This window comes from Hydrogenophaga sp. (assembly GCF_022844385.1).
GTDB lineage: Bacteria > Pseudomonadota > Gammaproteobacteria > Burkholderiales > Burkholderiaceae_C > Hydrogenophaga.
Map to the genome: position 1 here is coordinate 1 of NZ_JALHLX010000021.1, position 41,268 is coordinate 41,268.

39 protein-coding genes, 1 tRNA gene and 1 riboswitch are annotated in these 41,268 nt (G+C 64.7%); of the genes, 24 read left to right on the top strand and 16 right to left on the bottom strand.

What is annotated here, in order from left to right; translation table 11 throughout:
• The 4 genes from Q0C59_RS06420 to ribD form a co-directional block, all read right to left on the bottom strand.
• Positions 1-249 (bottom strand): 6,7-dimethyl-8-ribityllumazine synthase (locus Q0C59_RS06420; protein WP_291213272.1); only part of this gene is annotated, 249 nt, incomplete at its 3' end.
• A 36-nt stretch (positions 250-285) separates the two neighbouring features.
• On the bottom strand, positions 286-1,416 hold the full coding sequence (gene ribBA, locus Q0C59_RS06425) for a bifunctional 3,4-dihydroxy-2-butanone-4-phosphate synthase/GTP cyclohydrolase II (RefSeq protein WP_291213275.1): 1,131 nt from the start codon (positions 1,414-1,416) through the stop codon (positions 286-288).
• Entirely contained in the window at positions 1,413-2,057 is a 645-nt protein-coding gene (locus tag Q0C59_RS06430) for a riboflavin synthase (protein ID WP_291213278.1), read from the bottom strand. The genes ribBA and Q0C59_RS06430 overlap by 4 nt, the downstream gene beginning before the upstream one ends.
• 77 nt (positions 2,058-2,134) lie before the next feature.
• Positions 2,135-3,262 (bottom strand): bifunctional diaminohydroxyphosphoribosylaminopyrimidine deaminase/5-amino-6-(5-phosphoribosylamino)uracil reductase RibD, encoded by a 1,128-nt coding sequence (gene ribD / locus Q0C59_RS06435; protein WP_291213281.1) that lies wholly within the window; start codon positions 3,260-3,262, stop codon positions 2,135-2,137.
• A 255-nt stretch (positions 3,263-3,517) separates the two neighbouring features.
• Between ribD and Q0C59_RS06440 the strand changes: the two genes are divergently transcribed.
• The 8 genes from Q0C59_RS06440 to Q0C59_RS06475 all read left to right on the top strand — a co-directional run bounded on the left by Q0C59_RS06440 (position 3,518) and on the right by Q0C59_RS06475 (position 11,050).
• Positions 3,518-3,973 (top strand): GspH/FimT family pseudopilin, encoded by a 456-nt coding sequence (locus Q0C59_RS06440; protein WP_291213284.1) that lies wholly within the window; start codon positions 3,518-3,520, stop codon positions 3,971-3,973.
• Between the two features lie 37 nt (positions 3,974-4,010).
• Complete coding sequence (pilV, locus tag Q0C59_RS06445; protein WP_291213287.1) at positions 4,011-4,532, top strand: type IV pilus modification protein PilV; 522 nt, start codon at positions 4,011-4,013, stop codon at positions 4,530-4,532.
• A 17-nt stretch (positions 4,533-4,549) separates the two neighbouring features.
• The gene (locus tag Q0C59_RS06450) at positions 4,550-5,362 is read left to right on the top strand and encodes a PilW family protein (protein ID WP_291213355.1); all 813 of its coding nucleotides are present in this window, start codon (positions 4,550-4,552) and stop codon (positions 5,360-5,362) included.
• A 6-nt stretch (positions 5,363-5,368) separates the two neighbouring features.
• Positions 5,369-5,851: a PilX N-terminal domain-containing pilus assembly protein gene (locus Q0C59_RS06455; RefSeq protein WP_291213290.1), complete on the top strand. Its 483-nt coding sequence runs from the start codon at positions 5,369-5,371 to the stop codon at positions 5,849-5,851.
• 56 nt (positions 5,852-5,907) lie between these two features.
• Complete coding sequence (locus tag Q0C59_RS06460; protein WP_291213293.1) at positions 5,908-9,546, top strand: pilus assembly protein; 3,639 nt, start codon at positions 5,908-5,910, stop codon at positions 9,544-9,546.
• A 24-nt stretch (positions 9,547-9,570) separates the two neighbouring features.
• The gene (locus tag Q0C59_RS06465; protein ID WP_291213296.1) at positions 9,571-9,888 is read left to right on the top strand and encodes a hypothetical protein; all 318 of its coding nucleotides are present in this window, start codon (positions 9,571-9,573) and stop codon (positions 9,886-9,888) included.
• A 35-nt stretch (positions 9,889-9,923) separates the two neighbouring features.
• A complete protein-coding gene (locus Q0C59_RS06470; RefSeq protein ID WP_407066548.1) occupies positions 9,924-10,307 on the top strand; it encodes a type IV pilin protein in 384 nt (127 codons plus the stop codon).
• A 134-nt stretch (positions 10,308-10,441) separates the two neighbouring features.
• On the top strand, positions 10,442-11,050 hold the full coding sequence (locus tag Q0C59_RS06475; protein ID WP_291213299.1) for a GspH/FimT family pseudopilin: 609 nt from the start codon (positions 10,442-10,444) through the stop codon (positions 11,048-11,050).
• Here the strand turns inward: Q0C59_RS06475 and nrdR are convergent.
• From nrdR to Q0C59_RS06490, 3 genes are all read right to left on the bottom strand, one after another.
• Positions 11,019-11,468: a transcriptional regulator NrdR gene (gene nrdR / locus Q0C59_RS06480; protein WP_291213302.1), complete on the bottom strand. Its 450-nt coding sequence runs from the start codon at positions 11,466-11,468 to the stop codon at positions 11,019-11,021. The genes Q0C59_RS06475 and nrdR overlap by 32 nt on opposite strands.
• 23 nt (positions 11,469-11,491) lie before the next feature.
• Positions 11,492-12,736, bottom strand: coding sequence for a serine hydroxymethyltransferase (glyA, locus tag Q0C59_RS06485; RefSeq protein WP_291213305.1), 1,245 nt, complete (start codon positions 12,734-12,736; stop codon positions 11,492-11,494).
• Between the two features lie 36 nt (positions 12,737-12,772).
• Positions 12,773-12,953, bottom strand: a riboswitch (ZMP/ZTP riboswitch).
• Positions 12,954-13,030: 77 nt separating this feature from the next.
• A complete protein-coding gene (locus Q0C59_RS06490) occupies positions 13,031-13,921 on the bottom strand; it encodes a lytic transglycosylase domain-containing protein (RefSeq protein ID WP_291213308.1) in 891 nt (296 codons plus the stop codon).
• 710 nt (positions 13,922-14,631) lie between these two features.
• Between Q0C59_RS06490 and Q0C59_RS06495 the strand changes: the two genes are divergently transcribed.
• From Q0C59_RS06495 to Q0C59_RS06510, 4 genes are all read left to right on the top strand, one after another.
• Positions 14,632-15,756, top strand: coding sequence for a DUF748 domain-containing protein (locus Q0C59_RS06495; protein ID WP_291213310.1), 1,125 nt, complete (start codon positions 14,632-14,634; stop codon positions 15,754-15,756).
• Positions 15,757-15,811: 55 nt separating this feature from the next.
• Positions 15,812-17,515, top strand: coding sequence for a DUF748 domain-containing protein (locus Q0C59_RS06500; protein ID WP_291213313.1), 1,704 nt, complete (start codon positions 15,812-15,814; stop codon positions 17,513-17,515).
• The gene (locus Q0C59_RS06505) at positions 17,476-17,748 is read left to right on the top strand and encodes a hypothetical protein (protein WP_291213316.1); all 273 of its coding nucleotides are present in this window, start codon (positions 17,476-17,478) and stop codon (positions 17,746-17,748) included. The genes Q0C59_RS06500 and Q0C59_RS06505 overlap by 40 nt, the downstream gene beginning before the upstream one ends.
• A 121-nt stretch (positions 17,749-17,869) precedes the next feature.
• Positions 17,870-20,635, top strand: a complete 2,766-nt coding sequence (locus Q0C59_RS06510) for a DUF349 domain-containing protein (RefSeq protein WP_291213317.1) — start codon at positions 17,870-17,872, stop codon at positions 20,633-20,635.
• 51 nt (positions 20,636-20,686) lie between these two features.
• Here Q0C59_RS06510 and Q0C59_RS06515 read toward each other — a convergent pair whose 3' ends face one another.
• The 6 genes from Q0C59_RS06515 to Q0C59_RS06540 all read right to left on the bottom strand — a co-directional run bounded on the left by Q0C59_RS06515 (position 20,687) and on the right by Q0C59_RS06540 (position 26,054).
• The gene (locus Q0C59_RS06515; protein ID WP_291213319.1) at positions 20,687-21,544 is read right to left on the bottom strand and encodes a zinc-dependent peptidase; all 858 of its coding nucleotides are present in this window, start codon (positions 21,542-21,544) and stop codon (positions 20,687-20,689) included.
• Positions 21,541-22,356, bottom strand: coding sequence for a UDP-2,3-diacylglucosamine diphosphatase (locus tag Q0C59_RS06520; RefSeq protein ID WP_291213322.1), 816 nt, complete (start codon positions 22,354-22,356; stop codon positions 21,541-21,543). The genes Q0C59_RS06515 and Q0C59_RS06520 overlap by 4 nt, the downstream gene beginning before the upstream one ends.
• Positions 22,357-22,391: 35 nt before the next feature.
• A complete protein-coding gene (locus tag Q0C59_RS06525; protein WP_159606944.1) occupies positions 22,392-22,898 on the bottom strand; it encodes a peptidylprolyl isomerase in 507 nt (168 codons plus the stop codon).
• Between the two features lie 2 nt (positions 22,899-22,900).
• Positions 22,901-23,596, bottom strand: a complete 696-nt coding sequence (locus Q0C59_RS06530; protein ID WP_291213327.1) for a peptidylprolyl isomerase — start codon at positions 23,594-23,596, stop codon at positions 22,901-22,903.
• Positions 23,593-24,996, bottom strand: a complete 1,404-nt coding sequence (locus Q0C59_RS06535; protein WP_291213329.1) for a L,D-transpeptidase — start codon at positions 24,994-24,996, stop codon at positions 23,593-23,595. The genes Q0C59_RS06530 and Q0C59_RS06535 overlap by 4 nt, the downstream gene beginning before the upstream one ends.
• 71 nt (positions 24,997-25,067) lie before the next feature.
• Complete coding sequence (locus Q0C59_RS06540) at positions 25,068-26,054, bottom strand: tetratricopeptide repeat protein (protein WP_291213331.1); 987 nt, start codon at positions 26,052-26,054, stop codon at positions 25,068-25,070.
• A 346-nt stretch (positions 26,055-26,400) separates the two neighbouring features.
• On the opposite strand from Q0C59_RS06540, the gene cysS reads away from it, so the two are divergent.
• From cysS to Q0C59_RS06575, 7 genes are all read left to right on the top strand, one after another.
• Positions 26,401-27,789, top strand: coding sequence for a cysteine--tRNA ligase (gene cysS / locus Q0C59_RS06545; protein ID WP_291213333.1), 1,389 nt, complete (start codon positions 26,401-26,403; stop codon positions 27,787-27,789).
• The gene (locus Q0C59_RS06550) at positions 27,789-28,439 is read left to right on the top strand and encodes a DNA-3-methyladenine glycosylase (RefSeq protein WP_291213335.1); all 651 of its coding nucleotides are present in this window, start codon (positions 27,789-27,791) and stop codon (positions 28,437-28,439) included. Before cysS ends, Q0C59_RS06550 begins: the two co-directional genes overlap by 1 nt.
• Positions 28,440-28,546: 107 nt before the next feature.
• The gene (locus tag Q0C59_RS06555) at positions 28,547-29,548 is read left to right on the top strand and encodes an acetyl-CoA carboxylase carboxyltransferase subunit alpha (protein ID WP_291213337.1); all 1,002 of its coding nucleotides are present in this window, start codon (positions 28,547-28,549) and stop codon (positions 29,546-29,548) included.
• A gap of 1 nt (position 29,549) precedes the next feature.
• Positions 29,550-30,524 carry a tRNA lysidine(34) synthetase TilS gene (gene tilS, locus Q0C59_RS06560; protein WP_322314636.1) on the top strand — a complete coding sequence of 325 codons (975 nt, stop codon included), beginning with the start codon at positions 29,550-29,552 and terminating at the stop codon, positions 30,522-30,524.
• Positions 30,525-30,580: 56 nt separating this feature from the next.
• Entirely contained in the window at positions 30,581-31,861 is a 1,281-nt protein-coding gene (locus Q0C59_RS06565; RefSeq protein ID WP_291213339.1) for an aspartate kinase, read from the top strand.
• A 55-nt stretch (positions 31,862-31,916) separates the two neighbouring features.
• A tRNA-Ser gene (locus tag Q0C59_RS06570) sits at positions 31,917-32,009 on the top strand.
• Positions 32,010-32,108: 99 nt separating this feature from the next.
• A complete protein-coding gene (locus Q0C59_RS06575; RefSeq protein WP_291213341.1) occupies positions 32,109-33,023 on the top strand; it encodes a DMT family transporter in 915 nt (304 codons plus the stop codon).
• On the opposite strand, the gene Q0C59_RS06580 is transcribed toward Q0C59_RS06575, so the two are convergent.
• Genes Q0C59_RS06580 through Q0C59_RS06590 form a run of 3 tightly spaced genes read right to left on the bottom strand, consistent with a single transcriptional unit; the run spans position 33,020 to position 35,633 of the window.
• Positions 33,020-33,475 (bottom strand): RNA-binding S4 domain-containing protein, encoded by a 456-nt coding sequence (locus tag Q0C59_RS06580; RefSeq protein WP_291213343.1) that lies wholly within the window; start codon positions 33,473-33,475, stop codon positions 33,020-33,022. The two genes, Q0C59_RS06575 and Q0C59_RS06580, sit on opposite strands and share 4 nt — an antisense overlap.
• Positions 33,472-34,935, bottom strand: a complete 1,464-nt coding sequence (locus Q0C59_RS06585; protein ID WP_291213345.1) for a sensor histidine kinase — start codon at positions 34,933-34,935, stop codon at positions 33,472-33,474. Before Q0C59_RS06585 ends, Q0C59_RS06580 begins: the two co-directional genes overlap by 4 nt.
• A gap of 11 nt (positions 34,936-34,946) precedes the next feature.
• On the bottom strand, positions 34,947-35,633 hold the full coding sequence (locus Q0C59_RS06590) for a response regulator transcription factor (RefSeq protein WP_291213347.1): 687 nt from the start codon (positions 35,631-35,633) through the stop codon (positions 34,947-34,949).
• A 200-nt stretch (positions 35,634-35,833) separates the two neighbouring features.
• Between Q0C59_RS06590 and Q0C59_RS06595 the strand changes: the two genes are divergently transcribed.
• The 5 genes from Q0C59_RS06595 to Q0C59_RS06615 all read left to right on the top strand — a co-directional run.
• On the top strand, positions 35,834-36,820 hold the full coding sequence (locus Q0C59_RS06595; protein WP_291213361.1) for a porin: 987 nt from the start codon (positions 35,834-35,836) through the stop codon (positions 36,818-36,820).
• Between the two features lie 106 nt (positions 36,821-36,926).
• Positions 36,927-37,886: a tripartite tricarboxylate transporter substrate binding protein gene (locus Q0C59_RS06600; protein ID WP_291213349.1), complete on the top strand. Its 960-nt coding sequence runs from the start codon at positions 36,927-36,929 to the stop codon at positions 37,884-37,886.
• A 10-nt stretch (positions 37,887-37,896) separates the two neighbouring features.
• On the top strand, positions 37,897-38,427 hold the full coding sequence (locus tag Q0C59_RS06605) for a tripartite tricarboxylate transporter TctB family protein (protein WP_291213351.1): 531 nt from the start codon (positions 37,897-37,899) through the stop codon (positions 38,425-38,427).
• Between the two features lie 22 nt (positions 38,428-38,449).
• A complete protein-coding gene (locus Q0C59_RS06610) occupies positions 38,450-39,940 on the top strand; it encodes a tripartite tricarboxylate transporter permease (RefSeq protein ID WP_291213363.1) in 1,491 nt (496 codons plus the stop codon).
• A gap of 339 nt (positions 39,941-40,279) precedes the next feature.
• Positions 40,280-41,268, top strand: a 989-nt coding sequence (locus Q0C59_RS06615) for a sigma-54-dependent Fis family transcriptional regulator (RefSeq protein WP_291213353.1), incomplete at its 3' end; no start/stop codon positions are given.

Below are 41,268 nucleotides of genomic sequence, written 5' to 3' on the forward strand. Positions count from 1 at the left end.
ACCCAGGGCGATGAGTGCGTCGAAGTCGTCGCGTTCGGCCATGGCTTGCAGGGCCACCGGAACTTCGAGTGCGCCAGGCACCTTGACGTGGGCGATGTTTTTCTCTTGCACACCGAGTGCCAGCAGCTCTGCCAGGCAGGCGGCATACAGCGAGTCGGTGATGGGTTCGTTGAAGCGGGCCTGAACGATCCCGATGCTGAGTTTCTTGCCGTCGAGCAAGTCAGCCGTGCCTTTGTCTGCGCCGAACATGTGCGGCTCCGTTTCTTCTTGAGGGGGTGAGTGGGTTCAGCCGTTGCGGCTGAGGTACCCGGTGATTTCCAGGCCGTAGCCGGTCATGCTGGGCATGCGGCGCGGGTTGCCCATGAGGCGCATCTTCTGCACGCCGCATTCGCGCAGGATCTGCGCGCCCACGCCGTAGGTGCGCAGGTCCATGCGGCCGCGTTCGGGCGCCTGGGCCGAGCGGGCCGTGCCTTCAAACTGCGCCAGAAGCTGGCCAGCGGTCTCGCCGCAGTTGAGCAGCACAGCGACACCGGCGCCGGCTTCGCTGATGTGGCGTAGGCTGGCTTCGAGGCTCCAGGAATGCATGGAGCGGCCGACTTCCAGCGCGTCCAGCACGGACAGCGGCTCGTGCACACGCACGTCCACGGATTGATCGGGGCTCCACTGGCCCTTGACCAGCGCCAGATGCAGTGCGCCACTGGGTTCGTCGCGGAAGGCGGTGGCGTTGAATTCGCCAAAGGCGGTGTTCAAAGGGCGCGTGCCGAGTTTGTGGACCAGGCTTTCGGTACGGCTGCGGTGCTCGATCAGGTCGGCGATGGTGCCGATTTTCAGACCGTGTTCGGCGGCGAACACCTGCAGGTCGGGCAGGCGGGCCATGGTGCCGTCGTCCTTCATGATTTCGCAGATCACGGCGCTGGGGCTGCAGCCGGCCATGGCGGCGAGATCACAACCGGCTTCGGTGTGGCCGGCACGCATGAGCACACCACCCTCAACCGCCTGCAGCGGGAAGATGTGGCCGGGTTGCACCAAGTCGGTGGCCACGGCGTTGGGCGCCACCGCCACCTGCACCGTGCGCGCGCGGTCGGCGGCTGAAATGCCGGTGGTCACGCCCTCTGCGGCTTCGATGGAGATGGTGAAAGCCGTGCCCATCTTGGTGCCGTTGCGCGGCACCATGGGAGGCAGTTGCAGGCGTTCGCAGCGCTCTTTGGTCAGCGTGAGGCAGATCAGGCCCCGGCCGAAGCGGGCCATGAAGTTGATGGCCTCTGGCGTTACGTGATCGGCGGCGAGCACCAGATCACCTTCATTTTCGCGGTCTTCTTCGTCCACCAGGATCACCATGCGACCGGCGCGCATGTCGGCCACGATGTCATCCACAGGGGAAATGGCCACCGGGGCCAGGGTTTCAGGCGCGTTCATGCGGATTCCTTGAGATTGATGTGGCCAGCGTTGAGCATGCGCTCGACGTAGCGCGCCACGGTGTCGATTTCCAGGTTGACCGGGCTTTCGCCGGTCAACTGGCCCAACGCAGTGTTCTGCACCGTGTGGGGAATGAGGTTGATGCTGAATTCGCAGCCATCGGCGCTGTCCTGGACCGAGTTCACGGTCAGGCTGACGCCGTTGATGGTGATGGACCCCTTGTAGGCGAGGTACTTGCCCAGCTCGGGCGGCGCGACCACGCGCAACTCCCAGCTTTCGCCGACCTGAGCGAAGTGGGTGACGCGCCCGACGCCGTCCACATGCCCGGAGACGATGTGTCCGCCCAGCCGGTCGTGCGCGCGCAGGGCTTTCTCCAAATTGATACGGTAGCCGGTCTGCGCCAACCCTGTGGTGCGGGCCAGCGATTCGGCGGAAATGTCGATGGTGAAGCGTTGCTGGGGCAGATCCAGCGAGGTCACGGTCATGCAGGCGCCGTTGAGCGCAATGCTGTCGCCCAAGCCGACGTCGTCAAGATACCCGGGGGGTGCCTCGATCGTGAGTCGCTTGCCATGGTCCAAAGAGCTGCCCAGGTCGTGGAGGGCGGCGATGCGCCCCACGCCGGTGATGATGCCGGTAAACATGCGGCTATTTTCGCAGGGTTTGAGTGGGCTCCGGGTTTCGCCTGTGCAACGACCCGGTGGATGGTCGCTGGTTTCGGTCAGGCATGCAGAAACGTGTCGCGCTCCACCCCGCGGGCTAGGATGCGCAGGTCGCCCCCTACCCGGTCGATGGACTGGAAGCGCAGCGCCAGACCGTCCTGTAGCCGCTCGATCGGCCCGAAGCTGGACAGACCGGCGCCCTGGCCCAGCCATCTGGGCGCGAGATAGACGAGAAACTCGTCCACCAAACCCTCGCGGAGAAACGATCCGTTGAGCTTGTGACCGGCTTCCAGGTGCAGCTCATTGACCTCGCGACGCGCCAGGTCGTGCAGCAATGCGGCCAGATGCACCTTTTGATGGGCGCCGGGCGCATGCACCAGCGTCGCCCCCAGCGCTTGCAGAGCAGCCTGCCGGTTGGGGTCCGTTTGAGCGTGGTAGATCAGGATCTGGCGCGGCTGGCCGTTGGCGGTGGGCTGGAACAGGCGCGCATCCGGTGGAGTCTGCAGCCGGCTGTCCACCAGCACCAGGTGCGGTTGGCGCGGGGTGTCGACCAAGCGCACGTCCAGCATGGGGTTGTCTTCCAGCACCGTGCCGATGCCGGTGAGCACCGCACAGGCCCGGGCGCGCCACGCATGACCATCGGCCCGCGCGGCTTCGCCAGTGATCCACTGGCTTACCCCGTTGTCAAGTGCGCTCGTGCCGTCCAGCGACGAAGCCACCTTCATGCGCACCCAGGGCGTGCCGCGGATCATGCGGCTGAAGAATCCGATGTTGAGTTCGCGCGAGGCCCGGGCGGCCTCGCTGTCGGGTGGCAGCAGTTCCACCTCGATGCCCGCCGCGCGCAAGCGTTCGATGCCCCGCCCGGCCACCAGGGGGTTGGGATCAAGGGTAGCGACCACCACCTTGCCCACCCGCGCCTGGATCAGTGCATCGCAGCACGGCGGCGTGCGCCCATGGTGGGAGCAGGGCTCGAGGGTGACGTGCACGGTGGACCCGGTCACATCTGTACCCGCAGCCTGGGCGGCTCGCAATGCCATGATTTCGGCGTGGGGGCCTCCGACTTGTTGTGTACGCCCCTCGAATACGAAGCCTTCAAGGGTGGTGATGCGGCAAGCGACGCGAGGATTGGGTTCAGACACTCCGGTGGAATTGGAGGCAATTCCGACCAAGGCAACTAGGGTGGCCATGGTTTCTGAGTTCGGGCAGTTGCGTGGGTTCATTGTTCAACCTCGGGAGAGGATCGGACCATGGGCGTCTGTGTCAAGCCATGGCCTGACGCAGCGGTCGGATGGCTCGAAAACACACAAAACCGTCCGTCTGAGTCAACAGGCCATCGGTCACATATGGAAACAGAATCCCTCGCTCCACCGATAGCATAAGTGAGCATGACCGTAAACCTAATCTATCGGTGGTGAGAAAAGAGTAGTTAATTTTTGTTAAAAATGAACAAGCAACTGGGTTTCACCCTCATTGAACTTCTCATCGTCACGACGGTGCTCGCCGTGCTGTTGGGGGTCGGGGTGCCCAGTTTCCGCGACACCATACAGTCCAACAGGATAGCCACTGTTTCGAACGATCTCATCGGGGCACTGCAGTTTGCGCGCAGCGAGTCGATCCGGCGCGGCGAGGACGTGACGTTTTGCTCAACCAATGATCAGGCCACATGCTCGGGCGCCTGGACCAATGGCTGGGTGGTCAGGAACGCCGCAGGGCCCCTCCGGGTGTGGCCTTCCACTCGGGAGGGCGTGGCCATTGCGGTCGGCGGAGCTGCAGTCTTCAATTCGCTGGGCGGCGCAGCAGCTGCGCGCTGTTTTCAGGTAGATCTGGGAACCTATCAACGAAGCGTGACGGTTGGGGCCGGCGGGCGAGTGGGTAGCGCGGTTGCGGCCTGTCCTTGAAGAATACTTGCTGGGAAGTACCACTGTGAAGAGATCCATGCAACCCAACACCCTGTCCCGCCGACAGTCCGGGGTCAGCCTGATCGAGATATTGGTGTCCGTGCTACTCCTCACGTTCGGCATCGTGGGGCTGGCGGGTTTGCAGTTCAGCGGCACCAAGTTCAACCACAGTGCCTATCTCCGTTCCCAAGGCACCAGTCTGGCTTACGACGTAGCCGACCGGATGCGGGCGAACCTTTCCGGCGCGTATCTGACCGATTTCGCCGACACATTTGTTGTGGCAAATGGGCCTGCCTGTGGTGAGGTGCTGGGGGCCGCTACGGCTGTTCGTGATGTCAATCAATGGAAAAGTTGTCTCGAGGCCGTTCTGCCCGTGGGCAGAGGGCGGGTGTCTCGGCTGGCCGGCAGTGCCAACTACGTGGACCAGTGCGGCGTCACCCACACAGGAACGGGTGGTCGGGACCTGTTTGTGATCGAGGTAACTTGGAGCAACGTCCGTCTGCAAGACGAAAACAACGCGGAATGCGTGGTTGTGCGAACGGAAGTGAGCCCACTATGACAAACACTGGTGCATTAATGAATTCAAGGGTTTGCCAGAAGGGTCTGTCCTTGGTCGAGCTGATGATCAGCCTTGCCCTGGGCCTGCTCATCGTGCTGGCTGTGACCTATGTGTTTGCGGGCAGCCGGACCAATTATCGGCACCAGGAAGCCTTTTCCGCAGTGCAGGAGTCGGGCAGGATCGCGTTGGAGGTGCTCACGCGGGATGTGCGCATGGCTGGCTATCCAGGGTGTGGAAATCTGACATTCCTTCAACACCTCTCCCCAATATTTTCGAACGACGTGGCGATTGCCGGTACCGCCAATGCGGTTGCTACCTTTCCCGATGCCATCACGGTCACGCGCGGCAGTTCGAATCTCACATCCGTGGTCAGCATGCCTTCGATCAGTCAGGTTCAACTCGTCGGCGTTGGTGCGCTCGGCACTGTTGCAGTGGGAGACCAGTTGTTGGTCACGGACTGTGCGTACACCGAGGTGTTTCAGGTCGCTGGCGTGGCGGGCAACACGCTGACCTCGCTTGCGCCTTTGAGCCGTCAATACGGCGCCGGCTCGCTCGTGATGCGCTTGGAAACGGTGGCCTACACGGTCGTGGGCAACGAGTTGCGACGCAACGGTCAGGCGATCGCGGCGGGAGTCACCAATATGAAGATCTTCTACGGTGTGGACACCGATGCAGACCGTTCAGCCAATAACTATCTGACAGATCCGGGGGCATTGGTGCCAGTGGGCTGGCCCAGCGTTGTGTCGGTCAGGGTGAACCTCACAGTGACCGAGAGGGACGTCACCATGCCGTTTGCCACCACGATCGCCCTGCGCAACCGCGCACCTTGAAGTCTCATGAACAGCGAGTCATCCATGGCAAGAGTCAATCATCCCATCCATTCCAGGCAGCAGCAGGGTGCGGCGCTGGTTGTGGGACTCATCATCCTTGTCGTGTTGACGCTGATAGGCGTCCAGGCCATGCGAACCAATATCGTGCAGGAGCGCATGGCGGGCAACATGCGCGAGCGCAACATCGCCTTTCAGGCGGCCGAGGCAGCCCTTCGTGTGGGCGAAGCAACGGGCCCCTTTGCAACGAACAACGTGGCACTGGCCGATCCTCAAAACTGGGATGGTTCTGGCAGCAACGGCAATATCGCGAACTTTGACGCGGATGTGGCAGCCGCACCCGTCTACCAAGTGGGTCCACCACAGTACGTGCGCGTGGGACTGACCTTGCCGCCGGAGTTTCGCTATATCTATCCCGTGACGGCACGCGGAGTGGGTGGCCAGCCGACCAGTGTGGTGCTGGTGCAGTCCGCGTTTGAGCCGAGCAATTGATCAGTAACTTCTGGTCTGCCCGATACCGGGACTTGACCAGCAACAGGAGAGGCGTCGTGCACAAAACAAGATTCGTCAACGACCAAAGGAAGACTTTTGTCGCCTTGCTGTTCTCGGCGCTGACGCTGTCAGGTGCAGGTATGGCGACAGCGCAGGTGAACATCGCCAGGACTCCGTTGTTCCTGACTTCCACGGCGGATCCGAACGTGATGTTCATTCTGGATGACTCGGGATCCATGCACTGGGAGGTGACGCCGGACGACTACGTGCTGCCGTACTTCACGTTCAGGAGGATCGCGGGCCTCTATGGCGGCGGTGACTACCTCAACTATGTCGCTTCAGTGCGTTATGACGCCACCAATCTCGATGAGAGGGCCACTGCGCGCGCATTGCGATCGTTCACGGTCAACAAGTCCTATTACGACCCATCGATCACTTACCGGCCCTGGGTGAGGGCCGACGGCACTTTGTATGCCAATGCCAGTCCCACTGCCGCGCCCCACCATCCTATTCGAACCGGCTTGGGTACCCGCAACCTGACCGTGAACAACACGGAGTCGGCAATCTGGTTGCACCGAGATACCACCGGGGGCGCCTTTTGCTCGATCAGCTGCACCGAAAACTCCCTGACCCACTACCCCGCTGTGTATTTCCGCCACAACGGCGGCGCGCTGTGGGATGGCAACAACTACACCCGGGTCAACATCATCTCGACCACGGCCACCTACTCGGGCGATGGGCGCGCCAACCGAAGCGACTGCACCGCAGGCGTGTGCACCTATGCCCAGGAAATTCAGAACTTCGCCAACTGGTACACCTACTACCGTTCTCGAATGCTGGCGTCGCAGGCCTCCATCGGGCGAGCATTCTCCACCCAGCCACCCGAAATGCGCGTGGGGTTTGGCGCCATCAACAGAGGCTCCACCACGGTGGACAATGTGGCCACTTCCACCATCATCCGGGGGGTCAGGCCCTTCAACGGCGCCAATCGGACCAACTTCTACACGGAGTTGTACGAAGGTGTTTGGGCGCCTGCCAGTACGCCGCTGCGCAAAGCCCTGAACGATGCAGGCCAGTATTTCAGCCGCGCGGACAACCGGGGGCCTTGGGGCGCCGTGCCTGGAACGGACAACACCACGGCCCATCTGACGTGCCGCCAGAGCTATTCGATTTTGATGACCGATGGCTATTGGACCGAAGGCGAAGCCAATCAAGCGAGCACCGCCGGCGCGCGCGAAAACGTGGACGGCACCGCCGGCGCGAACGTCACAGGGCCAGGTGGTCAGACGTACACCTATGCCCCCGCTACGCCCTTTACCGATGCCCATTCCAACACGCTAGCCGACGCTGCCATGTACTACTGGAGCCGCGATCTGCGCCCAACGCTGGACAACCGGGTGCCCACATCGGAGGCCAACCCGGCCTTCTGGCAGCACATGGTCACGTATGGCGTGGGTCTGGGTGTCACTGGTTCCGTCAATCCGAGCACGGCCTTCGGTGCCATTGGTGCCTCTCCTCCTGTGACGGTGACCTGGCCGGCGCCCACGAGCTCTAACTCGGCCAAACTCGATGACCTTTTGCATGCGGCGGTGAACAGCCGGGGCGGGTTCTTTTCTGCTGCTGACCCGGAAACCTTTGCGACCGAACTCTCCGGCGTGTTGCAGAGCATTGTGGCGCGTGTGGCCGCTTCGGGCACGGCCGCTGCCACCAGTTCTGCGGTGCTACAAACGGACACGCTGCTCTACACCGCGAGCTTTCGAAGCACCGACTGGTCGGGGACTGTGGTCGCGCGCGAGGTGAACCGCGCCGATGGAGCGGCTGGGGCGGTGAGGTGGAATGCGGAGCAAATCCTGAGCGCCAGAGCACCGTCAAACAGGCAGATATTCACCTCGTGGGAGGACGGGACCACGAAGGTCGCGCTGGACTTTTCGAATCTGAGCCCGGCGCAGCAGGCCGCGCTCAACATCAATCCCACTGGTGCAGCCGTAACCGCCGCAACAGGTGCGAATCGGGTGGCCTGGTTGCGTGGTACCGAACATGCGGGCCTGCGCAGTCGCCTGGTCGATACCACCTACAGGCGCATTGGTGACTTGGTGAGTTCCGACCCCCAGTTCATGTTCAAGAGGGATTTTGGCAACTCCTTGTTGGGCGGCGCCGAAGGTTCTTCCTACGTGATTTTCCGAAACTCGGCGGCTTACAGGAGCCGTCCCGACGTGCTGTTCGTGGGATCCAACGGCGGCATGTTGCATGCGTTCCACGCGGGCACACCGTTCGTGAACGACCCGCTGGCATCGCCGCCTGCGACCATGCTGCACCCGGATGCAGGAAAAGAACTGTTTGCGTATGTCCCCAGCGAGGTGCTCTTGCCGGGCACGAGCGGAACCCACGCTCAGATCAATGAATTCATGCGCCCAGATTATTCGCGGCGTCCATATGTTGACGGGTCACCCGCACAGGCCGACGCGTATTTGGGCGGTGTGTGGAAATCGGTGCTGGTCGGCAGCATGGGTGCCGGCGGGCGCACGGTGTTCGCACTGGACGTCACCGACCCGGAGAATTTCGACGCGAGCAGCGTGATGTGGGAGTTCAAATACGCTAATACCCCTTGTGTGGCCCATCCCACATTGGGCAGCACAGCCTGCAACCAGATTGGTTTCGGGGTGACCAAACCCAAGATCACCCGCATGCGCGATGGTCGCTGGGTGGTGGTGTTTGGCAACGGATACAACAGTGCCAGCCATACGGCCAAACTCTTTGTGGTGGACCTGCAGACGGGCCGCCTGGTTCATTTGCTGGACACCGGCGTCGGATCCGCTGGCACGCCGAACGGGTTGGCGGCGGTTGAAACGACGGACTGGCCTGCATCCGATCTCAGGGTGTCGAGGGCCTATGCCGGTGATTTGCGCGGCAACTTGTGGCGGTTCGACCTGACGGCGACACCTCCCTCAGTGAGCCGCCTCGCCTCTGCGACCGATGCATTGGGTAGCCCTCAACCCATCACTTCCCGGCCCAGCGTGGCCTTGGATCCGAGCAATCCGTCCAGAATCGTGATCCTTTTTGGCACGGGCAGCTTCTTCCGCATCGGCGACGACTCCATTGTCTCGCCTCAAGTCCAGACCATGTACGGCGTTTACGACGCGGTCACACCGGTGGTCAATACGGTCAGAGCTGATCTGCGCGCTCAGACCATCACCACCAACGCGTCCGCGGTCACGATAGGGACTGTGACCTATGCCGCAGGCACCCTCAGGTTCGTGACGGACAACGCCATTGTGCCGACAACCGACAGGGGTTGGCGCATCGACCTGCCCGCTTCCGGCGAGCGGGTCATCAGTGAGCCGACTTTCCCTTCGGGGCCGGTGCAAACCCGCGTCAGATTCACCACGCTGATCCCGAGCAGCGATCCTTGTGGCTCGGGCCGCTCGGGGTTCGTCATGGATTTCAACCTGCTGAGCGGTGCCCGCACCACCACGGCGGTGTTCGACCTTTCCGGGGATGGTGTGTTCAACGCGAGCGACTTGGTGGGTGGTATCTCGGTCAGCGGCATTGGTGGCACGAGCGGTGAAAGGCTTACGGTCATCCGCAAGGCCGACCGCTCACTCGACCACATGTACGGTGGCGATGGCAACAAAGTTGGCGATGGTGCCGGTGCTGGTGGGCCGGTGGGTCGGCAGTCCTGGCGGCAGTTGCGCTGACGCGCATTTTTCGAAAGTACGCTCATGAAGAACCTCTTTGCTTCGATTTTTGTGCCCTTACTGTTGTGGAGTCAGCAGGCCGTGGCGGCCGTGCCCTTGGAGAGACTGGAGATCACGGGAGTGTTGCAGCAGTGGAGAGCAGCCGCGAGCACCATCGTGGTGACGGGTAAGACCTACCAGATGGCGGATGACGTGCAGTTCATCGACGGGGCTGCGAAGCCGGTAAACCGATCGACACTGCGATCGGGTGCTCGCGTCATGTTGCTCGTTGCAGATGGAAAGGCGACCCACGTGGTGGTCAACCCCGCCGAGACCAGTCCGTTCGACCAACCAAAAAAGTAAGAAGCACAGCCATGAGCATGCGACATAACCGAGGCATGACCTTGATCGAGTTGATGATTGTGGTGGCCATCGTCGGCATACTCTCCGCCGTGGCCTACCCCTCTTACCAAGAGTATGTGCGCCGGGCAAACCGGGCGGATGCGCAAGCCGGGATGCTGGAATTGGCGCAATGGATGGAGCGGCGCTTCACAACCGCCAATCGTTACGCGCCCGCAGACGGAAACTTCACTGCCAGCTTGCCGTACACCCAGTCGCCCAGAACCGGCGGTGCACGCTACAACCTGACTGCCGTGGTGGGTGGGGCCGGTCAAACCTTCACCCTGACTGCGACTCCTGCGGGTGGGCAGGTAGGCGATCGCTGCGGTGTGATGACCATCAACCAACAAGGCGTGACAACTCCCGCAGTGGGCTGCTGGTAGCCCTCGCCTGGCTACCGGCTTCCTGCGCAGCCCCGCCTCGGGCTATCTTCCCCATCCCGCGTTAGGGGAGTTGACACTTTTTGAGTTCTTTTGGCTTACATTTGAGGCCTGTATAGAACGCAAGGGAGTGGGGCATGGCCATCGGGAAGGCGCGGACGCAATATTCGGCGGGCACAACGTTGATTGAATTGCTCGTTGTGGTGGGGCTTGCAGGCATTCTGCTGGCTCTAGGAGTGCCCTACTTCGGCGACCTCATGAATTCAACCAGATTGACTTCGTTGACCAACGAGCTGTTGGTCGAACTCAATCTGGCCCGATCTGAAGCAATCCGACGCGGGCAACGCATGGTGCTTTGCAAGGCTGCCAATGACGCGACGTGTGCCGGGTCAGGTGGTTGGGACCAAGGGTGGCTGTTGTTCGAAGACGCCAACAACAATGGTGCACGCGATGTCGGCGAACTCGTGGTTCGGTACCGTTCCGCCTTGCCAGCCGGATGGCAGATCACGGGCAACACCTTGGTCTCCAGCTATGTGTCCTACGATCCGTCGGGCACGACAAAACTGACGAATGGGGGCTTTCAGGCGGGGACCTTGACCATCTGCCCCGCGTCTGCATCGGCCCCACGCACGCAAGGCAAATCGTGCTCAACAGCATGGGCCGGCCTCGCACCCAGCAAGCCCAACTCAGTGAATGTGGCTGAGCTCCCGCAGCCTATCGGCGAACTTCGTCCACCAAAGCTCTGAATTCGTCGATGTCTTCAAAGCTGCGGTACACGCTCGCAAACCGGATATAGGCCACCTTGTCGAGTTTCTTCAGTTCGCGCATCACCATCTCGCCGAGACGGGCGGCCGGTACCTCCCGTACACCGAGGTTGAGCAGCTTTTCTTCGATGCGCTCGATGGCGGCGTCCACTTGTTCGGTGCTCACCGGGCGCTTGCGCAGCGCGAGGGCGAACGATGCGCGGAGTTTGCCCGGGATGTAGTCCACCCGGCGGCCGTCTTTCTTCACCACCGCCGGAAAGCTCACTTCGGGCCGCTCGTAGGTGGTGAAGCGCTTCTCGCAATGCCCGCACTGGCGCCGGCGGCGGATGAAATCCGCGTCTTCCGAGACGCGGGTCTCCACGACCTGGGTTTCAAGATGACCGCAGAAAGGGCATTTCATCGTGTGATGCCACCCTTTTGGAGTTACTTGTAGACAGGGAACCGTGCAGTCAAGGCATTGACCTTGGCGCGGACCGCTTCGATGTTGGCCGCATCGCGCGGGTTGTCCAGCACGTCGGCGATCAGGTGGGCGGTGGCGCGGGCTTCCTCATCCTTGAAGCCACGGGTGGTCATGGCGGGAGTGCCGATGCGCACGCCGCTGGTGACCATGGGCTTTTCCGGGTCGTTGGGAATCGCGTTTTTGTTGATGGTCATGTGCGCGCTGCCCAGCACCGCTTCGGCTTCCTTGCCGGTGATGCCTTTGGCGCGCAGGTCAACCAGCATCACGTGGCTTTCGGTCCGCCCGCTGACGATTCGAAGTCCACGCGAGGTGAGTGTTTCGGCCACGATGCGCGCATTTGTCAACACTTGCTGTTGATATGTCTTGAATTCGGGCGCCAGTGCTTCCTTGAACGCAACCGCCTTGGCCGCGATCACGTGCATCAGTGGGCCACCCTGCAAGCCGGGGAAGATCGCGCTGTTGATGGCCTTCTCATGCTGGGCCTTCATGAGGATGATGCCGCCGCGCGGGCCGCGCAGGCTTTTGTGGGTGGTGGAGGTGACCACGTCGGCGTGGGGCACTGGGTTGGGGTAGATGCCGGCGGCGATCAGGCCGGCATAGTGGGCCATGTCGACCAGGAAGATGGCGCCGACGTCTTTGGCCACCTTGGCGAAGCGCTCGAAGTCGATGCGCAGGCTGTAGGCCGAGGCGCCCGCGATGATCAGTTTGGGCTTGGTTTCATGGGCCTTGCGCTCCATGGCGTCGTAATCAATCTCTTCCTTGTCGTTGAGACCGTACGAGACGACGTTGAACCACTTGCCGCTCATGTTGAGGGCCATGCCGTGGGTGAGGTGGCCGCCTTCAGCCAGGCTCATGCCCATGATGGTGTCGCCGGGTTTGAGGAAGGCGAGGAACACGGCTTCATTGGCGGAGGCGCCGCAGTGCGGCTGCACGTTGGCAGCGTCTGCGCCAAAGATCTGCTTCACGCGGTCGATGGCCAGCTGTTCGGCGATGTCGACGAACTCGCAGCCGCCGTAATAGCGCTTGCCGGGATAGCCTTCGGCGTACTTGTTGGTGAGCTGGGTGCCTTGGGCGGCCATCACCGCGGGCGATGCGTAGTTTTCGCTGGCAATCAGCTCGATGTGGTGTTCCTGGCGCGTGTTTTCAGCCTGGATGGCTGCAAACAGCTCGGGATCGGTTTGCTCGATGAGAATGTTGCGGTCGAACATGGCAGTCCTTCTAGAGGTGAATCCTTGCGCATTGACAAGGGCTGCCCAGGCGAACGGCTGAACACCCGCGCTGTATTAGCGGGGTGGCACGCTTCCCAGTGGTTGTCCCTGCCGCAGATCGAGATTTGGAATGATCGGGCAGGGGGGCCACGTCAGCGGCAGCCCTCTCGAATCGGGTCCGGAGGTTGCGCGCCTATCGCCAGTTGCGTACCCACCGAGTTTAGCCGAGCGCCATGGCCTTGGCTGGCAGTTCTCGCAAAGGCCGGCGCACGCGCTGCGCCAGCCAACACCTGCTCAGGATTGGGCCATCGGTGCGGGTGCCGGGGTGGCCGCCGGGGCCGCGGGTCCGGCTTCGATCTCGGTGCCGGGCGCCACCACAGGCGCCGGCGCAGTGGGTGCGACCACGTTGACGGCGCGTGCTGGAGGCACGTAGCGCTGCAAGGGCTTGCCCAAGGCCACGCTCTGGATGCGCATGTGCTCGGCCATCACCTTGTCGATGTACCAGCCGCCGTCGGTGGTGACCGCTCCGACATACAGCCGCAACCCACCTTCGACCGAACCGGCGCGCTTGATGCAGTCCTGCAGCACCCGCACACCCACGCGCAGGTTGGACACTGGGTCAAAAGCGGCCAGCTGACCACCGAAGTCTTCGTATTTGTCGGTGTGCACGCGTGTCAGCACTTGCATGAGGCCCTGGGCGCCCACCGGGCTTTGGGCAAACGGGTTGAAGCGCGACTCGATGGCCATGACAGCCAGGATGAGGGTGGGGTCGAGTTTGGCTTTCTCACCGATCTCGAACGCCTCGGCCACCAGCGCTCCCAGTGGCTCGGGGGCCACGCGGTATTTGCGGCTGAGCCAGAACGTGACGTTGGCTTGTTGTTTCGGCAGGTCGCTCGGGTCGGCGGCGGTGACGCGGTCGATGGCTGTGGGCTCCACAGCGATCAGGGGCGTGTCCATGGCGGCTTCCTGGCGTTGCAGCAACCAGCCCAGCAATTGCTGCTCGGCGCTCTGGCGCAGGTCGCCGCGTGCGCTCAGCACGATGAGGCCCACTGCGAACAGGGTGCCCAGCAGGGCCACGCTGTTGTGTGTGATGTCGAGGAATCCACGGTAGGTGTCGCCCAGCGTGGTCTTGAGGGATGCCACGACACCTGAGGTGTTCTTGTGTGGCGCGGTGAAGGTTGTCATGGTGTCGCTCCGTTCATGGCTTCGGCCGAAGTCTGGTTCGGTTTGGCCCAGTGTTGTCGCTGTCGATGGCCTTGCAAATGGGTTTGGCGATCGACCTGGCCGGTGCTGGCCGCGGTCGGGTTAACCCCAGTGGGGTCAAAGTGGGCGGATGGTATGGGCTTATAAATACCCAGTCAATGTTTAGAACGATGTTTAAAGATACTTTTGGTTATAAACATCCGGTTTCAATTGACCGCTCAAGCGCTTCGCTAGCGGGAAACCCAGCGCCAGCAAGGCCTGTGGCGCGGTGGCCGACAGTTCGCCGTTTGTCGGTTCATGCCCACCTTTCATGTCGAAAAACCAGGTTTCGGGCTCCCCGAATGGATTCCGGCAGCGCCATTGAAAAGCTTCATGGCCGATTCGGCCGGCCTGCCTTGTCCCCTCAAGGTTGGGGGAGTACCCTTCACTTGTCGGTCTTGAGGACCGGCATCAGCCGACCCAGCGGAGCAACCGCATGACGGCCCCCAACGGGAGCAATCTGTTGCTTCCAGGCTGGAGAGACATCAAACTCCCTCCGCCAAACCCGACGGCATGAGCATCAAGCCCGCCGTCAACCCCGGCAAACCTTGTTTGTCGGGGTTTCTTGTTTCTGGGGCTCTGCCGCGAGCGCACTCCCAAGACGCGGGAGTTCGGAGGCACTGACGGCACGCCGTCTTTTCTGCCGTGCACCCATGAGCAACAGCCGCCCCATGTTTTTCACCAGCCCTTGGGTCCGCCGCATGGTCTGGACATTGGGAGGGGTGCTTTTGCTCTGGTTGATCACCTGGCTTGCGGTTCCGGTGCTCCTGAAATGGCAGCTGCAAAAACAGGTCAGTCAGGCCCTGGGGCGCAGCGTGACGGTGCAAAAGATGGACTTTCGACCCTGGTCGCTGGCCTTGTCGATCGAAGGTCTGCGCATCGCCAGTGCCCAGGGTAGTGCTGAACAGGTCTCGGTGGCCCGGGTCCATGTGAATGCCGAACTGCAGTCCGTCCTGCGGCTTGCGCCCGTGATCGATGCCCTGAAGATTGAACAGCCGCGTGTGACCTTGATGCACTTGGGTGGCGGGCGCTACGACGTGGACGATATCGTGCAGCGGCTGCGCGTGCCACCTTCAGACGCCGCGAGCGATCCCGCACGGTTTGCGCTCTTCAACATCGAACTGCAAGGCGGCGAGTTCACCTTGGTGGACGACACCGTGGGCGCGACCCACCGCCTTCGCGGCTTGACCGTGAGCATTCCGGCGCTCGACTTGGCACCTTATTTTCCTTGTTGGCCCGCCACCTGGCCCATCAAACCCGAAGCCGGGGTGCTCCAGTTGGACCTGAAGCTCAACCGCGTCGATAGGCTGGCGCGCCGGGTCGATCTGGCGTCCATCGAGTTGAAGGCACCAAGCCTGAGCCTGTCGCGTGACACCCAGGGGCAACTCAACCTGGCGCGCCCGGCCCAGGGCTTTGCCCCGGCGGGGCCTGAGAAGCTGGCCACGGCCGAGGCGCCTGTTGCCGAAGCGGCGCCGTGGGATATCCGCCTGGCCCGCTTCGATCTGGACGATGGCCTCGTTCAATGGCGCGACGATGCCGTCAAGCCTTCCGCCGACATGGTGTTGTCCGCGTTGCGCGTGCAAACCAGCGGTTTGAGCTGGCCGGTGAGCGCTCCCATGCCGTTCGAGGTGTCGGCCCAGCTGGATCAGACCGCCATCGGCATCCAGGGCACGGCCACCGATCTGGCTGCACAAGCCGAGCTGTCTCTCGGGGACATCTCCCTGGGGCGTTTCGCTCCCTATATAAGTAGCGCGCTCAAACCTGCCTTGGAAGGCTAGCTGTGAAGCTTCAATAGGTTGTATCGAATGGCAAGCCGCGCAGGGCGACCGGCCCATGGCGCTCCACTTGCTGGCCGCCCGCGTCGACGTGAACGAACTCAAGCTCGGACCACCCCGGCAACCGCTGGCCAGCCTGAAGCGCTTGCTGGGGGAAGACCTGAGAGTGGATCTGGCCCAGCGCAGCTTGGACGTTGGCAGCCTGACGATCACCCAGCCCCTGATGCGGGTGCAACGCGAGGCCGACGGTGCCTGGATGTTTGACCCCTGGCTGGTGGCCGCGCCAACACCGGCGCCATCTGCACCTTCTGAGGCCTGGCGCGCAGGTCTGGCGGCCTTGCAGCTCACCGGCGGCTCCATCGGCTTCGTGGACCGCGTGCCTTCCCAGCCGGTCACCTTGGACATCACCCAGCTGCAACTGGACTTCAAGGGCCTTCATCCGTTGGACGCGGAGCAGAAAGACATGGCTTTGTCGGTCAAGGCGCGGGTGGGCGCTGGTTCTGCTAGCCAGGTGGCCCCCGGCCAGCTGTCGCTCGTCGGTGCCTTGCGGCTGCCGGCACCCGGCGCGTCCGGCGGTGCGGGACTGCGGCTGGACGCCAGGGCCCAGATCGAGCGACTGCCGACGCATGCGCTGGAGCCGTACTTTGCCGACCGGCTCAACCTGGAATTGCTGCGCGCCGACGCGAGCTACCGCGGCCGGGTTCAACTGGGCCTGCCGGGTGGTGCGCTTGCGCTCTACCTGCAGGGTGACGCTGCGCTGGACGACCTCAGCGCCAACACCTGGTCTCCCGCCGAAGACCTGCTGGTCTGGAAATCGCTTCAAGTGCGCGACCTGCAGCTCGCCTTGATTCCCGGCCAAGCCACCACAGTGGCGGTGCGCGAGACCGTGCTCAGCGACTACTTTGCTCGCGTGATCATCGACGAGGCCGGCAAGATCAACCTGCAGGGGTTGGTGAAACAGCCCTGCGAGGCACCTGGCACCGAACCGGCGCCACCTCAAGCCAAGGAGGCCGCCAGCGGCCCCGCGCCCGACATCTGCCTAGGCCCCATCAGCCTGGTCAATGGCCGTGTGCTGTTTTCTGACCGCTTCATCAAGCCCAACTGCACCGGCAGCCTGGGCGCTTTCTCCAACTCCAGGCCAGCGGGTGGCGCGCCCGAGCTGGCGGCCTTGTCGCTGCGCGGGCGCGCCGAAGGCACGGCTGCGCTGGAGATCGACGGCCAGCTCAACCCGCTGGCGCAGCCACTCGCGCTCGACATCCAGGGCCGTGTGTGCAACCTGGAGCTGCCGCCGCTCTCGCCCTACACGGTGAAGTACGCGGGCTACGGCATCGATCGCGGCAAGCTCAGCGTGGACGTGGCCTACAAGATTGATCCGGACGGACAGCTCGTGGCCAGCAACCAGATCGTGCTCAACCAGCTCAGCTTTGGCGACCGTGTGGCCGGCAGTGAAGCACCCAACCTGCCAGTGAAGCTGGCAGTGGCGCTCCTGGCCGACCGCAACGGTGTGATCGACATCAACCTACCGGTGAGCGGCTCGATCAACGACCCCCAGTTCTGCCTGGCGCCCATCATCTTCAAGCTCATCTTCAACCTCATCGGCAAGGCGATCACGGCGCCGTTCTCGCTGATCGCCAGTGCGTTGGGCGGCGGCGCCGAGTCGCCCAGCCGATTCCCGCGAAGCTGGAGGTATCGGCTGAGGAATACCCGGCGCTGCTCAAAGAGATGTACCGCCGCGCCGACATTCCCAAGCCGCGCAACCTGATCGGCATCGCCAAGGACATTCCGCAGGCCGAGATGGAAGCCCTGCAGCTGGCCTCGATACCGGTCACGCCCGATGCGCTGCGCGATCTCGCGGTGGCGCGTGGCCAGGCGGTGAAGGACTTTCTGGCCAGCCGCTCGCTGCCCGAAGACCGCATGTTCCTCGGTGCGCCGCAGCTCAATCGCCAGGGCGAAGACTGGCGCCCGCCAGCCGAACTGCGGCTGGCGCCGCGCTGATCCCGCCTCCCGCCAAGACCCCATCGGGCACGGGCGGTGGCGCTCGGGCGAACAGCGGCGACAATACGCGTTTGCCGCGCCGCTCTGGTGCGGGCTCTGTCCTGATCGAATTGACGTTCCCATGTCGCTGTTTTCCCTGCGCAAGTCTTCTTCCCCTCAAGCCTCTCCACCTGCCGTGAACACGCCAACCTCCTCCAAGTCCGCCACTGCGGCCCATCCCCTGGACGCCGTGACCGGTGGCGCGTTCTCCGCGCCCACCTCGGGCGAACGCGCTGCGCGCATCCGCGATTGGTTGGCTACCGAGCCGGGGCTGGAGCAGATGAACGAGGTCTACAAGGAGCTGTCCAACCGCGACCGCGGCGCGGCCAAACCGCTGAAGGAAAAGCTCGACGAGCAAAAGCGCATGAAGACGCAGGAGCAGATGGCCGTGGAATGGGCGCAAAAGGCGCAAGCCCTGCTGGACCACTCGCGCCTGAACCTGGCCGATGCCCTGGCCTGGCAGCGCGACGCCGCCCGTGCGGGCGCGCCGCTGTCGCGCGAGCCGCTGGCCACGCTGCGCCAGTCGCTGGCCGAGCGCGTCAAGTCGATCGAAGACCTGCAACACCGGGTGCAGGTGGAGCGCGAAGCCGCCGTGCTGATCGCGCAGCGCATTGAAGTGCTGTCCACCAAAACCTGGCGCGAAGCCCAGCACAGCGCCCAGACGCTGCAGACCGATGTGGCGCAGTGGCAAGAGCAGGCCAGCGGTCTGGCACAAGACCCGCAGTGGGCCAGCGTGGACGTGAAGTTTCCGCCCATGCTCGACGCGTCGCGCAAACAGCTGCAATTGGTGTGGGACGCTTTCGAAGCTGCCTTGGCCCAGGCCGTTGCGGCCGACGCCGATGCCCAAGCGCCTTTGCCCGCCGTGCCCGTGTGGGCGGATGAGCTGCGCGTGGCGCGCGGTGGCGAAGCCGCCCCCGTGGCCGAGAAACCCGCCGTGGACACGCAAGCGCAACAGGAACGCCGTGCCCGTGTGACCACCGAGCTCGGCAACGCACTCGATGTGCTGGAGCGCGAACTCGCCGAAGGCCACGGCAAGGCCACGCCCAAGGCCGCCGCCGACGTGCGCGCCATCCTCAAGTCCAACGGCCGTTTTGTCAGCGCTGCGCTCGACGCACGCGCCCACGCGGCGCTGAGCCAGGCTGGTGAACTCGAAGGCTGGCAGCGCTGGCGCGCAGACCAGCTGCGCGAAGAACTCGTGGCCAAGGCCGAAGCCTTGCTGCAAGCGCCCGAAGGCCAGCGCCTGGGTGGCCGCAAGATGCAGGAAACCCTGCGTGGCCTGCGCGACCAGTGGAAAACCACCGACCAGGGCGGCCAGCCCAACCACGCGCTGTGGAAGCGCTTTGACGAAGCCTGCACCGAAGCCCACAAGCTGGTGGAAGCCTGGCTGGTGCAGGTGCGCCAGCAGGCCGACGCGCACAAGACCCAACGCCTGGCCATCATTGCCGAGCTGAAGGCCTGGACCGAAGCCCACGCCGGCAACACCGACTGGAAAGCCCAGGTGCGCGCGCTGCACTCGTTCTCGGAGCGCTGGCGCGAAGCCGGCCACATGAGCGAGAAGGCCTTTGCCGAAATGCAGCCGCAGTGGAAAGACGCCATGCACGCGGCCCACGCCGGTCTGGAAACCGCGCAGGCCGAGAGCACCGCGCGCCGCAAGGCCTTGATTGAAGAGGCCACCGCGCTGGGCGCAGCACCCATGCTGCGCATCGACGCGGTGAAAGCGCTGCAGCAGCGCTGGCAGGCCGAAGCCCACGCGGTGCCTCTGGAGCGCAAGCACGAACAGAAACTATGGGAGGCGTTCCGCCAGCCCATCGACGAAGCGTTCAACCGCAAGACCACCGAACGTGAGAAGGCAGCCACCTCGCTGAATGCGCACGACCAGCGTGTGCTCGACGCATCGCGTGCGCTGGAGCAGGCCAGCGCCAGTGGTGACGCGCAGCGCATCCGTGCGGCCATGCAGGAACTGGACGCAGCGCTCGCCGGGCGGCCTCCTGTGGTGACGGCTGAGCCCGCGCCAGCGCCGGCAGTGGCAGCCGAAAAAGCTGCACCGGGCGAGCCCGGTGCAGCATCTGCTGAACCTGCGACCGAATCGACCGAAGCCCCTGAAACTTCCGAAGCAGCCAGTGCCGACGCCGGCGCCGAAGTTGCCACCCCGGCCGAACCGGTGGCGCCTGCCAAACCCACCGCACCGCCCAAGAAGCTGGTGGCCATGCGCGGCGACGACCGTCCCGGCATGAAGAAAGCCGAGCCGGCGGGCCGCGATGCACGCGGTCCTCGCCCCGACGGGCGCCGCGATGGCGGTGGTGCTGGTCGTCCCGATTCGCGCGGCCCCCGCGATGCCCGAGGCCCCGGTGCAGCAGCACCGTGGCGCGACGAGCGCGAGCAGCGCGGTCCGCGCCTGGGAGATGCGGCTTTCCGCGCCCAGCGCCAGGCCATCGAAGCGGCCGAAGCCAGCCTGCGCAAGCTCGCGGCCCAAGCCCACGGCGAGGTGCTCACGCAGCTCATGACCGCCTGGGAGCAGCGCGACGCCGAGCAAATGCCCACGGCACAGGCCCTGGGTCCGCGTGTGAACGCGGCCAACCGCGGCGCGTGGTCGGTCGCTTTGTCCAAACCGGCAGGTGCCTTGCCGGGCGAGACCCTGCTGCGCCTGGAGATGGCTGCCGAAGTGCCCACGCCGGCAGAGCACCTGAGCGAACGCCGCATGCTGCAACTGCAGCTGCTCACGCGCCGCCACGCAGCGGCACCGAGCGAGACATGGGTGGAAGACGTGGCGGGCGTGCTGGCGTCGCCGTTTGATGCGTCGGCAGCGCGTCGCCTGCAAACCGTGTTGAAGGTCTTGCTGAAACGCTGAGCCCGGCCCACTGGGTCCAAAGCCCGTGCAGACAGCGTCTGCACGGGCTTTTTACTGGGCGTTGGCCGCAGGCCGGAAGAACCCGTCGTACAGCGCCACGAGCGCCGGAAAATCCTGGGCGAAGCGCTCGCGGTTCACGAAGTAGGCCTCGCAGGTCACGGCAAAGAATTCGGCGGGGTCCTTGGCCGCGTAGTCGTCGAGCCAGGGACGCTCGGCGCCGAAGCGCTCGGCCATGGCCACCGCTTCGCGGAACGCATCGAACGCGGTCTGCATCGTGTCGCGCCACAGTTGGCGCGCTTCCGACGCGCCGCGTGTGCCCAGAAAACCTTTGGGCAAGGGCGGCGCGCCGTCCGGGTGCTCGCCCAGCGATATGCCCCGCATGTCCATCTTGTGCACGAACTCGTGGATCACGACGTTGCTGCCGCTCTCGGCCGCCTCGCTGGCATGCGCGACTTCTTCCCAGCTCAGCATGAGCGGGCCACGGTCCATGGCTTCGCCGGCCAGCACCTCGTTGTAGTGGTGCACCACGCCCGCGCCGTCGGTGGTCTTTCGCCGCGCCACCACGGCACCGGGCTGCACCACGATGCCGACGAAATCGCCGTACCAGTCGAGCAGCTTGAGCGGATCGCGCACCGCTTCACCCGAGGTGCCGTGCATGTGCAGCAGCGGCAGGCAGGCCTGCGCTGCAATCGCCAGGGCCATGGCGTCGGTGAGCACCAGCCCGTTGGCGCCGTGGAATTCTTTCTCGGTCAGGAAGTGGGTGCAGAGCAGGCGCAGGCGGCCTTGTTCGGTGCTGTCGAGAGCCGACAGGAACGGATGGGCCGCGAGGGTGCTCTGCCACAGCGCATCGGGCACTGGCGTGGGCTGGCGCAGCGAGCGCGGCAGCAGGCGTTGCAGCAGATCGATCATGACAACGGCAAGGGGATGCGGCGCAGGCCGTGGGTGTCGAGCCGCAGCACCTCGGCGCGTGGCGGGTTGGCACCGGCGTCCCAATCGCTCAGCACCACGCGTTGCAGGTCGTTGCCCAGCGCATGCATGGCAGGGCGGTGCGTGTGACCGTGGATGAGGGTGTGGGCACCTGCGGCCTGCAGTGCGGCGCGTGCCGCTGCTGCGTCCACATCGGCCCACAGGCTGGGATCGTGTGCGGTGTTGCGCTTGCGCGCTTCGCTCTGCTCGCGCAGATCGCGGGCGATGGTTGTGCGTTCGCTCAAAGACCGCGCCAGGAACTCGCGCTGCCACGTTGGTTGGCGGACCTGCTCGCGAAAGCGCATGTAGTCGGTGTCGGCCAGGCACAGCGCGTCGCCGTGGCTGAGCAGCCAGTGCTGGCCGAGAAAGTCGAACGTGGTTGGGTCACTCAAGCCCTGCATGCCGCAGGCTTTGAGGCCTTGTGCACCCAACAGGAAGTCGCGATTGCCCGCCATGAAATACACCGGGGTCTGCAGGCTGAACGCCTCAAGCGCATCGGCGCATGCGCGCCAGAAAGTCTGGTCGGGGGAGGTGCTGGTGTCCAGCACGTCGTCGCCCACCCAGACCTCGAACAAATCTCCCAGGATGAAGAGCGCGTCGGCTCGCTGCGACACGGGACGCTGCAAAAAGGCACGCCAAAGCTTGAAGGTCTGGGGTTCACCAGATTGCAGATGCAGGTCTGAAATGAATTCGACCGCCTGCCAGTGCGCGGGTGCGCGCAACGGGTCGAGGCGGTCGGGGGAGGGGGCGGACATCAAAGCAGGAGCTGCCAGTGGCCAGGCCCCCGGGATCACAGCGCGACGGCTTTTTCGATCACGACGTCGTCCTTCGGGACGTCGTCGTGGAAGCCCTTGCGGCCCGTGGGCAGACCTTCGATCTTCTTCACGATCTCGGCGCCCGAGACCACCTTGCCGAACACGGCATAGCCCCAGCCCTGCGCGCTGGGCGCGGTGTGGTTCAGGAAGCCGTTGTTGGACACGTTGATGAAGAACTGCGCGGTGGCCGAGTGCGGGTCGCTGGTGCGCGCCATGGCCAGGGTGTAGGTGTCGTTCTTCAGGCCGTTGTTGGCTTCGTTGGCGATGGGGGCATCGGTGGGCTTCTGGGTCATGCCGGGCTCAAAGCCGCCACCTTGCACCATGAAGCCGGGGATGACACGGTGGAACACCGTGTTGTTGTAGTGACCCTTGTTCACGTAGGCCAGGAAGTTGGCGGCCGACAGCGGGGCTTTATCTGCGTCGAGCTCGATGGTGATGACACCGTGACCGGTGATGTGCAGTTCGACTTGGGGGTTGGCCATGTTTATTTCTCCAGGGTGGCTTTGAGGATGGTGATGGGGGTTTTGGGCACGTCGGTGGGGAACGGGCCGCCCGAACCGGTCGGGGTTTCCTTGATCTTGTTGACCACGTCCATGCCAGAGACGACCTTGCCGAAAACGGTGTAGCCGTAGAGCTGCGCAGCGTTGACGAGGTTGGCGCGCGGCACGTTCTCGTAGACCTGGCCGTTGTATTCGAATCGCGGGACCGGGTCGCCCGGGGGAATGACGGTTGGGTCCAGGAAGGCGTTGTCCTTGACGTTGATGAAGAACTGCGACGAGGCGGATTGAGGGTCGTTGGTGCGTGCCATGGCCACGGTGCCCACGGTGTTGCGCGGACCGCCCCGCTGCAAAGCTGCCTGGCCTTCGTGGGCCACGGGTGCGCGGGTGGGTTTTTGTTTGTAGCTGGCGTCGAAGCCGCCGCCCTGCACCATGAAGTTGCTGATCACGCGGTGGAACACGGTGCCGTCGTAGTGTTTGTCTTTCACGTACTGCAGGAAGTTCTCGACCGTCTTGGGCGCCTTGTCGGGGTAGAGCTCCAGCACGATGTCGCCCATGGAGGTGGTGAGCTTCACGCGCGGCGCCGCGTTCTGCGCTGCCGCAGGCAACCAGACAAGTGACGCGGTCACGGCAAGCGCAGCGAGCACGCCTCGGCGCAACGGATTGGGTGTGCGGGTGGTCATCCGATGGTTCCTTCGAAAAAGATGGTCCAGCGATCGTTCTCGCGGATCCAGTATTGGCGTTTGGTCACACCGCGGGTCTGGCCGGCGGCGACTTCGCCGAAGGTGACGACGCGGGTGTCGTCGGTGTCGTTCCAGCGCAGGACCGACAGGTCCTTGATCGCCAGTTCGCGCGGTCCGGTGCTGCGCAACTCGCTTTCCACGCGGGGCCACCATTGAGCCAGATCACGCCCTTGGTTCGAAAAACGGCTGGAGTAAAACCCTTTGAGTTCGGCCAGATTGCCCTCGCTGCGGCTGCGGCGCCAGGCTTCGAGCACACCCTCGAATTGCTCAAGGTCCTTGCTCAGGGCGTCGGGTTGTACCCACTGCAATTGGGGTGCGATCACCACCGGCGTGGTGCGGATCTGCACCGCGCGCAGAAGGCGCTCAAGGTCGGGGTTCGAAAGCACCACACAACCGTCGGACGCTTGGGGTGCGCGCACGAACTGGTCGCTGGGCGTGCCGTGCAGCCAGATGCCGCTGCCGGTCTTGCCGCGTTGCACGTCCAGCGGGTTCGGGTAGTTGATGGGCAGGGCTCCCACGCCATAGAGATCGGGCAGGTCGGCCGGGTTGAGCGTGCTGGTGATGTAGTAAACGCCCAGCGGTGTGCGCTTGTCGCCCTCGACCGACTTCTCGATGCCCGAGAGGCCCACCGACATGTAGAAATCGGCCACCAGCTTGAGCTTGGGCTCGCGGTCGGCTGATGGGCTGGAGCGCGCCGGGTTGAGGTTTTCAAACAGGTACAGACGCGAGCGCGATGCATCGATGGCAATCGCGTGGCGGCTCTGTGGCGCCAACGTGAGGAACTGGGTGGGAATGCTGCCTTCGGGTGGCCGCTCGGTGAGTGCCAGAAGTCGACGGCGCGACTCTTCCCGCAGTATGGAGAGCTGCTGGCTGGCCGCCAGCGCCTTGGTGTCGGGCACATCACCGAGCTGCCGCACCGGCCGGGCCTGCAGGCTCAGCAGATCGCCGTGCACCAGATGCGCGAGCTGGAAGTTGGGATGGTCCTTGACCAACCGATCGGCCTGAGCCAGCGCTTCGCGGTGCTGGCCCTGGCTGATGAGTTGGTAGATCCCGATCAGTCGCGCTTCGGCCTGACCAAGCAGGGGCTTGACCGCGTCGAAGCGGGAGGGGGTCAGGCTGTTGCTTTCCAGGCCCGACGGGCTGGCGGGCAGCTGGCTGCGTGCAGCATCATGAACGCGTGCCATGGCTTGGTTGATCAGCGAGGGCTCTGCGGTATCGAGCGAGGCACCGGGACCGGCGCCGCGGGTGATGCCGGCATCTTCCCGAGCACCGTTGATCCATACAGCAAGCAGCGCGGTGACGACCACGGCACCCAGGGTCCAGACCACGCGTCGGTTCAATCCCGATCCGTCGCCGAGGGTTCCCGGGGGCACTCCGGCATGACCACGCTGGCCCATCCGCCGACCCGCCATCAAGAACCCGTGGATTCGCGCACGATCAGCCAGCGGTTGCCGCTCTTGACCATGTCGAGCGTCTTGCGGCTGGTGACGTTGAGGGTGTCGGAGGTGTAGTCCTGGCGGAAGCGGGCCGTGGCCTTGTCGCCTTCCACCGTGACCTCCAGATTGCTCACGTCCACCCCGATGCGGGCGCGGGGTTCGATGCGGGCGCGTCGATCCGACTCCCAGGCCTTGCGGGCCTGGCCACCGGGCGGCGCGAAGTTGCTGGCGTATGCGCCAAGGTAGGCGTTCATGTCCTTGGACGACCAGGCGCCGGCCCAGCCACGCACGGCGGCTTCCACCTCGCGCTGGGCGTCGGCTGCCACTGCGGGTGCTGCTGGCACGGCGGCAGGGGCTGCGGGTTTGGTGACGGCGGCCACGGGCGCAGCAGGCGCCGGGCTGGCCGGTTTCACTGCAGCCGGAGCGCTGGCTGGCGCTGCAGCCACGGAAGCCGCAGCAGCCGACCGGGTGTCAGCGGCAAACAGGTTGCGGATCAGGCTGAGCTTGGGTGCCACGGCGGGGTTGGTGCCGTCAAGTTGCAGCGCCTTGCTGTACGCCTGGCTGGCGAGCTTGGCATACACGTCACCCAGGTTCTCGTGAGCGGTGGCGTAGCTCGGGTTGGTGCGGATCGCCATTTCGAGCGCGGCACGGGCCTTGTCGAACTGGCTCTGGCCGGCGTAAAGCACGGCGAGGTTGTTGTAGGGCTCGGGCAGCTCGGGGTAGTCCTCGGTGAGCTTGCTGAAGGTGGCAATCGCGTCCTGCGTCTTGCCGCTTTCGGTGAGGATCACGCCCTTGAGAAAGCGCATCTGCGGATCGCGTGCCTTGCCCACCAGGTACTGGTCGGCCTTGGCCAGGGCTTCTGCCAGCTGGCCGCTGCGCAGCAGTCGGTTGACTTCGGCGTAGTCCTCGGTCTGTGCCCAGGCCAGTGTGGTGCCCAGGGCCAGCGTTGCAGCTACGGCCATGCAACGCAGGCGCGAACCCATACCGGAGCGAACCACAAAGGAAGGATTGCCACGGGAAGTGGCTGGAAGTTTCACAGGGTGGGGCATGGGACCTCGGAGAGCGAATCTGGGCCACCGCAAGGCGGATGCATCCAGCGACACGTTGATCAAAGGCCCGGCGCTGCATGGCATTTGCGCCGGGCTGGATATACTGGCGCATTGTATCTGAGGGGTCTGTTTCCCATGGCCGATCCAGACCGCCCGCAGCACACCGCGTGGCCTGTGTGACACAGACCGGCCGCACCAGCTGCCGCGTCAGCTTGTCCACCCCGTTTCGCCGCGCTGATCACGTGCCCGTTTCTCCGACATGACCCTGAAAATCCACAACACGCTCACGCGCCGTCTGGAAGACTTCCAACCGCTCGAACCTGGTCATGTGCGCATGTACGTCTGCGGCATGACGATCTACGACCTCTGCCACATCGGCCACGCCCGCATGATGATGGCCTTCGACGTGATCCAGCGCTGGCTCAAGGTGAGCGGCTACCGCGTCACTTACGTGCGCAACATCACCGATATCGACGACAAGATCATCAAACGCGCGGTCGAGCGAGGCATCACCCTGCGCGCCCTGACCAACGAGATGACCGCCGCCATGCACGAGGACATTGGCGCGCTCGGTATCGAGCCACCCAGCCTGGAGCCGCGGGCCACCGAATACGTGCCGCAGATGCTCTCGCTGATCGAGACCTTGCAGCAGAAGGGCCTGGCGTATCAGGCCGAGAACGGCGACGTGAACTACGCGGTGCGCAAGTTCGCGGGCTACGGCAAGCTCTCGGGCAAGTCGCTCGACGACCTGCGCGCCGGCGAGCGCGTGGCCGTGGACAGCGACAAGAACGACCCGCTGGACTTCGTGCTGTGGAAGTCGGCCAAGCCCGACGAACCGGCCGAAGCGCAGTGGGCCAGTGCCTTTGGCGCGGGCCGCCCGGGCTGGCACATCGAGTGCTCGGCCATGAGCTGCGCCACGCTGGGCGAAACGTTCGACATCCACGGCGGTGGCGCCGACTTGCAGTTTCCCCACCACGAAAACGAGATCGCCCAGAGCGAAGGCGCCACCGGCAAACCGCTGGCGCGCTTCTGGGTGCACAACGGTTTTGTGCGCGTGGACAACGAAAAGATGTCCAAGAGCCTGGGCAACTTTTTCACCATCCGCGAGGTGTTGGCCAAGTACGACCCGGAGACGGTGCGCTTCTTCATCCTGCGCGCGCACTATCGCAGCGCACTGAACTACAGCGACGTGCACCTGGACGACGCGCGCGGCGCGCTCAAGCGCCTGTACACCGCGCTGTCGCTGGTACCGGCCGCGCCTGTTGCCCGGATCGACTGGAACCAGCCGCACGCGCAACGTTTCCGCGCCGCGATGGACGAGGACTTCGGCACGCCCGAAGCGGTGGCGGTGCTGTTCGAGTTGGCCGGTGAAGTCAACCGCAGCAAGGACCCGGCGATGGCAGGTCTGTTGAAGGCGCTGGGCGCCACGCTGGGCCTGCTGCAGGCCGACCCGGCGACCTACCTGCAGAGTGGGGCAGCTGCGACGGGTGGTCTGGACGAGGCGGCCATTGCCGCCCAGATCGCTGCACGCTTGGCCGCCAAACAGGCCAAAGACTTCACCGAGGCCGACCGCATCCGCAAGGCCTTGCTGGAACAGGGCATCGTGCTCAAGGACAGCCCCACCGGCACCACCTGGGAACGCGCCTGATGGTCAGCTCCGTCTTGTCCGATGTGGGCCCGGATGCTCCCGACTACTGGCAGGAGGCTTGCCGCCACCTAATGAAGCGCGACCGCGTGATGAAGAAGCTCATCCCGCAGCACGGTGGCGTGAGCCTGCAGTCGCGAGGGGACGCCTTCGTCACGTTGGCGCGCAGCATCGTGGGGCAGCAGATTTCGGTGAAGGCCGCGCAGTCGGTCTGGGACCGGTTTGCCGTGTTGCCCAAAAAAATGGTGCCCGCACAGGTGCTCAAGCTCAAGGTGGACGACATGCGCGCGGCGGGCCTGTCGGCGCGCAAGGTCGAGTACCTGGTGGACCTCGCCTTGCACTTTGCAAACAACCAGGTGCACGTGAAAGACTGGGCCGAGATGGACGATGAGGCCATCATCACGGAGCTGGTCGCCATCCGCGGCATTGGCCGCTGGACCGCTGAAATGTTCCTCATCTTCCACCTGATGCGGCCCAACGTACTACCACTGGACGACATTGGTCTGCAGAACGGCATCAGCCGCTGCTACTTTTCGGGTGAGCCGGTGAGCCGCAGCGACATCCGCGAAGTGGCGGGTTCGTGGGCCCCTTTCAGCAGCGTGGCGACTTGGTATATTTGGCGCTCGCTCGATCCGGCCCCCGTCGCCTACTGATCCCGAACACGTCGTTGAAGCACAAGCCCGCAGCATCGGGCCACGGCCCGCAGCACTGATGCATGTCAGGCGCGGCGCCCCGCACCACAAGACCACAGGAGTCCACCTTGGCCAAAAAGAACTTTCTCGACTTCGAGCAGCCCATTGCCGAACTCGAAACCAAGATCGAGGAACTGCGCTACGTGCAGACAGAATCCGCGGTCGACATCTCCGAAGAAATTGAACAACTCGCCGGCAAGAGCCTGCAGCTCACCAAAGACATTTACAGCAGCCTCACGCCGTGGCAGATCACCAAGATTGCGCGTCACGCCGACCGGCCTTACACACTCGACTACGTGCGCGAGATCTTCACGCATTTCGTTGAACTGCACGGCGACCGCCATTTCTCCGACGACCTGAGCATCGTCGGCGGCCTCGCCCGGTTCAATGGCCAGCCCTGCATGGTGCTGGGTCACCAGAAGGGCCGCGACACGAAAGAGCGGGGCCTGCGCAATTTCGGCATGACCAAGCCCGAGGGTTACCGCAAGGCGCTGCGCCTGATGAAGCTGGCGGAAAAATTCCGCCTGCCGGTGTTCACCTTCGTCGACACACCTGGCGCCTACCCTGGCATCGACGCGGAAGAGCGCGGCCAGTCAGAAGCCATCGGCCGCAACATCTTCGAGATGGCGCAGCTTGAAGTGCCCATCATCTCCACCATCATTGGTGAGGGCGGCTCGGGCGGCGCGCTGGCCATCTCCGTGGCCGACCAGGTGCTCATGCTGCAGTACTCGGTGTACTCGGTGATCAGCCCCGAGGGCTGCGCCTCCATTCTCTGGAAAACCAGCGACCGCGCCAGCGACGCAGCCGATGCACTGGGCATCACTGCGCACCGGCTCAAGGCCCTGGGTCTGGTCGACAAGATCGTCAACGAGCCGGTGGGTGGCGCGCACCGCGACCACAAGCAGATGGCGGCCTTCCTCAAGCGTGCACTGGGCGACGCCTGGCGCCAGGTGACCGACCTCAAGGTCAAGGAACTGGTGGACCGCCGCTACGCCCGCCTCAACAGCTACGGCCGATACACCGACACCAAGGCCGACAGCAAGGCCGACGCCAAGAGCGACAAGCGCTGACGTGAACCGCAGCACCGCGCCCGCCAACCCCTGCGAGCAGGCGTTGGCACGGTGGTGCGAACGCTGCGCACCCCATCCGTTGAGCGTGGCGGTGGCCTACAGCGCAGGGGCCGATTCCACCGCCTTGCTGCTCGCAGCGCATCAACGGTGGCCCGGCCAGGTGGTGGCACTTCATGTGCACCACGGCCTGCAGGCAGCGGCCGACGACTTCGAACTCCATTCCCGGCGCTTCTGCGAACAACACGGCATTGAACTGCGGGTGGAACGTGTGCAGGCCGCGCACGAGGCAGGCCAGAGTCCGGAAGATGCAGCCCGCTTGGCGCGATACGCCGCGTTGGCCCGCATGGCTTGTGACCTTCAAGCCGACTGCGTGCTGCTGGGCCAACACGCCGACGACCAGGCCGAGACCTTGCTGCTCGCCTTGAGCCGGGGCGCGGGGCTGCCGGGACTGGCCTCCATGCCTGAACTTTTCGAGCGCGCGGGCATGTGCTTTGGCCGGCCCTTGCTGGACGTTCCGGGCAGCGCGCTGCGCACCTGGTTGCTGAGCGCAGGGCACGCGTTCGTGGACGATCCCAGCAACACCGACACCCGCTTCACGCGCAACCGCATCCGTGCTGTGCTCCTGCCTGCGTGGGAGACCTGCTTCCCCGGCTTTCGGCCCATGCTCGCGCGCAGTGCTCGCCATGCCGCACAGGCCCAGCGCTTGCTCGATGAGCTGGCTGCCATCGACCTGGCGTTCACCGGGGCACCTCCGCAGATCGCGCATCTGCAATCGCTCGGGCGTGATCGCCAGGCCAATGTCCTGCGCCATTGGCTGCGCACCGGCGCGGGTGTGTCCGCTTCCACCGCGCAACTGGACCAACTGCTCGATCAGATTGCAGCCTGCACCACGCGCGGCCACCGCATCCACCTCAAGGTCGGCCCTGGCCATGTGGAGCGCATCGGCGAGCGCTTGGCATACACCTCCGCCCTATAATTGCGGGCTTTGCCCGGCGGCGCAGCCGGCGCGTTCAACCCAACCAATCCAACCCGATGGCCTTGATAGTTCACAAGTACGGCGGCACCTCCATGGGGTCGACCGAGCGCATCCGCAATGTGGCCAAACGCGTGGCCAAGTGGCACCGCGCGGGTCACCAGCTCGTGGTCGTGCCCAGCGCGATGAGCGGCGAAACCAACCGCCTGCTCGGACTCGCCAAAGAGCTCGCGCCGGCCAAGGCCAGCACCGCCTACAGCCGCGAACTCGACATGCTGGCCGCCACCGGAGAGCAGGCGTCTTCTGCCCTGCTGGCCATCGCCCTGCAGGCCGAGGGCCTGGAGTCGGTGAGCTACGCCGGCTGGCAAGTACCCATCAAGACCAACAGCGCGTTCACCAAGGCCCGCATCGAGTCGATCGACGACGCACGCATCCGCGCTGACCTGAACGCCGGCAAGGTCGTCATCGTGACCGGATTCCAGGGCGTGGACCCCGAAGGTCACATCACCACGCTGGGCCGTGGCGGCAGCGACACTTCGGCGGTGGCCGTGGCCGCTGCCCTCAAGGCAGCCGAGTGCCTGATCTACACCGACGTGGACGGCGTCTACACCACCGACCCACGCGTGGTGCCCGAAGCGCGCCGTCTGGCACGGGTGAGCTTTGAGGAGATGCTGGAGATGGCCAGCATGGGCAGCAAAGTGCTGCAGATCCGTTCGGTGGAATTCGCCGGTAAGTACAAGGTGCCCCTGCGCGTGCTCTCCAGCTTCACGCCCTGGGACATCGACCTGAATGAAGAAGCCGCGTCCGGCACCCTGATCACTTTTGAGGAAGAAGAAACCATGGAACAAGCTGTCGTCTCAGGCATTGCGTTCAACCGCGACGAAGCCAAGATCTCCGTGCTCGGCGTGCCCGACACTCCCGGCATCGCGTACCAGATCCTGGGCGCGGTGGCCGATGCGAACATCGAGGTCGACGTGATCATCCAGAACCTGAGCAAGGACGGGAAAACCGACTTCAGCTTCACGGTGCACCGCAATGATTTCCAGAAAACCATGGACCTGCTCAAGGCCAAGGTGGTGCCTTCACTGGGTGCCGCCGAGGTGGTGGGTGATGCGCGCATCTGCAAGGTCAGCATCGTGGGCATCGGCATGCGCAGCCACGTGGGCGTGGCCAGCCGCATGTTCAAGTGCCTGAGCACCGAGGGCATCAACATCCAGATGATCTCGACCTCGGAGATCAAGACCTCGGTGGTGATCGATGAGAAGTACATGGAGCTCGCCGTGCGTTCGCTGCACCGCGAATTCGACCTCGACCAGACCGCCGACACCATCACCGGCTGAAGGCCTTGCCTCTGGGCAAGAGGCGCGGTGGGATGAGGCATAATACGCAGCTTCCGGAGCGATGACCGAGTGGCCGAAGGTGCTCCCCTGCTAAGGGAGTATGGGGTGTAGAGCCTCATCGAGGGTTCGAATCCCTCTCGCTCCGCCAGATGTAGAAAAAAACGCGCCCCCGGGCGCGTTTTTGCTTTTCTGCCTCCGGCATCCTGCGTGACACGCACGGGGAGCACCCACCCCGCAGAATGTGCGGATGTCTTCATCCAACAAGTCCGCAGTACCGCTGTCCACTTCGGCCTTCGCCACGCTGTTGCTCATCGCTTTCATGATGGGCGCCAACCACGTGGCGGCCCGTCTGGCTTTCGACAATGGCGTGAGCGTGGCCACTGCGGTGGCGTTTCGCAGCGGTGTCACGGCGCTGGTGGTCGGACTGATCCTGCTGGTGTACCGCGTACCGGTGCGCCTTCAGTCGCGCCACCGCAAGGCCTTGCCTGCCATCGGTTTGCTGGTGGGCGTGCAGAGTCTGTGTCTTTATGCATCGGTGGCGCGGCTGCCGGTGGCGCTGGCCTTGCTGGCCTTCAACACCTACCCTTTGTGGACGGCGCTGTGGGCGCGCGTGGTCTACGGCCAGCGGCCGCAGCCGCGCGTGTTGCGCGCCATGCCGGTGATGCTGCTCGGGCTGGCGCTGGCACTGGATGTGTCCGGCGCGGCCTCTGGTCTGGGCGCTTCGGGCCACTGGGCGCAGATCGGTGTGGGCGTTGCGTTTGCGCTCACGGCAGCGGCCACCTTCGGCCTGGCGCTGGTGATCACGCAGCACGAGACGGGTGACCTTGATGGTCGTCTGCGCACCGCCACCACCTTGACGATCGTGGGCATCATGGCGCTCATCGCGTGCGGTGTGCAGGGCGGGCTGGCATTGCCGCAGGCAGCCGTGGGCTGGTGGGGGCTGTTCGGCCTGACCGTGCTCTACGGCACCGCCTTCACCATCATGTTCACGGTGTTGCCCAAGCTCGGCGTGGTCGGCAACTCGGCCATCATGAACATCGAACCTATCTTCGCACTCGTGCTGGCCTGGGCCATCCTGGGCCAGTCGATCGCGGCAGTGCAGGTGGCGGGTGGTCTGCTGGTGGTGGCCACCGTGATGTGGCTGGGATTGCGCAGAGGCTAGTCGTCCAGCGACGCGCTCCAGCGATCGTTCCATTCGCCTCGAGGCGGCGCATCGCGCAGCCCTTCAATGTCCCGCCGGTCCCGCTTGGTGGGCCGCCCCATGGTCTGGCTGTGCGCGGGCTCGGGTGCGAGGCGCCGCATCTCGGCGTTCGCGGCGCGTTGCGCCAGCGAGGCGGCGGTTTCTTCAAACAGCAGTGCGGCCACCGGCGCTGCTGCGCGCACACCGCTCAAGCCCTTGACCAACACCGTGCGCACCTCATGGCCGATGCGCATTTCCAGCGTGTCGCCGATCTTCACGTCTTTCGACGGTTTCGCGAGTTGGCCGTTGAGCCGGACGCGGCCCTTGTCGATCTCTTCGCTGCTGAGGCCCCGCGTCTTGTAGAAGCGCGCGGCCCAGAGCCATTTGTCGAGACGGACCTTGATGGACGCAGATTCGGTGTGGGCTGGTTTCATGCAGAGGGAGAGGGTGGGGCCAGGGGCAGGCGCACGGTGGCATCGAGACCACGCACATGGCCAGATTGTGTGCAGTTGTCGAGGGCGATTTCGCCGCCCAGCGACTGCACGATCTCGCGGCAGATCGCCAGGCCCAGCCCGGAGCCCGACGCGCTGTTGGCCTGTCGGTGCTCGGTGGCGAAGGGCTGGAACAGGCGTTCCCGCAGCGCGGCCGAGATGCCCGGCCCCTCGTCGCTGATGGTGAGGGCGGCAGTCTGTGCATCTGTGACCAGCGACACGGTCAGCGCGGTGCCGGGCGGTGTGTTCTTGATCGCGTTGTGCAGCAGGTTGCGGCTGAGTTCGCGCAGCGCCCATTCGTGGGCGCGTACCGGTGCGGTTTGTGTGGTGATGGAGAAATCGAGCGCGCGTTCGGCAATGAGCGCCGAGAGGTCGAGTGCCACCAGTCGCACCACGGCCGACCAGTCGTGCACCGGCGTGCTTTTCTCCTGGCGCAGCTGTTCCACCTTGGCCAGCGCCAGCATCTGGTTGGCCAGCTCGGTGGCGCGTTCCACCGTGTGGCCGATCTCGTCCAGCGCCTGGCGCGGCTCCACATCGCCGCGCTGGGCCGATTGCACCTGTGTCTTGAGCACGGCCAGCGGTGTGCGCAGCTGGTGCGAGGTGTCGCGTACAAACCGCTTCTGGTGTTCCAGCAAGTGCGAGAGGCGCTGCATGTGCTGGTTGGTCGCGTCCAGCAGCGGCAGCAGTTCGCGCGGTGCGCCTTCGGTGGGCAGGGGCGACAGGTCGTTCTCGCTGCGCATGCCCAGCGCCTGGCTGAGCGCGCGCACGGGCTGCGTGGCGCGCTGCACCACGAACACCACCACGAGCGCGATCACCAGCACCAGCGCGGCCTGCCGCCAGAGTGTGTCGATCAGGATCTGGCGCGCCAGCGTTTCGCGCAGTTCCAGCGTCTCGGCCACCTGGATGGTGGCCATGCCCTGTTCGTACACACCCGAGACTGGCTGCAGCAACACCGCCATGCGCACCGGCACTCCCAGGTACTCGTCGTCGTAAAAGTTCACCAGCGCCGCATAGAGATTCTTTTGAGGGATGTCGCTTCGTCCGGGAGGGAGGTTCTCAAAGCCCGAGACCAGTTCGCCCTGGAGACCGCTTACGCGGTAAAAGATGCGGCTGCGGTTGTCGGCCTCGAAGGCCTCCAGCGCGGAATAGAGCAGGGTGGACTCCACCCGCAGTTCGCTGCCGGTTCCAGTGACGCGCAGTTGTTCACCCAGCGACTTGGCGGTGGCCAGCAAGGTGCGGTCGTAAGCGGTGTCGGCCGCCGCCAGCGCCTGTCGGTACAGCACCACCGTGTTGATCAAGAGGAACGCAAACACCGGCAGCAAAATGCCGAGCAACAAGGTGCGGCGCAGTGAGAGGGCGCGAGGCCGGTGGGCATCGGTGCCTGCAGATTCGGGAGCAGCCATGAAACCCGGCATCAGCTCTCGGCCTTGAGCAGATACCCCAGACCGCGCAGCGTGACCAGCTGCGCGCCAGTGTGGGCAATCTTCTTGCGCAGCCGGTAGGCCACCACCTCGATGGCTTCGGGCTGCACCTGGCTTTCGCCGGGAAACACCAGCTCGAACAGGCGCTCCTTGGCGATGGCGTGCCCGGGCTTGCCCAGCAAGGCCCGCAACAGGGAAAGCTCTCTCGGCGCCAGCTCCATGGGCTGGCCAGCGAAGTACACCGCACCGCTGTCTTTCTCCACGTGCATGCCGCACCACACCGGCCCGCGCCCGGCACTGCCTGTTGCCTGGTCGGCGCTGCCCGAGCGACGCACCAGCGCCCGAAGTCGAGCTTCGAGTTCGTCAAGGTCGAACGGCTTGGGCAGGTAGTCGTCGGCGCCGGTGTTCAGGCCGAGGATGCGGTCGCCTACGGTGCCGCGCGCGGTGAGGATGATCACCGGCGTTTCCAGGCCAGCCGCACGCGCCTGGCTCAGCACCTCAAGGCCGTCCACCCCGGGCAGGCTCAGGTCGAGCAGCACCGCATCGGGCAGGCTGGCCTGCCACAGGGCGAGTGCGCGGGCGCCGTCGTCGCAGCTGAGCACCTGCACGCCGCGCCGCTCGAAGCTGCGCCGCAGGGTGGTCTGCATGGTGGCGTTGTCTTCGATCAGCAGCAGTTTCATGAGCCTCGATTATGGGCACGACCCCTGCGCTGCCCGAGCGCTCCACAGGGTTTGTACGGATGAGGTGGACAGCGGACTGACAGCCTGCAAACCGAGCATGCAGCCTGTCCGATCGCTGCACCGGACGCATCAGGCTTGTTGCGGTTGTCCATCCATTCCTTGAGGTCAATACGAAAAAAAATGCGATCGCCCTGGGCGTTCTGGGTCTGTTCAGTGGACTGGTTTCTGCCCAGTCGTCCGTGGCCTTGTACGGCGTTGTTGACGTCGCCGTGGAGCGCGTCAAAGGCGCCACTTCGCTCACCCGTGTCACCTCGGGCCAGCAGCAGGGTTCGCGCTGGGGACTGCGCGGAACCGAAGACCTGGGCGGCGGGCTCAAGGCCATGTTCGTTCTGGAGGCGGGCATCAATGCAGACACCGGCACGCTCGGCCAGGGCGGACGGGCGTTCGGCCGCCAGAGCTACGTCGGGCTGGGTGGTGGCTGGGGCGCCGTGCGCCTGGGCCGCCAGTACACGCCCATGGACGACATCGCCAGCATCATCGGCACCAAAACCTACGACGTGCTCAGTGTGGTGCCCATCATCGGCAACGGCGACTACAACCGCGTGGACAACGCGCTCACCTACGTCTCGCCGACCGTGGCCAACACCGCGTTCCAGCTCCAGTACAGCCTGGGCGAAGAGCGCGTCAGCACCAACACCAGCAAGGACTTCGCCAAGCAGCTCAGCGCTCACGCGCTGTACGCCAATGGCCCGCTGACCGCCGGCATTTCGCTGATGCAGGTGACCGATGCCGACGGCGTGCTCGCCGGCAAGCAGGGCCGCGACGCGGTGTTGCTGGCGGGCGCCTACGACTTCGGCAGCTTCAAGCTGTCGGCCTACTACGACGCCGAAGACAAGGCCGCGAAGAAGCTCAAGGTCTATGGCCTGGCGGCGGCGTTCAAGTTCGGTGACACCACGGTGTCGGTGGGCGCTGCGCAGGCCAAGGATGTGAACGGTTCGGCCGCTGCCGTCAGCGACGACGCACGCCTCTACACGCTGCAGGCCAGCCACAACCTGTCCAAGCGCACAGCCATTTACGGCCACCTCACCGCTGTCGACAACGACACTGCGTCCGCGCTGGGCTTCAACAGCCCGGTGGCCGGCTCGAACTCCAACGGTATCCAGTTCGGATTGCGTCACCGCTTCTGAAATCCTGTCCGCCCTCTCAGGGTTTCTCCCAAGGTGGCGGACAGCGAATTGACAGGCCTCGGCCGCAAGATAGCAACGTCAGATCACACACAGCAGGAGACACACCATGCGTCGCGACACCTTCCTCAAATCCCTGGCCGCTCTGGCCGCCGCCGGCGCCTTGCCCAATGCAGCCTGGGCCAGCGCCAACATCAAGATGATGATCCCTGCCAACCCCGGCGGTGGCTGGGACGGCACCGGCCGTGCGCTGGGCGAAGCCCTGCGCGACGCGGGCGTGGCCTCCTCGGTCACGTTCGAAAACAAGGGCGGTGCCGCTGGCGCCATTGGTCTGGCCCAGTTCTTCAACGCCAGCAAGGGCGACCCGAATGCGCTCATGGTGATGGGCGCGGTCATGCTCGGCGGCATCATCACCGGCAAGCCGCCGGTGTCCGTGACCCAGCTCACCCCCATTGCGCGCCTGACCACCGAATACAACGTGTTCGTGCTGCCGTCCAACTCGCCTTTCAAGACCATGAAGGACGTGGTCGATCAGCTCAAAAAGGACCCCGGCAGCGTCAAGTGGGGTGGCGGCTCGCGCGGCGCCACCGAGCACATTGCCGCGGCGCAGATCGCGCAGTCGGTGGGGGTGGATGCCTCCAAGATCAACTACGTGCCGTTCCGTGGCGGTGGTGAGGCCACCGCAGCCATCCTGGGTGGCAACGTCACCGTGGGCGGCAGCGGCTACAGCGAGTTCCAGCAGTACATCGAGAGCGGCAAGATGCGCGCGATCGCGGTCACCTCCGGCCAGCGCATCAAAGGCATCGACGTGCCCACGCTCAAGGAGCAGGGCATCGACGTGGAGATCGGCAACTGGCGCGGCGTGTATGGCGCACCAGGGATCACACAGGCCCAGCGCGATGCGCTGACTGCGATGGTCGTCAAGGCCACGCAAAGCAAGGCCTGGACCGCGGCGCTGGAGAAGAACAACTGGACGCCCGCGCTGCTCACCGGCAAGGCGTTCGACGAGTTCGTGGACAAGGATTTTTCATCTTTGCGCGCCACGATGGTCCGCGCAGGCATGGTTTGAGCCTGTGTCCATGACCACCCCCAACGCAAGGTCTGAGAGCCCCAACCACCGCCCCGGCCAGATGGCCATGGGCGTCGGCGCGCTGATCGTGGCCGCCGTGCTCGCCTGGGGTGCGCTGGACATTCCCTCCGACGCGGGCTATGCCGGCGTCGGCCCCAATTTCCTGCCCTGGGTGATCGGCGCGGCGCTGGGCCTGTGCGGCGTGATGCTGATCCGCGAGGTGCTCACCGGCGGCTACCGCCAGATGGAAGAACCCTCTGGCGCGGCGCGCGGCGACTGGCGCGCGCTGGCCTGGGTGTCGGCGGGAGTGTTGCTCAATGCATCACTCATCACCACCATCGGCTTCATCCTGAGCTGCTCGCTGTGTTTTGTGCTGGCGGTGCGCGGCCTGCGCGCGAGCGAAGGCAAGCCCATCGGCAATCTTCGCCAGACCGTCAAGGACGCCGTCACCGGCATGTTGATCGCTGCACCCGTGTACTGGCTCTTCACCAAATTGCTCGCGGTGAACCTGCCGGGCATCACGGCCTCGGGCTGGATCTGAGCGCGAAGGCTGAATCACCATGATGGACGTTCTCACCCAGCTCATGGGTGGCTTTGCCACAGCCGGCACCCCGATCAACCTGCTCTGGGCCTTCGCGGGCTGCGCACTGGGCACCGCCATCGGCGTGCTGCCGGGTCTTGGCCCGGCGGTCACGGTGGCCATGCTGCTGCCGATCACCGGCCAGGTCGAACCCACGGCCTCGATGATCTTTTTCGCCGGCATCTACTACGGCGCCATGTACGGCGGCTCGACCACCTCCATCCTGCTCAACACGCCCGGTGAAACCGGCACCATGGTGACCGCGCTCGAAGGCTTCAAGATGGCCAAGAGCGGGCGCGCCGGCGCGGCGCTGGCCAGTGCGGCCATCGGTTCGTTCGTGGCCGGCAGCATCGCCACCATCCTGGTCACGCTGTTCGCACCCATCCTCGCCGAGTTCGCGGTGCAACTGGGCCCGCCGGAATACTTCTGCCTCATGCTGCTGGCCTTCACCACGGTGAGTGCCGTGCTCGGCAAGAGCACGCTGCGCGGCCTCACGGCGCTGTTCTTCGGCCTGGCGCTGGGCCTGATCGGTATCGACCAGATCACTGCGCAGGTACGCTATACCGCCGGTGTGCTGGAATTCATGGACGGCATCGAGGTGGTGCTGGTGGCTGTGGGCCTGTTCGCGGTGGCCGAGGCGCTATACAACGCGCTGTACGAAGGCCGCAGCCCGGCCTTCATGAACAAGATGACCAAGGTGCACATGTCGCGCGCCGACTGGCGCCGCTCGTGGCCTGCCTGGTTGCGCGGCACCGCCATTGGTTTTCCGTTCGGCACCATCCCGGCCGGCGGCTCGGAGATCCCCACCTTCCTGAGCTATGCCACCGAACGCAAGCTGGCCAGCCCTGAACACAAGGCCGAGTTCGGCACCACCGGTGCCATCGAAGGTGTGGCCGGTCCCGAGGCGGCGAACAACGCGGCGGTGACCGGCACACTTGTGCCGCTGCTCACGCTGGGCATTCCCACCTCGGTCACGGCAGCCATTCTGCTGAGCGCGCTGCAGAACTACGGCATCAACGCCGGGCCGCAGCTGTTCCAGACCTCGTCCAACCTGGTGTGGGCGCTGATCGCTTCGCTCTACATCGGCAACGTGATGCTGCTGGTGCTCAACCTGCCGATGGTGGGCCTGTGGGTCAAGCTCCTGAAGATCCCGCGCCCACAGCTCTACGCGGGCATCCTGATCTTTGCCACAGTGGGTGTGTACGGGATGCGCCAGAGTTCGTTCGATTTGTTCCTGATGTACGGACTGGGTTTGCTGGGGGTGGTGATGCGCCGCTACGACTTCCCCACGGCGCCCGTCATCGTCGGTTTGATCCTGGGCCCGATGGCCGAGGCGCAGATGCGCAATGCGCTGTCCATTGGCGAAGGCAGCTGGATGGTGTTTGTGCAGCGTCCCATGTCGGCCACGCTGCTGGCGGTGGTGGTGATGGTGTTGCTGGTGCCTCGGTTGCTGGCGCGTCGGGTTGCTGTTTAGAGGGTTGCACCTCGCGGGCTCGTGAGCGCATGGCGCTTTGCTCCGCGAATGTCCCCCGGGGCCTTTGGCCCCTCCGCCTTTATTTCGCTGCGCAGAACGCCATGCGCTCACGACCCTGAAGTGAAGTTGGAGTGAGTCCTGCCAAGTGCCAACGAGGTCATCGGCGGCCATGGGGCACGGCGCAGCGAAATAAAGGCGGAGGGGCCGCAGGCCCCGGGGGACATTCGCGGAGCCGTGCCCCGTGGTCGCCGATGACCGGACCCGCCGGAGAACATCGGCCCGAGAAAACAGGGGGTTCCACCACAGGGAGAAGATACCCACCGGGGGTACCATCCAGCCATGATCCGGGACGACCGCCTTCCGCGCGACGCGCAAAGCATTCTTGAACTGGCCGCCAGGTCCATGTTCGAGCTGTTTGCGAACGCCAGCGAAGGCATGATGCTGGTCGACCGCAATGCCCGAGTGGTGTGGATCAACGACCAGTACCGGCGTTTTCTGCCCGCGCTCGGCTTCCAGCGCGAAGAAGATTTTGTGGGCCACCCGGTCTCCAGCGTGGTGCAGAACACGCAGATGCACCAGGTGCTCGCCACCGGCAAACCCATCCTCATCGACCTGCTCACCAACAAGGCCGGCACCTTTGTGGTCAGCCGCATTCCGCTGCGCGACGACGCGGGCGAAGTCATCGGCGTGCTGGGCATCGTGTTGTTCGACCACCCTGAGACCACGCTGCAGCCGCTCATTTCAAAGTTCGCACGGCTGGAGCAAGACCTGAGCGATGCACGCCGCGAACTCGCCAGCCAGCGCCGCACCAAATACACCTTTGCTAGCTTCGTGGGCAGCAGCGCCGCAGCGCTTGAGGTGAAGCGCCAGGCGCGCCGCGCAGCGCAGTCGTCCAGCCCGGTGCTGCTGCTGGGGGAGACCGGCACCGGCAAGGAACTGCTCGCGCACGCCATCCACGCCGCCTCGCCGCGTGCCGGCCGGCCGTTCGTGAGCGTGAACATGGCGGCTGTGCCCGACACCTTGCTGGAAGCCGAGTTTTTCGGCGTGGCACCGGGTGCCTACACCGGGGCCGACAAAAAGGGCCGCGACGGCAAGTTCAAACTGGCCGATGGCGGCACCCTGTTTCTGGACGAGTTGGGTGACATGCCGATGTCGGTGCAGGTCAAGCTCTTGCGAGCCTTGCAGGAGGGCGAGATCGAGCCGCTGGGCTCGAACAAGCTGGTGTCGTTTGACGTGCGCGTGGTGGCCGCCACCTCGCGCGACCTGCAGCAGATGGTGCGCGACGGCAGCTTTCGCGAAGACCTGTACTACCGCCTCAACGTGTTGCC

Bases quoted from the DNA above. Each gene is read 5' to 3' on its own strand.
- Q0C59_RS06455 (WP_291213290.1), top strand. From the start codon at position 5,369: ATGAACAGCGAGTCATCCATGGCAAGAGTCAATCATCCCATCCATTCC.
- nrdR (WP_291213302.1), bottom strand. From the start codon at position 11,468: ATGAAATGCCCTTTCTGCGGTCATCTTGAAACCCAGGTCGTGGAGACC.
- Q0C59_RS06605 (WP_291213351.1), top strand. From the start codon at position 37,897: ATGACCACCCCCAACGCAAGGTCTGAGAGCCCCAACCACCGCCCCGGC.
- Q0C59_RS06540 (WP_291213331.1), bottom strand. From the start codon at position 26,054: ATGGCCGTAGCTGCAACGCTGGCCCTGGGCACCACACTGGCCTGGGCA.
- Q0C59_RS06580 (WP_291213343.1), bottom strand. From the start codon at position 33,475: ATGAAACCAGCCCACACCGAATCTGCGTCCATCAAGGTCCGTCTCGAC.
- Q0C59_RS06610 (WP_291213363.1), top strand. From the start codon at position 38,450: ATGGACGTTCTCACCCAGCTCATGGGTGGCTTTGCCACAGCCGGCACC.
- glyA (WP_291213305.1), bottom strand. From the start codon at position 12,736: ATGTTCGACCGCAACATTCTCATCGAGCAAACCGATCCCGAGCTGTTT.
- pilV (WP_291213287.1), top strand. From the start codon at position 4,011: ATGCAACCCAACACCCTGTCCCGCCGACAGTCCGGGGTCAGCCTGATC.
- Q0C59_RS06430 (WP_291213278.1), bottom strand. From the start codon at position 2,057: ATGTTTACCGGCATCATCACCGGCGTGGGGCGCATCGCCGCCCTCCAC.
- Q0C59_RS06565 (WP_291213339.1), top strand. From the start codon at position 30,581: ATGGCCTTGATAGTTCACAAGTACGGCGGCACCTCCATGGGGTCGACC.
- Q0C59_RS06520 (WP_291213322.1), bottom strand. From the start codon at position 22,356: ATGTCCGCCCCCTCCCCCGACCGCCTCGACCCGTTGCGCGCACCCGCG.
- Q0C59_RS06515 (WP_291213319.1), bottom strand. From the start codon at position 21,544: ATGATCGATCTGCTGCAACGCCTGCTGCCGCGCTCGCTGCGCCAGCCC.
- Q0C59_RS06525 (WP_159606944.1), bottom strand. From the start codon at position 22,898: ATGGCCAACCCCCAAGTCGAACTGCACATCACCGGTCACGGTGTCATC.
- Q0C59_RS06550 (WP_291213335.1), top strand. From the start codon at position 27,789: ATGGTCAGCTCCGTCTTGTCCGATGTGGGCCCGGATGCTCCCGACTAC.
- Q0C59_RS06495 (WP_291213310.1), top strand. From the start codon at position 14,632: ATGAGCAACAGCCGCCCCATGTTTTTCACCAGCCCTTGGGTCCGCCGC.
- ribD (WP_291213281.1), bottom strand. From the start codon at position 3,262: ATGGCCACCCTAGTTGCCTTGGTCGGAATTGCCTCCAATTCCACCGGA.
- Q0C59_RS06585 (WP_291213345.1), bottom strand. From the start codon at position 34,935: ATGGCTGCTCCCGAATCTGCAGGCACCGATGCCCACCGGCCTCGCGCC.
- Q0C59_RS06450 (WP_291213355.1), top strand. From the start codon at position 4,550: ATGAATTCAAGGGTTTGCCAGAAGGGTCTGTCCTTGGTCGAGCTGATG.
- Q0C59_RS06490 (WP_291213308.1), bottom strand. From the start codon at position 13,921: ATGACAACCTTCACCGCGCCACACAAGAACACCTCAGGTGTCGTGGCA.
- Q0C59_RS06505 (WP_291213316.1), top strand. From the start codon at position 17,476: ATGTACCGCCGCGCCGACATTCCCAAGCCGCGCAACCTGATCGGCATC.
- ribBA (WP_291213275.1), bottom strand. From the start codon at position 1,416: ATGAACGCGCCTGAAACCCTGGCCCCGGTGGCCATTTCCCCTGTGGAT.
- cysS (WP_291213333.1), top strand. From the start codon at position 26,401: ATGACCCTGAAAATCCACAACACGCTCACGCGCCGTCTGGAAGACTTC.
- Q0C59_RS06440 (WP_291213284.1), top strand. From the start codon at position 3,518: ATGAACAAGCAACTGGGTTTCACCCTCATTGAACTTCTCATCGTCACG.
- Q0C59_RS06575 (WP_291213341.1), top strand. From the start codon at position 32,109: ATGTCTTCATCCAACAAGTCCGCAGTACCGCTGTCCACTTCGGCCTTC.
- Q0C59_RS06465 (WP_291213296.1), top strand. From the start codon at position 9,571: ATGAAGAACCTCTTTGCTTCGATTTTTGTGCCCTTACTGTTGTGGAGT.
- Q0C59_RS06475 (WP_291213299.1), top strand. From the start codon at position 10,442: ATGGCCATCGGGAAGGCGCGGACGCAATATTCGGCGGGCACAACGTTG.
- Q0C59_RS06530 (WP_291213327.1), bottom strand. From the start codon at position 23,596: ATGACCACCCGCACACCCAATCCGTTGCGCCGAGGCGTGCTCGCTGCG.
- Q0C59_RS06500 (WP_291213313.1), top strand. From the start codon at position 15,812: ATGGCGCTCCACTTGCTGGCCGCCCGCGTCGACGTGAACGAACTCAAG.
- Q0C59_RS06590 (WP_291213347.1), bottom strand. From the start codon at position 35,633: ATGAAACTGCTGCTGATCGAAGACAACGCCACCATGCAGACCACCCTG.
- Q0C59_RS06600 (WP_291213349.1), top strand. From the start codon at position 36,927: ATGCGTCGCGACACCTTCCTCAAATCCCTGGCCGCTCTGGCCGCCGCC.
- Q0C59_RS06510 (WP_291213317.1), top strand. From the start codon at position 17,870: ATGTCGCTGTTTTCCCTGCGCAAGTCTTCTTCCCCTCAAGCCTCTCCA.
- Q0C59_RS06470 (WP_407066548.1), top strand. From the start codon at position 9,924: ATGACCTTGATCGAGTTGATGATTGTGGTGGCCATCGTCGGCATACTC.